Origin of the sequence: Streptomyces sp. NPDC059917, from assembly GCF_042730635.1 — a bacterium.
GTDB lineage: Bacteria > Actinomycetota > Actinomycetes > Streptomycetales > Streptomycetaceae > Streptomyces.
This window is the reverse complement of record NZ_JBHWLC010000065.1, coordinates 1-46,154: the sequence shown is the minus strand read 5'-3', so window position 1 is coordinate 46,154 and position 46,154 is coordinate 1. Positions and strand designations below refer to the sequence as shown.

Below are 46,154 nucleotides of genomic sequence, written 5' to 3'. Positions count from 1 at the left end.
CGTCTGGGCCCCGCTCTGGGGGGGTTAGGGGCGTTTACCCCTCTGGGGGGGGACCCCGGGGCGCGCATTCGCGCCCCGGGGTCCGCGCCGTCCGCGGCGGTGCGCCGGACGGGGGCGGGGGCCGGTGCCGAGACAAAGTAGTCTTGAGTCCATGCCCGAACGCCGTACCGTCGCCCTTGTCACTCTTGGCTGCGCCCGTAACGAGGTGGACTCGGAGGAGCTCGCAGGCCGCTTGGCGGCGGATGGCTGGGAGCTCGTCGAGGACGCCGCCGATGCGGACGTAGCCGTCGTCAACACCTGCGGCTTCGTCGAAGCCGCCAAGAAGGACTCCGTAGACGCCCTGCTGGAAGCCAACGATCTCAAGGATCACGGCAAGACCCAGGCCGTCGTCGCCGTCGGCTGTATGGCCGAGCGCTACGGCAAGGAACTCGCCGAAGCGCTCCCCGAAGCCGACGGAGTCCTCGGTTTCGACGACTACGCCGACATCTCCGACCGCCTCCAGACGATCCTCAACGGTGGCATCCACGCCTCCCACACCCCGCGCGACCGGCGCAAGCTGCTGCCGATCAGCCCGGCCGCCCGCCAGGAGACCGAGGTCGCCCTGCCCGGCCACGCGCAGGAGCCGGTCGCCGAGGCCCCCTCGGACCTGCCCGACGGCCTCGCGCCCGCCTCCGGGCCGCGCGCGCCCCTGCGCCGCCGCCTGGGCAACAGCCCCGTCGCCTCCGTCAAGCTCGCGTCCGGCTGCGACCGGCGCTGCTCCTTCTGCGCCATCCCGTCCTTCCGCGGCTCCTTCATCTCGCGCCGTCCCAGTGACGTGCTCGGCGAGACGCGCTGGCTCGCGGAGCAGGGCGTCAAGGAGATCATGCTGGTCTCCGAGAACAACACCTCGTACGGCAAGGACCTGGGCGACATCCGCCTGCTGGAGACCCTGCTGCCCGAGCTGGCCGAGGTGGACGGCATCGAGCGCGTCCGCGTGAGCTACCTCCAGCCCGCCGAGATGCGGCCCGGCCTGATCGACGTACTGACCTCGACCCCCAAGGTCGTGCCGTACTTCGACCTGTCCTTCCAGCACTCCGCCCCGGACGTGCTGCGCTCCATGCGCCGCTTCGGTGACACCGACCGGTTCCTGGAACTGCTCGACACCATCCGCGGCAAGGCGCCGACGGCCGGCGTGCGGTCCAACTTCATCGTCGGCTTCCCCGGCGAGAAGGAATCGGACTTCGCCGAGCTGGAGCGTTTCCTCACCCACGCCCGCCTCGACGCCATCGGCGTCTTCGGCTACTCGGACGAGGACGGCACCGAGGCCGTCACCTACGAGAACAAGCTGGACGAGGACACCATCGCCGAGCGGCTCGCGCACATGCAGCGGCTCGCCGAGGAGCTGACCTCGCAGCGCGCGGAGGAGCGGATCGGGGAGACCCTGGAGGTACTCGTCGAGACCGTGGTGTCGGTGGACGACGAGGACGAGGACGCCGCGGGTGCCTACGGGCGCGCCGCGCACCAAGCGCCCGAGACCGACGGCCAGGTCGTCTTCACGGACGGCGCGGGTCTGGTGCCCGGGCGGATCGTCACGGCGAAGGTCGTCGGCACCCTGGGCGTGGACCTGGTGGCCGAGCCCCTGGGCGCCGACTTCGGGGATCTTGAGGAGGCGGCCGGATGACCGGAGTCCCCGCACCCGCGGCGGGCGGGACAGGCCGTCGGCCCGCGCCCGGCGCGAAGCTGGGGGCCGCGGCCGTCAACCAGGCCAGCCTGTGGAACATCGCCAACATCCTGACGATGATCCGGCTCGTGCTCGTGCCGGGATTCGTGCTGCTGCTGCTCGCCGACGGGGGCTACGACCCCGTCTGGCGGGCGTTGGCGTGGGCGGCCTTCGCCGTCGCCATGATCACCGACATCTTCGACGGGCACCTGGCCCGGACCTACAACCTGGTCACCGACTTCGGGAAGATCGCCGACCCCATCGCCGACAAGGCGATCATGGGGTCGGCTTTGGTGTGTCTGTCCTGGCTCGGGGACCTGCCCTGGTGGGTCACCGGGGTGATCCTGGGCCGGGAGCTGGGGATCACGCTCCTGCGGTTCTGGGTGATCCGCTACGGGGTGATCCCGGCGAGCCGGGGCGGGAAGATGAAGACCCTCGCCCAGGGCACGGCGGTCGGCATGTACGTGCTGGCGCTCACCGGGCCGCTGGCCACCTTGAGGTTCTGGGTCATGGCGGTGGCCGTACTTCTCACAGTCGTCACGGGTTTGGACTACATTCGCCAGGCCGTCGTGCTGCGTCGGGCGGGCATCGCCGCGGAGCGGGCCGCGAGGTGACGCACGGGACGGCGGAGTCCGAACGGTCACCCGAGGGGCGCACGGCGGCCCGGGGGGCCGCCGAGGCGGCCGCGTACGTCCTGGACGTGCTCGCGGAGAGTGACCAGACGGTCGCCGTCGCGGAATCCCTCACGGGCGGGCTGGTCGCCGCCGAGCTGACCTCGGTCCCCGGGGCTTCGCGGTCCTTCCGCGGCTCGGTCACGGCGTACGCGACGGAGGTCAAGCAGCGGGTGCTCGGCGTCGACGCCGCGCTGCTGGAGGCGCACGGAGCGGTGAACGCGCAGGTCGCAGAGGAGATGGCGGCCGGAGTGCGGCGCGTGCTGGATGCTTCGTGGGGCGTTTCGACCACCGGGGTGGCCGGTCCGGAGCCGCAGGACGGGCAGCCCGTGGGGACGGTTTTCATCGCCGTCGCGGGACCTGCGGGCAGGAAATCCGCCCGGCTGCGGTTGAACGGCTCGCGTGCGGAAATCCGTAGGGAGAGTGTACGGACAGTGCTCGAACTTCTCTCGAGCGAACTCCGCGAGAATCTGCGAAGGCAGGACACGGAACGGAACGGGGGGATTTGATGTTTGCAGCCCTGAGTGAACACGACATCGCTCCCCGCACGGCCGCCGCGCGAGGCGGTACGGTGGGGCGTGAAGGTTACGGCTACACGGTCAGAGGAGGGAGCCACCGATGATTCTGCTCCGTCGCCTGCTGGGTGACGTGCTGCGTCGGCAGCGCCAGCGCCAGGGCCGTACTCTGCGCGAAGTCTCCTCGTCCGCCCGAGTTTCGCTCGGCTATCTCTCCGAGGTGGAGCGGGGGCAGAAGGAGGCATCCTCCGAGCTGCTCTCCGCGATCTGCGACGCGTTGGACGTACGGATGTCCGAGCTGATGCGCGAAGTGAGCGACGAACTGTCGCTCGCCGAACTCGCGCAGTCGGCCGCGAGCGAACCGGTCCCGGTACCGGTGCGCCCGATGCTCAATTCGGTCTCCGTGGCCTCGGTCACGGGTGGACCGCCGGAGCGGGTGACCATCAAGTCGCCCGTGGAAGCGGTGAATGTCGTCGCCGCTTGATCGCAAGAGCGTGAGTGTGACCGGAGCCCCGGTCGGCGTGTGAAGCGCCGGCCGGGGCTCCCGGTCGTTCCGGGCCGTCGCGCACCCGTGCGCGGGGCGCTTCTGGGTGCGCACTCGCGGGGGGTGCGCGAGGATGGTCGAGTCCATCCCGGCCCTGGGAGGCTGCCGTGCGGCGGATACGGAACCTGCGCATACCCCTGGCCCTGGCCGTGGGCCTGCTGTGGTGGTGGGCGGTGCTCCGGCTCGCGCTGGTGCCCGCGGCCGCCGGGCCGGTCGAGGGGGCGGTGGCCGTGGGCGGCTGGGGGCTCGGGCTGCTGCCGGTGCACTGCGCCCGCCACCGGGCCGCTACCAGGGCATCGAGACTCCGCCGTTCGGGCGCAGGATCTGACCCGTCATGAACGACGAGGCGTCCGAGGCGAGGAAGAGCACCGTCTGCGCGATGTCCTCGGGCTCGCCGACCCGGCGCAGCGGGGACATCCGGATCATCGCCGCCTGCGTCTGCTCCTGGACCTCGACGCTGTGCCGGCCGGTCATCGGGGTGCGCACCCACCCGGGCGCGACGGCGTTGACGCGGATGCCGTGCGGGCCCGCCTCGGTGGCCAGGGTCTTGGTGAGCTGCACGACGGCTGCCTTGGCCGCGCTGTAGCAGAGCAGGCCGGGCTGGGCGGCGTCCATGGCGCCGGAGGCCATGGTGACGATCGAGCCGGGGCGGCCGGCCGCGATCAGGGCGCGGGCGGCTTCCTGGCAGGTGAACAGGATCCCCTTGAAGTTCACGTCCATCACCCGGTCGAGGTCCTCGTCCAGGGTCTCCAGCACGCTGCTCGTGTGCATGATCCCGGCGACCGCGGCCGTGATGTCCGGCGGCCCCCCGGCCTCCACGACGGCCCGCAGGGCCGCGCGGTCGGTGACGTCGAGGACGTGGACGGTGGCGGCCGCGCCCCCGGCCGAGGCGATCAGGTCGGCCGTCCCGGCGAGGCCCGCCGCGTCGCGGTCCGCGCAGCGCACGGTCGCGCCCGCCCCGGCGAGGAGCACGGCGGTGGCGCGGCCGATGCCGCTGGCGGCTCCGGTGATCAGGGCGGTGCGGCCCGTGAGGTCGTAGGCGGCCAGGGACGCGGGGGCGGGTACGGCGCGGGGTGAGGGCATGCCGGGACCGTACGACTGTATCTGACGGAGCGTCAACTACCGTACGGGGCCGGATTGGCAGCGCGGGCACCAGTAGGTGGGCCGGTCGTCCTGCGGGGCCTCGCGGACCGGGGTGCCGCAGCGCAGGCAGGGGCGGTGGGCGCGGCCGTACACGAAGAGCTCCTGGCCGCGCCGGGGGCTCCCGGTGGTGTTGCGCGGCCGGTCCTTGTTGGCGTCCAGCAGGCGGTGCGCGGCCCCGGCCAGCCGGGGCAGGGTGCGCTCGGGCTCGGGCAGGTCGCCGACCGGGGTCCAGGGGGTCACCTGGGCCAGGAAGCACAGCTCGGCCTTGTAGATGTTGCCGATCCCGGCGAGGTTGCGCTGGTCGAGCAGGGCCTCGCCGAGGGGGCGGGCCGGGTCGGCGAGCAGGTTGCGGGCGGCGAGCTCCGGGTCCCAGTCGGGGCCCAGCAGGTCGGGCCCGAGGTGGCCGACGACGCGGTGCTCGTCGGCGGTGCGGAGCAGCTCCAGCACCGGGAGGCGGTACCCCACGGCGGTGCGGTCCGCGGTGGCGAGGACGGCCCGGATCTGGTGGTCGGGGCCGCCGCGCCAGGGCTCCGCGGGCCCGAACACCCGCCAGGACCCGTCCATCCGCAGGTGGCTGTGCAGGGTGAGGCCGCCCTCCACGCGGTGCAGCAGGTGCTTGCCGCGGGGCGTGACGTCGAGGGTGGTGCGGCCGGTGAGGTCGGCGGTGGCCAGCCGCGGGACGCGCAGGTCGCTGCGGACCAGTTCGCGGCCGGCCAGGGCGGCGTGCAGGCGGGTGGCCGCGCGCCGGATGCTGTCGCCTTCGGGCATGGGGCCATTGTGGCCCCGGGCCCGAAGGCGCGCCGGACGGACTACTTCCAGGTGATGCCCTTGCCCAGGGTGAAGGGGTCGCCCCAGTACTCGGCCGAAGCGACCTTGGTCTCGGCGGAGGGAGCCAGTGCGACGGCGCAGCCCGCGGTGACCTGCCCGTTGGTGAAGCCCTTGGGCAGGGAGTCGTTGGGGCACTTGTCGAACTTGCCGATGACCAGGAGGTCCTGGGCCTCGGTGCCGTCCCCGAGGTGGCCCTTGATGTGGCCGACCGAGGCGAAGGACAGGTCCGTGGTACCGACGTTCTTGACCTGGTAGCGGATGTAGTACGGAACCATCCCCTTCACCTTGTCGCCCAGCTTGAAGGGGGCGAGGTCGGTCGGCTGGCCCTTCTCGATGGCCGTGACGGCGAGGGCGATGGTGCCCTTGGTGCTGCCGGAGGCGAACGGGAAGGTCGCCTGCTCGCCGATCTTGAACTGCTGGCCGGCCTTCGCCGCGGCCCCGCCGCCGGTGGCGGGCGCGGCGGCGCTCGGGCTGGCCGAGGAGCTGGGCGCGGCGCTCGTGTCGGGCGCGTACGCCGACTGCGACGGCTGGGCGGCGGAGGGGGAGGCGGTCTTCGCCGCGCCCGTCTCCTCGTTGCCGCTCTTGCAGCCGCTCAGGGCCAGTACGGCGACGACCGCGAGGCCCGTGGCCGCCAGGGTGGTTCTGCGCGTGCGGAACTCGTTCATTGCGTCCCCCAATTGTTTGTGACGGTCCACCGTCAACTCAATGATCAGCGGGCAGCCTAGTCGGCCGAAGGGCCGCCAGTGCGCCGGGCGCGTCCCAGGTACGTCTCAAGCCCGTACCAGCCTCACGGGCGCAGCCGCAGCCCCCTCGGCGTGGCGTGGAAGCCCGCGGCCTCCAGGCCCGGGCCCAGCGGCGAGGTCAGCGCGGGGGAGGCGTTGATGCGCTCCACCGTCAGCGCGGGCAGGGCCCCCGACCGGCAGCCGGCGGCCAGGGCCGCCGTCGCCGCCGCCAGCCGCGGGTCGTCCGCCTCCGGCCACGCCAACAGGGTCTTGCCGCCGCGCTCCAGGTAGAGCGTCAGCTCCCCGTCGACCAGCACCACCAGCGAGCCCGCCTTGCGCCCGGGCTTGTGCGCGGATCCGGCCGGCGGCTCGGGCCACGACAGGGCGGCGCCGTAGGCGGAGGCCGGATCGGCCGCCGCCAGCACCACCGCCGCCAGCGGGGCCGGGTGCCGCTCGGCGGCCCGCAGCCGGTCCACCGCGCCGTCCATCGCGAACTGCGCCGCCCCCAGCCCCTCCACCACATAGCCGCGGCGGGCCTGCCCGCTGTCCTCGAAGGCCGACAGGATCCGGTAGACCGCGCTGAAGCCGCCCTCCACCCCCTCGGCCGCGACCGCGCCCCGGGTCACCACCCCGTGCCGGTCCAGCAGGGTCCGGGCCAGGGCGTGCGCCCGGTGGGTCGGGTCGGCCGCGCGGGCGGGCAGCAGGGACCACCGCCCCGAGACGGTCGGCGGACCGGTCCGCGAGACCTGGGCGCCGAGCGTGCCGTAGCGCCCGCGCGGCACGGTCCGCCGGGCCCGGTGGGCCGTCGCGCCCGCCGTCCGGCCCGAGCCCAGCAGGGCGCGCAGCGGCGCCAGGGTGTCATTGGTCAGCCGCCCCGACCAGGCCAGGTCCCACAGCGCCTGGGAGAGCTGTACGTCGCTCACCTCGGGGTCCCGCCCGCGCACCATCTCGGCGATCTGCCGGAAGAACAGGCCGTACCCGCCGGACAGGGCGTCCAGGATGCCCTGGTGCAGGGGGGAGGGGTCCAGCGGGTGCGGTGGCGGGAGCAGCAGCGGGGCCGCGTCCGCGAGGTAGAGGGAGACCCAGCCGTCCTTGCCGGGCAGCGCTCCGGCGCCCGCCCAGAGCACCTCGCCGCTGGTGGTCAGCTCGTCCAGCAGGGCCGGGGAGAAGCCGCCGACCCGCGACGGCAGGATCAGCCGCTCCAACGCCGACGCCGGGACCGGGGCGCCCTGGAGCTGCTCCACCGCCCGGGCCAGCCCGTCGATGCCGCGCAGCGCGCCGCCCAGGTGCTGCCACTGGGGCAGGAAGGTGGCCAAGGAGGTCGGCGGGACCGGCTCCAGCTCCTGGCGCAGCGCCGCCAGGGACCGCCTGCGCAACCTGCGCAGCACGGTCGCGTCGCACCACTCCTGGCCGATGCCCGCCGGATGGAACTCGCCCTGCACCACCCGGCCCGCCGCCGCGAGCCGGTGCAGGGCGCCGTCGGCCGTGGCCGTGCCCAGACCGAAGCGGGCGGCGACCGCCGCCGTGGTGAACGGGCCGTGCGTCCGCGCGTACCGGGCCAGGAGGTCGCCGAGCGGGTCCTTGACCGGCTCGGTGAACGCCTCGGGCACCCCCACCGGCAGGGCGGTCCCCAGCGCGTCGCGCAGCCGCCCGGCGTCCTCGATCGAGGCCCAGTGCTCCGCGCCGCCGATCCGCACCGCGATCACCCGCCGGGCCCGCGACAGGAGCCGGGCCCAGGCCGGGTCGGCGCCCCGCTCGGCCAGCTCCGCCTCCGTCAGCGGGCCCAGCAGCCGCAGCAGGTCGGCCACCGACTCCGCGTCCCGGGCCCGCCGGTCCTCGGTCAGCCACTGCAGCTCCCGCTCCAGCTCCGCCAGGACCTCCGCGTCCAGCAGCTCGCGCAGCTCCGCCTGGCCGAGCAGCTCGGCCAGCAGCCGGGAGTCCAGGGACAGCGCGGCCGCCCTGCGCTCGGCCAGCGGCGAGTCCCCCTCGTAGAGGAACTGGGCGACGTAACCGAACAGCAGGGACCGGGCGAAGGGGGACGGCTCGGCCGTGGTGACCTCCACCAGGCGGACCCGGCGGGCTTCGACGTCCCCCATCAGCTCGGTCAGGCCGGGCACGTCGAAGACGTCCTGGAGGCACTCGCGCACCGCCTCCAGGACGATCGGGAACGAACCGAACTCGGAGGCTACCTGGAGCAGTTGGGAGGCCCGCTGGCGCTGCTGCCACAGCGGGGTGCGCTTGCCGGGATTGCGCCGCGGCAGCAGCAGGGCGCGCGCCGCGCACTCGCGGAAGCGGGACGCGAACAGCGCCGAACCGCCCACCTGATCGGTGACGATGCCCTGGACCTCGCCCTGGTCGAAGGTGACGTCGGCCGCGCCCAGCGGGGCCTTCCCGTCGTCGAACTCGAAGGCGAAGGCGGCGCCGCCCGCCGGGGCCGGGTCGTGGTCCAGCAGGTCGAGCGGCTCGCCGCCCAGCCCCAGCAGGTCGGCATCGGGCAGGCGCAGCACGATCCCGTCGTCGGCGTGCATGACCTGCGCGTCCATGCCGTAGCGCTCGGCGAGGCGGGCGCCCAGCGCGAGCGCCCACGGCGCGTGCACCTGCGCGCCGAAGGGGGAGTGCACCACCACCCGCCAGTCGCCCAGCTCGTCGCGGAACCGCTCGACCACGATGGTCCGGTCGTCGGGCACGTGACCGCAGGCCTCGCGCTGCTCGGCCAGGTACGCCAGGACGTTGTCGGCGGCCCAGGCGTCCAGCCCGGCGGCCAACAGGCGCAGCCGCCCGTCCTCCTCGGACAGGGCACCGACCTCGCGGACGAACGCGCCCACCGCGCGGCCGAGCTCCAGCGGGCGCCCCAACTGGTCGCCCTTCCAGAACGGCAACCGCCCGGGCACCCCGGGCGCCGGGGTCACCAGCACCCGGTCCCGGGTGATGTCCTCGATCCGCCAGGAGGTGGTGCCCAGGGTGAAGACGTCGCCCACCCGGGACTCGTAGACCATCTCCTCGTCCAGCTCACCGACCCGGCCGCCGCCCTTCTTCGGGTCGGAGCCCACCAGGAAGACGCCGAAGAGGCCGCGGTCCGGGATCGTGCCGCCCGAGGTGACCGCCAGGCGCTGGGCCCCCGGTCGACCCGTGACCGTACCGGCCACGCGGTCCCACACCACGCGCGGCCGCAGCTCCGCGAAGGCGTCCGACGGATAGCGCCCGGCCAGCATGTCCAGCACCGCGGTGAACGCCGACTCCGGCAGGGCCGCGAAGGACGCCGCCCGGCGCACCAGGGCCAGCAGGTCGTCCACCTGCCAGGTGTCCATCGAGACCATCGCGACCAGCTGCTGCGCCAGGACGTCGAGCGGATTGGCGGGGACGCGCAGGGACTCGATGGCCCCGACGCGCATCCGCTCGGTGACCACGGCCGCCTGCACCAGGTCGCCGCGGTACTTGGGGAACACCACGCCGGTGGAGACCGCGCCCACCTGGTGCCCGGCCCGTCCCACGCGCTGGAGCCCGGAGGCCACCGACGGCGGCGACTCCACCTGCACCACCAGGTCCACCGCGCCCATGTCGATGCCCAGTTCGAGACTGGAGGTGGCGACGACGGCGGGCAGCCGACCCGCCTTGAGGTCCTCCTCGACCAGGGCCCGCTGCTCCTTGGACACCGAACCGTGGTGGGCGCGGGCGAGCAGGGGCGGGGCGCCCTGCGCCGCGCCCGACTGGGCCATGATCTCGGCCGGGGGAGCGCCCGCGGGCAGCGGCTCGCCCATCGCCCGTTCGTAGGCGATCTCGTTGAGCCGGTTGCACAGACGCTCCGCGAGGCGGCGGGAGTTGGCGAAGACGATCGTGGACCGGTGGGCCTGCACCAGGTCCGCGATCCGCTCCTCCACATGCGGCCAGATCGACGGCTTGTCCCCGCCCTCCTTGCCCTCGGTGGCGGGCGATCCACCCAACTCGCCCATGTCCTGCACCGGGACGACCACCGACAGGTCGAACTCCTTGGTCGAGGGCGGCTGGACGATCTCCACCTTGCCGCGCGGCGACAGGTAGCGCGCCACCTCGTCCACCGGCCGGACCGTCGCGGACAGCCCGATCCGGCGCGCCGGTCGGGGCAGCAACTCGTCGAGCCGCTCCAGGGAGAGCGCCAGGTGGGCGCCGCGCTTGGTCGCGGCCACCGCGTGCACCTCGTCGAGGATCACTGTCTCGATCCCGCTCAGCGCCTCGCGCGCGGCCGAGGTCAGCATCAGGAAGAGGGACTCGGGGGTGGTGATGAGGATGTCCGGCGGACGGGTCGCCAGCGCCCGGCGCTCGGCGGGCGGGGTGTCCCCGGAGCGGATCCCGACCCGGATGTCGGGCTCGGGCAGCCCGAGGCGCAGCGATTCCTGCCGGATGCCGGTCAGCGGGCTGCGCAGATTGCGCTCCACGTCCACCGCGAGGGCCTTCAGCGGCGACACGTACAGCACCCGGCAGCGCTTCTTCGGCTCGGCGGGCGGCGCCACGGCCGCCAACCGGTCCAGCGCCGCGAGGAAGGCGGCCAGCGTCTTGCCGGAGCCGGTGGGCGCCACCACGAGGACGTCCGAGCCCTCCCCGATGGCCCGCCAGGCACCCTCCTGCGCGGCGGTGGGCGTACGGAAGGCCCCCGTGAACCAGGAGCGGGTAGCGGGGGAGAACGCGTCGAGCGCGGAGCCGGCCATCCCCCCATCGTGCACCCCGCCACCGACAACGGCCCGGACCTGCGCGGACGTGCGCGGACGTGCTGCGGGCAAGGGGCGCAGAATGGAGGAATGGCAGCGGTGGAGGATGCGGGGCGCGCGGCGCGCGGGACCGGTGAGTGGGCCCGGCACTGGCAGTACGCCGAGCTGCCCGGCCTGGACCTGCTGCGCGCCCACTACGTGCGCCACACCTTCCCGCGGCACGCCCACGACGGGTACGTCATCGCGGCCGTCACCCACGGCGTCGAGGAGATCGGGATGCCCGGCGGCGTGCTCCGGGCCGGTCCCGGCAGCGTGGTCCTGATCAACCCCGAGGTCCCCCACTCCGCGCGCGCCGGGGTCCCCGAGGGCTGGGGCTACGCCACCCTCTACCCCTCGCGGGAGCTGATCGCGCAGGTGGCCGAGGAGAGCGGCGCGCCGCGCGGCACACCCGGCTTCGGCCCGGCCATGGTCATGGACGCACAGGCCGCACGGATGATCGCCGAGGTGCACCGGGGCGCCGAGGAGGGCAACCCGCTCGCCGCCGACACCCTGCTGCGGGGCGTGGTGGCGCGGATGCTGCAACGGCACGCCGCGCCCCTGCCGGTCCGCCGGACAGCCGCCGCGGGCGCCGCCGACGCCGAGCGGGCCAGGGAGGTGCTGGAGGCGCGGATGTGCGCACCGCCCTCGCTGGAGCAGCTCGCGGACGAGCTCGGCACCCGCCCCTTCGCCCTGCTGCGCGCCTTCCGCGAGCGGTACGGGATGCCCCCGCACACCTGGCTGACGGACGCCCGGGTGCGGCGGGCCCGGCTGCTGCTGGAGGCGGGCACGCCGCCCGCCGAAGCGGCCCTCGCGGTCGGCTTCAGCGACCAGCCGCACCTGAACCGGCACTTCACCCGGATCGTGGGGGTCCCACCGGGGGCGTACCGGAGGGGCCGAACCGGCGCCGGGTGACCGGGAACTTCGCGGCCTCGGCGCCCAGGTGGTGGCCGAGCGCCCGGTAGGCGTCGAACTGCGCGTGGTCGAACCACTGGTCGAAGGTGCTGTCCCGGGGGAACGCCTTCTCCTTGAGGGCGTACGAGAGCAGCTCGTAGGGCATGTCCGGGGTCAGACCGGCCTTGGCGAAGACGATCGTGGCGAACCGCGACGGCTTGCGGCGCCCGGGGAAGAGGACCGGCTCGGGGTACTCGACGACGCCGCGCACGACGCAGTCGGCCGAGAAGCGGGTGTTGAGCCCGGCCATCGCCTCCTGCGGGTCCAGCTTCGCCGCGCTGCCGGGCACCAGCCGCAGCACCTCCGCCTGGTCGAAGGTGATCCGCACGCCCAGGTCCTCGTAGGCGAGGGTGACCGCCTCGGCGAGGGTGCGGGCCAGCGGCGGCGGATCGCCCGAGGAATCGATCACGTACACGGTCTCGCAGCGCAGCCGCAGCAGCTCCACCAGGCCCAGGTTGTCGAAGTGGCCGCCGTCGGTGCACAGCACCATCGGGCTGGTGTCGGTGTAGCGCCCGGCCAGCTCCTGGAGCTGGTAGCGCAGCCGTCGCACCCACGGCAGTCGGGGCATCGTCCAGTCCGGTTCGTGCCGGGCGACCTCGGCCAGGTAGGAGGGGTTGGGCACCCAGGTGCCCAGGCGCAGGTTGGACAGGGCGAGCAACCGCTGGACGGCGCTGCCTTGAGTGCCCATCGCCGAGGCGAACGCGGCGCCCGACACCGCCACCGCGGACTGCACGGTGAGGTCCCGCCGGACCAGCGGGTGCGCCGTCTCCTCCATCGTGGACGTGCGCACCCAGCCGGTGTCCGGGCCCCCCACCCAGTCGTGGGAGAAGGTGAAGGGCACCGCGGGCCGCCCCGGCGCGGTCCGGTTGCGCAGCGACATGGCCGCCGAGGCGGCGAAGATGACCTGCGGGAAGCCCTCGACCCGCTTGCCGTGCGTGCTCAGCCGGGTCGACTCGGCGTTGTAGTCGTAGGGCAGCGCGCCGATCGACCCGTCGCGCAGGACCGCCCGGCGCACGGCGAAAGCGCCGGCCAGCCGCTGCCGGTAGAAGGGGTGCAGGCTGAAGGTGGTCTGGTCGATGAGGATCGCGGTCAGGAGCAGGGCGATCGGGAGGCCGAGCCGCCAGCCCACCGGCCAGCCGGGCGCGGAGACCGCCGACCAGGACAGCAGCGACAGGCCGAAGAAGGCGACCAGGAGCAGCACCAGCCACACGACGGCCGTGGTGATCGGGCCGCCCCCGATCCGGGTCACGATCGACGAAGGGGATACGGAGCGCGACGTGCTCTCGCCGCTCGGCATCAGGGTCTTCACCTTGTCGCTCACGGCGGTGTACACCGCGCCGATGCCGGTGGCGGCGGCCGTGAGGGCGCCGAGCAGCGAGATGCCGGGGCCGCCGGTGGGCACGTCCGCCCGGTGCGCCAGCGACGAGAGGTAGGCGAAGAACCAGAACACGGCGGGCAGCACCACGGCGAACACGACGACCAGCGCCGCCAGGGTGAGGGGACCGCGCGTGATCGTGCGGACCCAGGCCGGTCGGGACCTCCCGCGGCGCGCCACGATCAGGGAGGACGCCGCCGAGACGACGGCCGAGACCCCGACCAGGGCGAGGACGGGGTACAGGACCCGGGGGTGCGGCGCGAAGTCGGGGAAGTGTGCATGGCGCGCCGGGCGCAGCGCCGTCAGGTCGATGAAGGGGACCATGTCGTAGAAGGCGCCGAGGAGCACCCCGGCGACCACGAAGGCGAGGCCGAGCATCCCCAGGGACACTCCGAGGCCGCGCAGGATCACCCCGGCGGCCAGCAGCTTCTCGCGCGGGCTGTCCGCGAGGTACTTGGCGTGGCGGCGGATGTGGTCCTCTTCGGGGCTGCCCGGCGCGAACACGTCCCGCGCGGTGGCGAGCGGCGTCGATCGGCTTCCCGCCGCCTGCGTGTCCTTGGGCATCAGCGCCAGCTGGAACGCCCCCGCCGTGTACCCGCCGCCGGAGACCGAGACCAGGTAGCGCGCCCGACCCAGCACCCCGCCCTCGCGCAGCGCCTGGAGGGCGCCCAGGGTGACCGCCGCGGAACGGATCCCGCCGCCGGAGACGCAGATGCCGACGGACGCCGGCTCCCGGCCGGGCGGTTGGTAGGCGCGGGTGCGCCAGCGGGCGAGCGCGCTGTCCCGGGGGGCGCCGGTCCTGGTGGAACCGGCCCAGTCGCGCACCGCCGTGGTCGCGTGCGGGGCCACCGGGGCCGCGATGACGTCCGGGTCGGCCCACCGCTCGGAGCCGTCGGCGAGGCGGTGGGCCTCCTGGACCCGGGCCGGTTTCCCGCACGGCGGGGCGTTGGTGACCCGGGCCCGCAGCGGGAAGAGGCGGGCGAAGAGGGTGAGCCCGATCCACCCGGCGGCGCCCGCCAGCGGGAGGGCGAGCGACCACTTCAGCAGGGCGAACATCGCCGCCTTGGCCAGGTCGCCGTCCTGGCCGGAGGCCAGCCCGTCCAGCGCGCGGTACTCGAAGACGTTCTCGCCGAGGTCCGCCGCGGCCATGACCAGGGTGGCGCCCAGGCCCCGGACCGCCAAGCGGCGGGACACCTGGCGGTGGAGGAAGCAGCTGCCGAGGCCGAAGAGGGCGAGCAGGACCAGGGTGTACGCGGGAACGAAGAGGAGCGTGTCGAGGCGCAGGGCCTCGTACTGCGCCCGCAGCCGCTCCTTGTAGGGCGGGCACCACAGCTGCGGATCGCAGAGGAGGGGATAGGCCTTCTCCCAGCGCCCCGCCAGCTGGAGCGCCACCTCGCCGGGCACGTTCCGGGGATGTCGGGTGCGGTACAGGGCGAAGAGGGCGCCGGCGGCGATCAGCGCGGCGAAGCTCAGGTACGGGGCCCAGCGGGCGTGCGAAGGACGTTCAACCGGCACGGTGCGAACACGCTTCATACACTCACCGTAGCGAAGTGATCGCTAAGGGTTGCGGTGTGTCGCCGTGTCGGACGCGACCGCCGCAAGAACGTACAAGACCGGGTGGCGGGCGCCCGCATAGCTTCGCCGAGTGAGAGAGCGACAGGCAGTGGACGTGGAACGGGCCGGGGCGACGGCCGACGGGGCCGGTGGGGCCCAAGGGGTCGAGGAGGGCGGCCGGGACGGTCGCCGGGCCGTCGTACGGGACGCCCTCGGCGTCGGCGTGGCCGTCGGGCTGTCCGGCTTCGCCTTCGGGGTGACCGCGGCCGGGGCCGGGATCAGCACCGCGCAGGCCTGCGTGCTGAGCCTGCTCGTCTTCACCGGGGCCTCGCAGTTCGCCCTGGTCGGAGCCCTGGCCGCGGGCGGCAATCCGTTCACGGCCGCGGCCGGCGCCTTCTTCCTCGGGACCCGCAACGCCTTCTACGGGCTGCGGCTGTCCCCGATCCTGGAGCTGCCCCGCGCGCTGCGGCCGCTGGCCGCCCACTGGGTCATCGACGAGACCACCGCCGTCACGCTGGCGCAGCGGGGCCGGGCCCACGCCCGCCTCGGCTTCACCGTCACCGGGCTCACCCTGTACGTGCTGTGGAACCTCACCACCCTGCTGGGGGCGCTGGGCGCGGAGGCCATCGGGGACACGGCCGCCTGGGGCCTGGACGCGGCCGGGCCCGCCGTCTTCCTCGCCCTGCTCGCCCCGATGCTGCGCAGCGCCACCGAGCGGGCCGTCGCCGTGCTCGCCCTGGTGCTGGGGCTCGGCCTCCTGCCGGTGCTGCCGGCCGGGGTGCCGGTGCTGCTGGCCGCGCTCGCCGCACCGGCCGTGCTCTTCCTCAGCGGCCGCCGTACGAAGGGAACCCGTTCGTGAACGTCTGGATCGCCATCGGGCTCACCGTGCTCGGGTGCTACGCCGTCAAGCTCGGCGGGCTGCTGGTGCCCGCGGGGGCGCTGGAGCGGCCGCTGGTGCGGCGGCTGTCCGCCCTGGTTCCCGTCGCGCTGCTGGCCGCGCTCACCGCGCAGCAGACCTTCAGCACCGGCTCCGCACTGGTCGTCGACGCGCGGGCCGCCGGGCTGGTGGCGGCGGGGGTCGCGTTGCTGGTGCGGGCGCCGTTCCTGGTGGTGGTCGCGGTCGCCGTCCTCGTCACGGCGGGGGTGCGGGCGCTGGGCGGCTGATGCCGTGGCGGCCGGGGCGGTTCACCGGCCGAGCGGGCGGCCGTGGGCCCGCAGCGTCAGCAGTGCCTCCAGCGTCGCGATCGGGCGCCGCTCCAGGGTGCTCCCGGGGGCCCAGGCGCGGCGGCGGACCGGCCAGCCGCCGTCCTCCTGCTGCTCGGAGGCGAGGAAGTCCAGCGAGCGCGCGGTCTCCTCGTCGGTGAACCAGCCGCGCGCCAGTGATTCGGGGCGGCGGGCGTAGTCGTGCGGGAAGAGGTGCTCGCCGGGGGCGTAGCCGGGGCCGACCGGGAACTCGGCGCGCCGCCCCGGGTCCAGGACGACCAGGCCCTGCTCGCGCACGAGCCGACCCAGCCGGTCGGCGGCCGCCGCGGCCCGGGGGCGGTCCGGGGTGCCGTCCAGGAAGGCGACGGCGCCCTGGATCTCGTACGGGTGTGACCTGCGCAGGGTCTCGATCCGGTCCCAGCAGAAGTCCGTGGCGCGGAACAGCCAGGCGTGCCAGATCCGGTTGCGGTGGAGCAGGCCCACCACCGGGCCGGTGACCTGGAGCTCGCCCGGCGGGTCGTCCTGCACGGGGTGGTAGGGCGCCGTCGGGTAGGCGCGCGGGGCCGGGAGGGCCACCGGGAGGGCGCCCTCCGCCGTGGAGACCCCGCTCAGGTGGCGGCACAACTGCTCGATCCGCCGCCCCGAGCAGCGGCCGAGGCCGTCCAGGACGCGCAGGGCGTGCACGGTGTGCAGCGGCTGGCTGTGCGGGCCGCGCAGGTCCGGGTCGAGGGCGTGCCCGTAGCCGCCGTCGCCGTTGAGGTAGGAGCCGAGGGCGGTGTCCACCGGGTCGGCGTCGCCGCCGAGGAAGTGGAACGCGAACCGCCGCTGCTCCAGCACCCGCGCCGTGAGCCAGATGAACTGCTCGGCGCGGGCGAGCGGTGCTGTGTCGTCTCCAGCCATGGCCATGGAGGAACCGTAGGACCGGGGCGGGGCGCGGGCGGCGGGAACGGCCCGGGTGCACCCTCCGGGGCGGGATACTGGACGCATGCGGTTGACGATTTTCTGGGAACGGATGGCGGAGCACTTCGGCGCGGGCTACGCGGAGTCCTTCGCGCGCGATCACGTGATGGCCGAGCTGGGCGGGCGCACGGTGGTGCAGGCGCTGGAAGCGGGCTGGGAGACCAAGGACGTGTGGCGGGCGGTCTGTTCGGCGATGGACGTGCCCGCGACGCTGCGCTGACGGGGGCGGTGGCCGAGCGATTGCTGGTGGTACGGGAGACTTGTCCGTGTGGCAGTCACCGACCAGGACCCGTCCGACACCGATCCGATCGCCGAGACCTCCCCGGCCGCGGCGCCCGAGGGGCGTCCGCCCACCGGCGGACCGCCGGACGCCGGGGGCGGTGCGGCGCGCGAGCGGATGCCGCGCTGGCTGCCGCGCGCGGTGGTGCTCGCCTTGGCGCTCGTCGCCTGCTTCCAACTCGGCAGCTGGGCGTTCCACCAGCTCATCGGGTTGCTCGTCAACATCCTGATCGCGTTCTTCCTCGCCCTCGCGATCGAACCGGCCGTGGCCCGGATGGCGGCCCGCGGGATGCGCCGCGGGCTGGCGACCTTCCTGGTGTTCCTCGGCGTGTTCGCGGCGAGCGCCGGCTTCGTCGTCCTGCTCGGCTCGATGCTGGCCGGGCAGATCGTCGACATGGTGGAGGGGTTCCCCCGCTACCTCGACTCGGTGATCGGATCGATCAACAGCACCTTCCACACCGACCTGTCCCGGCTGGAGATCCAGGACAGCGTGCTGCACTCGGACTGGCTGCAGAAGTACGTGCAGAACAGCGCGTCCGGCGTGCTGGACGTGTCGGCGACGGTGCTCGGCGGGCTCTTCCGGCTGCTGACGGTCGGGCTCTTCGCCTTCTACTTCGCCGCCGACGGGCCGCGGCTGCGGCGCGCGCTGTGCTCCGTGCTGCCGCCCGCGAAGCAGTCGGAGGTGCTGCGCGCCTGGGAGATCGCCGTCGCCAAGACCGGCGGCTACCTGTACTCGCGGGGGCTGATGGCGCTGGTCTCCGGGATCGCGCACTACGTCTGCTTCGTGGTGCTCGACGTGCCGTACGCGCCCGCGCTCGCGGTGTGGGTGGGGCTGGTCTCCCAGTTCATCCCCACCATCGGCACCTACCTGGCGGGCGCGCTGCCGATGCTGATCGCCTTCACGGTCAATCCCTGGTACGCGCTGTACGTCCTCGGGTTCGTGGTGGTCTACCAGCAGTTCGAGAACTACGTGCTCCAGCCGAAGCTGACCGCGAAGACGGTCGACATCCACCCCGCGGTGGCCTTCGGCTCGGTCATCGCGGGGACGGCCCTGCTCGGCGCGGTGGGCGCGCTGATCGCGATCCCGGCCGTCGCGACCCTGCAGTCCTTCCTCGGCGCGTACGTGCGGCGGTACGCGGTGGTGCACGAGGGCGATACCGAGGGCGGGTCCGACGGCGGGAGCGGGAGCGGCCCGGGTGACGGCGCGGCCGTCGACCCGGGCGCGGCCGTCACGGGGACGACGCCCGGGCCTACTCCTTGGTCGCGGCGAGTACGGCGTCCACGGCCTCGGTGACGTACGCCTCGGCGGCGGCCTTGCCGACGCCGAGGCCGCTGAGCACGCCCTCGCCGTCCTCCAGTTCGAGCAGCGCGAGCAGGATGTGCTCGGTGCCGACGTAGTTGTGGCCGAGGCGCAGGGCCTCGCGGAAGGTGAGCTCCAGGGACTTCTTGGCGTTCGCGTCGAAGGGGATGAGGTCGGGGATCTCCGCCACGGCGGGCGGCAGGACGGCGGTGGCGGCGGCCCGGACGGCGTCCGGGGTGACGCCCTGGGCGCCCAGCGCGAGGGCGGCGAGGCCCTCGGGTTCGGCGAGCAGGCCGAGGACGAGGTGCGCGGGGCTGATCTCGGCGCCGCCCGCCTTGCGGGCCGCGCTCTGGGAGGCGACCACGACGCCCCGGGCGCGCGGGGTGAAGCGGGAGAAGCCCTGGCTCGCGTCGAGGTCCCCGTCGCCCTTGGGGACGAAGCGCTTCTGCGCGGCCTGTCGGGTGACGCCCATGCTGCGGCCGATGTCGGTCCAGGAGGCGCCCGAGCGGCGGGCCTGGTCGACGAAGTGGCCGATGAGGTGGTCGGCGACGTCACCGAGGTGCTCGGCGACGACGACCGCTCCGCTGAGCTGGTCCAGGGCGTCGGGGTGGGACTGCTTGATGCCCGCGATCAGGTCGTCGAGGCGGACCGGGTTGGTCATGCGCGCGGGGGCCGCAGGATCTGCGGAGCCCGCCGGAGGGTTCGTCGGGTTCGTCATGAGTGCAACCGTAGGTTGACAGTCGGCGGGGTGTCAACCCTGGGTTGTCAGTCGTGTCGAACGTTGCTCGAACCATCGCGGTGGCCGCACACTCGAACCCAAGGGGCTTGATTTGGGGGGTAGTTGTGTGGATCTTCTTCTTCGCCGCCGCGGCCGTGCCGCTGCTGGGGGCGGTCCTGTGGCGGGTCCGCGCGTCCCGGCAGCTCTATCCGCCCGTCGACCACGAGGCGCTCACCCTGTACGAGGCGGCGCACCTGCGCGGCGGCGCACCGGCCGTGGCCGACGTGGCGCTGGTCTCCCTCTACCTGACGGGGCGCCTGGAGGTGCGCGAGCGGCGGCTGGTCCCGGTGGGCGGGCCGCCGGTGCGGGACCCGGTGCAGGTGGCGGCGTACGCGAGCGCGGGCGCCGAGGGGCGGGGCGAGTCGGCCCTGGAGGTCCGGCGCAAGGTCTCCTTCTGTCCGCCCGTGCGCCGGGTCGAGGAGGTGCTGGCCGGGCGCGGCCTGGTGCCCGACGGGAAGCGGCTGGCCGCGCTCGGCCGGGTGAACGACGCCGTCGGCGCCTTCGCCGTGCTCGCCGCCCTGCTGTGCATCGCGGCCCTGGTCGCCGACTCGCTGACGGGCGAGGGCAGCGGGATCGCGCCCCTGATCGCCTTCGGGGTGCTGGGCGCGGTGACCGGCGTCCTGTGGTTCGTCCCGCGCCGGTTCGGGCGCATGCCCTCCGGTCACGCGACGCGGGCCGGGCTGCGACGGCTGCGGGAGGTCAAGGAGGACCGGACCTGGCAGCCGCGGCTGGTGGCGGGGGTTCCGATCGTCGGCGCGGAGGCGGACGTACTGGCCGACGTGGCCCGGTACGGCGCCGACCGGGCTCCGGCTGCCCTGGCGCCGCTGCTGCTCGCGCCCTGGCCGCTGGTCCCCGTGGTCGCTGCGGCCTCGTCCTCCGACTCCTCGGGGTCCTCGGATTCCGGGGGGAGCAAGGGCTCCGGGGGGTGTGGCGGCGGGTGCGGGAGCGGCTGCGGGAGTGGTTGCGGCGGGGGTTGCGGGGGGTGCGGGTGTGGATAGGGGGCACCGTTTGAACGATCAAAAAGCAGGGGGGATAGCATATGAGCGCCCCCTAGCTCGAAAGATAAACTTGTGACTGTCAAAGACGACGCGTTCACCAACTGGAAGAACCGCGAGGAGATCGCGGAGTCGATGATCCCGATCATCGGGAAGCTGCACCGCGAGCGGGACGTCACCGTCCTGCTGCACAGCCGCTCCCTGGTGAACAAGTCGGTGGTCAGCATTCTCAAGATCCACCGGTTCGCGCGGCAGATAGCCGGTGAGGAGCTCTCGGTCACCGAGACGCTGCCCTTCCTGGAGGCCCTCACCGCCCTCGACCTCGGTCCGTCGCAGATCGACCTCGGCATGCTCGCCGCGACCTACAAGGCCGACAGCCGCGGCCTCTCGGTCGCGGAGTTCACCGCCGAGGCCGTCGCCGGCGCCACCGGCGAGAACAAGATCGAGCGCCGCGAGGCGCGCGACGTGGTCCTCTACGGCTTCGGCCGCATCGGCCGCCTCGTGGCCCGCCTGCTGATCGAGAAGGCCGGGTCCGGCAACGGCCTGCGGCTGCGCGCGATCGTCGTCCGTCAGGGCGGCGACCAGGACATCGTCAAGCGCGCCTCGCTGCTGCGCCGCGACTCCATCCACGGTCAGTTCCAGGGCACGATCACCGTCGACGAGGCGAACAACACGATCGTCGCCAACGGCAACGAGATCAAGGTGATCTACGCCAACGACCCGTCGGAGATCGACTACACGGCGTACGGCATCAAGGACGCCATCCTCATCGACAACACGGGCAAGTGGCGCGACCGCGCCGGCCTGTCGAAGCACCTGCGCCCCGGCATCGACAAGGTCGTGCTGACGGCTCCGGGCAAGGGCGACGTCCCCAACATCGTGCACGGCGTCAACCACGACACGATCAAGCCGGACGAGCAGATCCTGTCCTGCGCCTCCTGCACCACCAACGCGATCGTCCCGCCGCTGAAGGCGATGGCGGACGAGTACGGCGTCCTGCGCGGCCACGTGGAGACCGTCCACTCCTTCACCAACGACCAGAACCTGCTGGACAACTACCACAGCGCCGACCGCCGCGGCCGTTCCGCGCCGCTCAACATGGTCATGACCGAGACCGGCGCCGCCTCGGCCGTCGCCAAGGCCCTGCCCGACCTCAAGGCGCCGATCAGCGGCAGCTCGATCCGCGTCCCGGTGCCGGACGTCTCGATCGCCATCCTCAGCCTGCGGCTCGGGCGCGAGACCACCCGCGAGGAGGTCCTGGACTACCTGCGGGAGGTCTCGCTGACCTCGCCGCTGAAGCGCCAGATCGACTTCACCACCGCCCCCGACGCGGTCTCCAGCGACTTCATCGGCTCGCGGCACGCCTCGATCGTCGACGCGGGCGCCACCAAGGTCGACGGCGACAACGCGATCCTCTACCTCTGGTACGACAACGAGTTCGGCTACTCGTGCCAGGTCATCCGGGTCGTCCAGTACGTCTCCGGCGTGGAGTACCCGACCTACCCGGCTCCGGCGCTCTGATCCGTCGTCCGCCTGCGGGGCGGGGCCTTCCCCCGGGGGAAGGCCCCGCCCCGAGCCCGGTGGGGGCTCAGCAGGTCAGGTCCTTCGCCGGGAGCCTGCCCGTGGTCAGGTAGCGCGCGGCGGCCTCGTCCGCGCAGGCGTTGGTGCCGTTGACGATGTGTCCCTCTCCGCCCGCGACGGTGACCATCCGGGATCCGCTCAGGGCCCGGTGCATGGCCCGGCCGCCGGCCAGGGGCGTCGAGGGGTCCCACTCGTTCTGCAGGATGAGCGCGGGGACCCCGTTGGCCACCGTCGTACGGGGCTCGCTGCCGGGTTCCCAGAAGGCGCACGGCCTGATGCCGGACTCGAAGTCGCCGGAGAGCGGATAGCGGGCCCTGTCGCGGACCGCGTCGCGGCGGTAGCGCTCGGGGTCGCGCGGCCAGGACTCGCGGGTGTCGGCGCACAGCACCGCCCAGGCGCTCGCGGCTTCGTTGTCCGGGGGAACCTCACGGGCGGACGCCGACGCGAGGGGGCTCGGGCGCCGCTCCGGCCCGCCGGACGGCTGCGGCCCCTCGCCCCCGGCCGCCCGCTTCAGCTCGGCGACCCAGGAGGCGGCCCGCTCCACGCGGGAGAACAGGGCGCGCCGGGCGCGGATGGCGTCACCGGTGTAGCGCGTCCCGCCGACGTCGACGGGTGCGCGGTCGGCCCGGGCGACGAGGTCCCAGAACGTCGTGCGGACCTCGGCGGGGGTGCGGCCCAGTCCGTACGTCGCGTGGCGCCGGGCGGTCCACTCGCTCCACCGCGTGAAGGCGGGCCCCGCCGCGCGCGCCATCTCCTGGAACATGCCCCGCCCGTACCCCGCGGGGTCGGGCGCGCTGTCCAGCACGAACCGGTCCGTTCGCCGGGGGAACATCTGCGCGTAGACGGCGCCGAGGTAGGTGCCGTAGGAGAACCCCAGGTAGGAGATCTTCTCCTCGCCCAGCACCGCCCGGACGAGGTCCATGTCGCGAGCGGTGTTGCGCGTGGTGAGGTGGCGCAGCCTGTCGCCCTCCGCGGCCCGGCACTTGGCGGCCACGGTACGGGCCCACTCCACGTCCTTCGCGAAGGTGCCGGGCGAGTACGGGCGTTCCAGGTCCTGCTCCTCGGCGGTGAGGGCGCAGCCGACGGGCGAGCTGCGCCCGATGCCCCTCGGGTCGAAGCCGATGAGGTCGTACCGTTCCCTCACCTCCGCGGGGAGGTCCGGTCCCAGGCTGACGGGCAGGTCCAGGCCCGGCCCGTTGGGGCCACCGGGGTTGAGCAGCAGGACGCCGCGGCGCTCCTGCGCGCCGGTCGCCTTCACCCGGGACACCGCGACCTCCGTCGTCCTGCCCCCGGGATCGCCGTAGTCCAGCGGCACCGTGAGCGTCGCGCAGGTGAAGGTGGCGGGGTGCTCCGCGTCGCAGCGCTGCCATCGCGGAGCCTGTTGGACGTACGGGCGCAGGGGGTCCGCGGCCGCGGCGGTGGATCCGGACGCGGGCGTCGCGGGTGCGAGTGCGCAGAGGAAGGCCGTCGCGAGGCCGACGATCATGCGGGAGGTCGTTGTCGTGTGGCGCACGGTGCTGCTCGTCCTCGTCCTCGTCGGGTAGGGCCGCTCGGCGCCGGTCACCGGCCGGTGAGCTGCTGCTGGACGCACTGCGCGTACTGCTGGAGACCGTCGGGCTGGTAGCACTCCTGCGTCTGCTCGGCGTACCAGACGAAGAAGACGGCGACCAGGACGGACACCGCGACGGCCAGGGCCGAGGTGACCAGGCCGGTGAGCGCCGTGCCGCGGCCGACGGCAGTCCGCCCGGCCCTCGCCAGGGCGACGACGCCCAGGACCAGGCCGACGCAGCCGAAGAGGCCGCCGATGACGAAGATCGACGTGCTGAGGCCGATGACGCCGAGCACCAGGGCGGCCCCGGCCGGGCCGTTGGTCGTCGGCGTGCGGTGCGGCGGCCCCTGCGTGCCCCCGCTGATGGTCCGGGCGAATTCCTGGGTGTTCATCGAGCGTCCTCCGGTCGGCTGTTCGGGGCACGATCCTGGCTCCCGGCGGCGCGCGGGCGCATCGCGGGAAGGCGGGAGGAGATGCTCCCCCGATCGGGGGAGGGCAGCGCCGAGCCGCCCGGTCATACTGGGTCGATCATGATCAGGGGACTCCGGCCGCTGCTGCGCGGCTCCACGTACGCGGGCATGCTGCTCGCCTATTGCGGCGCGTTGGCGAGCCTGCCGCTACTGCCCTTCGCCCTGCTGGCGCCACTGGCGTGGCCGGCCGCTCCCTACGGCGCCCAGGTCGCCCTGGTCCTCCTGGTCTGGGCCGTGCTGATCGGCTCGGTCGGCCTGGCCCGCACCGTGCGGCGGGCGTTGATCGCCTTCGCCCGCCACCTCCTGCGGGTGCCGTTGCCGGCCCCCGCGGCCGGGGCGGTCGGCGCCGACCGCCTGCGCACTCCCCTCTGGCTGCTGCTGCACGTGGCGCTGGGGTGGACGGGGGCGCTGACGAGCGGTGTGCTGGTGCTCATGGGGATCGCCCTCCCCGGGGGCTGGCTGGACGCCGAGGCCGGGCTGAGCCTCTTCGGCTGGTCGCTGCGCTCCGACGGCGGTTGGCGGAGCTGGCTGTTGGCGTGCTGCTGCCTGCTGCTCGCGGCGGTCGTGTGCGCGGTGGTGACGGGCGCGCTGCGGTGGCTGGCGCCCCGGCTGCTGGGGCCTTCGTCGGTCGAGCGGCTCGCGCTGATGGCCGAGCGGGAGCGGCGCCTCGCCGAACGCAACAGGCTGGCGCACGAGTTGCACGACTCGATCGGGCACACGCTGACCGCGACCACGATCCAGGCGGCGGTCGCGGGCGAGGTCCTCCACACCGACCCGGTGGCGGCGCGGGCCGCGCTGCGCGGCATCGAGGAGTCGGCCAGGGCCGCGCTGGAGGACCTGGACTACGTACTGGGCGTGCTGCGCGAGGAAGGGGTGCGGACGGCGCCGACCCGGACCCTGGCCGATCTGCCCGACCTGCTCGACCGGTTGCGGCACGCGGGCGCGGTCCTCGACGTGGAGCTGTCCGGCGAACCGGCCCAGGTGCAGGGGACGCTCTCCCGCGCCGCGTACCGGATCCTGCAGGAGGGTCTGACGAACGCCTTGCGGCACGGCAGCGGCGGCCCGATCGAGGTCCGCGTGGCGGCGGCCCCGGATGGGCTGGAGCTCAGCGTGGTCAACGGGGCGGGCGCGGGCGCGCGTACGGACGCGAGCGGCCTGCGGACGTCCGGGCGCGGCCTGCCCGGCCTCGCCGAGCGGGTGCGGCTGCTGCAGGGCGAGATCGAGGTCGGCCCGGACGGGCCGCGGCGCTGGCGGCTGGCGGTCCGGCTGCCGCAGCGGTGCGCGGCATGACCGGCGCCGGGGCGGGTCCGGCCGCCTCCGCAGGGGCCCCTGCCGCCGTCACCCTCCTGATCGCGGACGACGACGAGGTGACGCGCAGCGGTCTGCGCACCCTGCTCGCGGCGCAGCCGGGCATCGCGGTGGTCGGTGAGGCCGCCGACGGCGTCGAGGCCGTCGACGAGGCGCGGCGGCTGCGGCCGGACGTGGTCCTGATGGACGTGCGGATGCCGCGCCGCAACGGGATCGAGGCCACCCGGCAGCTCCTCGCCGAGTCGGCCCGGTCGGCCGGGTCGGCCGGGGCGGTCGGTCGGTTCGACCCGCCGAAGGTCGTGGTGATCACCACCTTCGAGAACGACGGCTACGTCACCGCGGCGCTCGGCGCGGGGGCCAGCGGCTTCGTGCTCAAGCGGCTGCCGGTGCGGCAGATCGCCGAGGCGGTGCGCGTGGTGGCGGCGGGCGAGGCGATCCTCTTCCCGGCGGCCCTGCGCCGGATGGTCGCCGCCCGCCCGCTGGGCTCCGCCGAGGCGTTGCCGAAGGCGGCGCTGACGGAGCGGGAGGAGGAGGTGCTGCGGTCGATGGCCACCGGCCTGACCAACCCGGAGATCGCGCAGGAGCTGAGGGTGAGCCTGGAGACGGTGAAGACGCACGTCGGGAACGTGCTGACCAAGCTCGGTGCGCAGAACCGGACCCATGCCGTGGTGATCGCGTACGAATCGGGTCTGGTGGTGCCGGGGTTCACCGGCTGAGCCGGATTTTTCAGGAGCCTTTTGCGGCTCCGGGGGTGCGCGCGATCAGGCCGAGAGGTGACTTGCGCGCGGTTGCGGGGTCCGGGGCCCGCCGCTGATCGCGATCGATTTCGGCCCCCGGGCGCCCGCGCGGCGACCGTCGATCATGGCCGGAACAGGGGCGTCCGTAACTCGCGGGGCCCCCTTGCCAGTTGATGCGGGGATCCCAACAATGCGCATGACAACCGGAGGATCTTCGGTTGCACCGTCATTTCAGAGGGGAACCCCCACATGAACAAGCCTCTCGCCGGCGCGCTGCTCTCCCTGGTCCTGATGGGTGCGGCGGCGGCCCCCGCCGCGGCCTCCGTGTCCCAGGAGCAGCCCACGAAGGCCGCGCAGGCCGTCACGGTCAACTACGCGGGAACGGTCGCGCTCAGCAACTGTTCCGGCTCGGTCGTCCGGACGCCCAACTCCCTCGCGAGCGACCCCGCGCTCGTGCTCTCCAACGGCCACTGCCTGGAAACGGGCTTCCCGGCCGCCGGCGAGGTCATCAAGGACCAGCCGTCCAGCCGGTCGTTCTCGCTGCTGAACGGGTCCGGCACGAAGGTCGCCACGCTGCGGGCCAGCAAGGTCTCGTACGCGACGATGACCGACACGGACATCTCCATCTACCAACTGACCAAGACCTACGCGCAGATACAGAGCCAGTACGGCATCGCCGCGCTCACCCTCAACGACGCGCACCCGACGCAGGGCGCCTCGATCAAGGTCGTCTCGGGCTACTGGAAGCGGATCTACACCTGCAACGCCGACGGGTTCGTCTACCGCCTCAAGGAGGGCGACTGGACCTGGAAGGACTCGATCCGCTACACCTCGGCCTGCAACACGATCGGCGGCACCTCCGGCTCGCCGGTGATCGACACCGCGACCGGCCGGGTCGTCGCCGTCAACAACACGGGCAACGAGGACGGCCAGCGCTGCACGGAGAACAACCCCTGCGAGGTCGACCAGAACGGCAACGTGACCGTCCGCAAGGGCATCAACTACGCGCAGGAGACCTACATCATCGTTCCCTGCATCGGTGCGGGCAGCAAGATCGACCTGACCCGTCCCGGCTGCGTCCTGCCGCGGCCGTAACACCGCCGCGCCCCCGCCCCGCGCCACGGCGCGGGACGGGGGCGCGAAGGTCGTTCAGGAGCCGGCGAGGAGTTCGAGCGTGTCGATGACGCGGTGCGAGAAGCCCCACTCGTTGTCGTACCAGGCGACCACCTTGATGTGCCGGCCGTCGACCCGGGTGAGGGCCGAGTCGAAGATCGACGAGGCCGGGTTGCCGGTGATGTCGGAGGAGACCAGCGGGTCGTCCGAGTACTCCAGCACGCCCGCGAGCGGTCCGTCCGCCGCGGCGCGGTAGGCCGCCAGCACGTCCTCGCGGGTCACGTCGCGGGCGACCGTCGTGTTGAGCTCGACGATCGAGCCGACCGGGACCGGGACCCGGATGGAGTCGCCCGACAGCTTGCCCGCGAGGTTCGGCAGCACCAGCCCGATCGCCTTCGCGGCGCCCGTCGTGGTCGGCACGATGTTGACCGCGGCGGCGCGGGCGCGGCGCGGGTCCCGGTGCGGACCGTCCTGCAGGTTCTGCTCCTGCGTGTAGGCGTGCACCGTCGTCATGAAACCGTGCTCGATGCCCGCGAGGTCGTCGAGCACCGAGGCCAGCGGCGCGAGCGCGTTGGTCGTGCACGAGGCGTTCGAGACGATGGTGTGCGCGGCCGGGTCGTAGGCGCCGGTGTTGACCCCGAAGGCGAGCGTGACGTCGGCGCCGTCCGCCGGAGCGCTGACCAGCACCTTCCGCGCACCCGCGGTGACGTGGGCGCGGGCGGCGGTCGCCGAGGTGAACCGGCCGGTCGCCTCCAGCACGATGTCGACGCCGAGCTTCTCCCAGGGCAGCCGCTCCGGCTCGCGCTCGGCGAGCACGGTGATCCGGCGGCCGTCGACGACGAGGTCGTCCCCGTCGACCCGCACCGGGCGGCCGAGCCGACCCGAGGTCGTGTCGAAGGCCAGCAGGCGCGCGAGGGCGGCGGGCTCCGTGAGGTCGTTGACGGCGACGACCTCCAGGTCGCTGTCGCGTTCGAGCAGGGCGCGCAGCACGTTGCGTCCGATGCGGCCGAATCCGTTGATGGCGATGCGAGTCATGAGTATCCGTGTCCCTTCGGTTCCCCTCCAGGTTCGCGCGCCGCGCCCGCACGTGACAGCGGCGAGATCGCCACGGTCCGCAAGGATCGCGCCACGAGCGCCACGAGCGCCACGAGCGCCACGAGCGCCACGAGCGCCACGGGTGGCGCGGCTACTCGCCCCGGGCGAAGGTGCGCCGGTACTCGCTCGGCGTGGTGCGCAGGATGCGCTGGAAGTGCAGCCTGAGGTTCGCGCCGGTGCCGAGGCCGACGTCCGCGGCGATCTGCTCGACGGCCCGCTCCGAGCGCTCCAACAGCTCCCGGGCCATGTCGATGCGGGCCCGCATCACCCACTGCATCGGGGTGTACCCGGTGTCCTGCGCGAAGCGCCGCGAGAAGGTGCGCGGCGACACGGCCGCGTGCTGGGCCAGCAGCTCCAGGGTGAGCGGTTCGCCGAGCCGGTGCAGCGCCCACTCGCGGGTGGCGGCGAACCGCTCGCCGAGCGATTCGGGCACGCTGCGCGGGACGTACTGCGCCTGACCGCCGCTGCGGTAGGGGGCCGCGACCAGGCGCCGGGCCGTGTGGTTCGACGCGGCCACCCCGAGGTCGCCGCGCAGGATGTGCAGGCACAGGTCGATGCCCGAGGCCGCTCCGGCCGAGGTCAGCACGCTGCCCTCGTCGACGAACAGGACGTTCTCGTCGACCCGCACCAAGGGCCACTTCGCCGCGAGCGCCCGCGCGTAGTGCCAGTGCGTGGTGGCGCGCTTCCCGTCGAGCAGCCCGGTGGCGGCGAGGGCGAAGGCACCGGTCGAGATGGCCGCGAGGCGCGCGCCCCGCTCGTGGGCGGCGACCAGCGCGTCCACCACGGCCCGCGGCGGATCGTCGCGGTCGGGGAACCGGTAGCCGGGGACGAAGACGATGTCGGCCCACGCGAGCGCGTCGAGGCCGTGGGCGACGGCGTACGACAGTCCGTCCCCGCCCGCCACGAGACCGGGCGCCGCTCCGCAGACCCGCACCTCGTAAGGCATGCTCGCGCGGGTCGTGAACACCTGCGCGGGAATGCCGACGTCGAGGGGCTTGGCCCCTTCGAGCACCAGGACGGCGACGCGGTGGGGGCGGTGATCGGCGGGTACGGACGCGGGCACGGGCACGGGCACGAGCGTACGCGGGGGAGCGCGGCGCCCCGGTCGGCCGGGGGCGCGGCGAAAATGCGGTGCCGTGCGGGTCGGTCCGGGCACAGAATCGCTGCATGACGGACATGCGCGCGTTCCGGGAAGCGGTCGGCCACTGGGCGGCGGGAGGCCCCGGCGATCCGGCGGGCGAACTGGCCGCGCAGCTGGGGCTGCGCACGGCCGTGCTGCTGGAGGGGCCGAGCGACCTGGAGGCCGTCGAGGTGCTGGCCGCCCGGCGCGGCCGGGACCTGGAGGCCGAGGGCGTGTGCGTCGTGGCGATGGGCGGGGCCATGAGCATCGCCCGCTACGCCGGTCTGCTCGGACCGCCCGGGCTCGGGCTGCGCCTGCGGGGCCTGTGCGACGAGGGCGAGCAGGGTTTCTACGACCGCGGTCTGGAACGGGCCGGGGCGCCGCGCCGGGGCTTCTTCGTGTGCGTGGCGGACCTGGAGGACGAACTCATCCGCGCGCTGGGCGCGCCGCGGGTCGAGGAGATCATCCGGGAGGAGGGGGACCTGCGGCCCTGGCAGACCTTCCTGCGCCAGCCCGCACAGCACGGGCGCTCCCGCGAACGGCAGCTGCGGCGCTTCCTCGGGACGAAGAAGGGCCGCAAGATCCGCTACGGCCGCCTGCTGGCCGAGACCCTCGACCCCGCACGGGTCCCGGTCCCGCTCGACGACCTCGTCAGGAGCCTGTGAGGTCCGCGAGCCTGTGAGGTCCGCGAGTCCGCGACGCGAACGGGCCGGGTCGGTGCGGGTCGGTGCGGGCTCTCCTACTGGGCGGCCGCGCGGCAGGCGGTCACCGCGGTCGCGTGGGTGACGTTGCTCTCGGCGAGGCCCGCCACGCACTCGTCGTCGGCGCCGCTCAGACCGACGTAGCACGCGGCGCGGACGGCTTCCGGAGCCTCACCGCCCCGCAGCTCCCGCTCCACTTGGTTGATGCAGGTGTTGACGTCCGCGTGCGCGGCGGGGGCCGTGAGGGCCGCGCCGCCGAAGGCGAGGGTCAGGCCGGTGAGAACGCTTGCGATACGGGTCGACGTGCGCATGGGGCGCACCTGCTCTCCGGGATCGGCGCGCGGCCCGGGATCAGGGCGTGCCGGGGTCGCGTGGAACGGCGCCGAGCGCATGCGGCCGACACGTCGCCGCCTGGCTCCGGTCCCCGCGCCGGACGGGCTCGACAGGGCGATTCCTTCCTCCTCCGACGCTAGAACAGCCCCCCGCGTCCCGCACCCGCTGGACCCTGGGGCGCCGCGCCCACGGCGTCAGCCGCCGCCCGGCACCGCCAGTCCCAGCAGGCTCGACGCGTCCTGCGCGAGGTGCGCGCCCGCCTCCTCGTCCCCGGCCACGTGGTGCAGCAACCGCTGTTGGAAGGCGCCGTCCAGCATGGCGTACGTCGCGGCCGGCGACGGGAGGACCTCCGCCCGCGACAGCTGCGCGTACCGGGTGACGATCCGCCAGATCATGTCCTGGAGCGTCGCGTCGATCTCCAGCACGTCCGCGCGGAACGACTCCTCGAACAGGGCCTGCGAGCGCAGGTCGTACCAGAGCCGGTGCACGGCGGCGTCCGCCACCAGCGTCTCGGCGAGCCCGGCGGCGAAGCCCGCGCGCAGCTCCCCGGCGGTGTCGCTGTCGGTGACGATCCGGTCGTAGCGGTGGACGCAGTCGGCCTTGTACTGCCGCACGCAGTAGGTGATCAGGTCGATCTTGTCGCGGAAGTAGTAGTGCAGCACGCCGTGCGAGAAGGACGAGTTCTGGGCGATCTCGCGCAGGCTCGTCCGTGCGTAGCCCAGTTCGGAGAGCGTCTGCAGCGCGGCGCCGGCGAGTTCGCGGCGCCGCTCCTCGAACTTGTCGACCTGGCGGCGCGCGATGCGCTCGCCGTGCCGATCGACCGTGGTCATCGGGCCGCTTCCCCCTCCGGAACGAGCACTGTGGGGTCGCAGCGTAGCCGACCCCGTCGTCCCGGCACGGCGCCTTGACGACTGTCCAAGAAATTTTGGGCAACTGTCAAACAATATCTTGACGCTCGTCCAATCGCGGTCCTACGTTGTGCCGCGCATCACTTCCGACGTGAAGGGACCGGCGCCATGGAGACGTTCGATCTGACGGGCAAGCGCGTACTCGTCACAGGAGGAGCGCGCGGGTTGGGCGCCGGAATGGCGCGGGCGATGGCGGCGGCGGGGGCGTCCGTGATGCTCGGCGACGTGCTGGAGGACGCCGTCGAGCGGACCGCGGCGGACATCGCCGCGCGGACCGGGGCGCACGTGGTCGCCACCGTGATGGACGTGACCAGCGACGGAGACTGGGCGGCGGCCGTCGCGCACGCCGTCGACGCCTTCGGCGGCCTGGACGTGCTCGTCAACAACGCGGGCATCGAGGTGACCCAACTCCTCGTCGACACCGACCCGGACGAGATCCGCGCGATGCTCGACGTGAACGTCATCGGCACCATGCTCGGCATCAAGCACGGCCTGCGCGCCATGCGCATCGAGGGCCCGGGCGGCGGCACGGGCGGGGCGATCGTCAACGTGGCGTCCGTCGCCGCGACCATCGCCTTCCCCGGCATCGCCGGGTACTCCGCCACCAAGTCCGCCGTCGACCGGCTCACCCGCGTCGCGGCCGCGGAGTCCGGCCGCCTCGGCTACGGCGTGCGCGTCAACTGCGCGTACCCGGGCCTGGTCGCCACCGACATGGGCACCAAGCTCGCCGTGGAGACCTCGCGGCTCGGCCTGTTCGACGGGCCGGAGGCCGCCGTCGAGGCGGTCGTGGCGCTCACCCCCTCGGGACGCCTCGGAGAGGTGGCGGACATCGCCGACGCGGTGGTCTTCCTGGCCTCGGACGCCTCGCGGTTCGTGAACGGCGCCGGGCTGTCCGTCGACGGCGGGATGGGCATGTGACGACGCCGAGGACGCAGCCCCAGCCCGTGACCGCGCACATCCGAGTGGACGAGAGCGCCGACATGACCCAGACCCAGAACCAGGCCCAGAACGAGACCCAGACCCAGAGCCAGACCCGGCCCGTCGTCGTCTACGGCGCCTCCGGCTACACCGGCCGGCTGATCTGCGAGTACCTGCGCGAGTACCGCGTCCCCTTCATCGCCGCCGGGCGCGACGGCAAGAAGGTCCGGGCCGTCCTCGACAAGGTCCCCGGCATCGAGTCGGCCGACCACGAGGTCGTCGAAGTGGCCCACGACGTCGACGCGCTCACCGAGCTGTTCAGCGGCGCGCGGGTGGTGTGCTCCACGGTGGGCCCGTTCATCAAGTACGGACCCGACACCGTGGAGGCCGCGCTGCGCGCCGGCTGCCACTTCCTGGACACCACCGGGGAACAGGACTGGACGCTGCTGGCGCAGGAGCGGTACGGCCGCCGCTTCGCCGACGCCGGACTGCTGCTCTCGCCCGGCGTCGCGCAGATGTACACCACCGGCGAGATCGCCGCGAACGTCGCCCTGGAGGCGGGGCCCGGTCTGGACACGCTCGACATGCTGGCGCTGTGGAAGGGCTTCCCGACCTACGCCTCCACGCAGACCATCTTCACGATCCTCAAGGCCGACTGGTACCACCTGGTCGACAACGCGTACGTCGCCTGGGACCACCGGGCCACCCGCGAGTGCGTCGTCCCCGGCCAGCACGGCACCGCGCTGACCGTGCCGTGGGGCGGCACCCTGCACCCCGTCTGGTTCAAGGACGACCCGCGCGTGGCGACCTGCACCGTCACCGGCGGCGTCATGGACCGCGCGGTGATGGACGGAGTGATCGCCACCACCGCCATGTTCGAGGAGCGGATCCGCCCGCTGGAGCCGCGGGCCCAGGAGGCGGCCCTCTCGGAGATCGCGTCCGGGCTCCAGGCGGACATGCCGCCGCGCGAGAACCCCCGTACCAACACCTCCATCGACTCCGTGTACGCCTCCGGACCGCTCGGCCGCGTGCACGTGGCGCTGCACGGCAACTCGAACTACAAGCAGACGGGCCTGCTCCAGGCGTACGCCGCCTACTCGCTGCTCCAGCAGCCGCCGCGCCGCGCCGGCTTCGCCTCGGCCTGCCAGGCCTTCGGCCACCGCGAACTGCTGGGCGTGCTGAAGAACTTCGGCCTGGTGATGGACCCGATCGTCACGGCGCACGCGTGAGGTCGCCCGTCGCCTACCTCGACAAGGGCGCGTCCCTGGGCCCCGACGCGGTGTGCCTGACGGGACCCGACCGGACGATGACCTACGGCGAGGTCCGGGCCCACGCGGACGCCGTCGCCGCGGCGCTGGCCCGCTCGGGCATCGAGCCCGGCGCATCGGTGGCGATCCTCTCGCACAACGACGTCACGGCCTTCGCGACGATGTTCGGCATCGCCCGGCGCGGCGCCGTGTGGTGTCCGGTCAATCCGCGCGACACGGCTTCCGGGACACGGCAGTTGCTCGACCTCTTCGACTGCCGCTGCCTGGTCTACCACCCCGCCTACGCCGCCCAGGTCGCCGAGATGGCCCCGCACCTGCCGGAGATCACCACCTACGTGTGCCTGGACGACAGCGTCGAGGGACACGTGTCGCTGGAGCGCTGGACGGCGGGCGGGCCCGACGCGGGCGCGCCCGCCGACGGGGACGCCGCCCGGCCGTTGCCCGACGGGACGGCGATGCTGGTGGGCACGGGCGGGACGACCGGGGCGCCCAAGGGGGTGATGCTCACCGCGGCGAACCTGGAGGCCATGACCGCGCTCACCCTCATGGGATACCCCTTCGAGGGCCGCCCCACCTACCTCGCGCTCGCCCCGCTCACGCACGCCGCCGGGGTGCTGTGCTTCCCGATCCTCGCCCTCGGCGGGCGGATCGTCGTCATGGGCGCACCCGACGTCGGGGAGTTCCTGCGGCTGATCGGGAGCGAGCGGGTCACCCACACGTTCCTGCCGCCCACCGTCGTCTACGCGCTGCTCGACCACGAGCGGGCCGCCACGACGGACTACTCGTCGCTCCAGTGCTTCTGGTACGGCGCCGCGCCCATGTCGCCGACCCGGCTGGCGGAGGCCATCGAGCTGATGGGGCCGGTGATGGGACAGCTCTTCGGGCAGACCGAGGCGCCGATGATGGTCGCGACGATGCACCCGCGCGACCACGTGGACGCGGACGGCAAGGTCCTGGCCCACCGGCTCTCGGCGGCGGGTCGGCCCGGCCCGCTGGTCACCGTGGCCGTCATGGACGAAGCGGGGCGGCCGGTGCCCGCGGGAGAACACGGGGAGATCGTGGTGCGCGGCTCGCTGGTGATGGCCGGGTACTACAAGGACCCGCGGGCCACGGCCGAGGCGTCCCGCTTCGGCTGGCACCACACCGGTGACATCGGCTTCCTGGACGACGAGGGGTTCCTCCACGTCGTCGACCGGGCCAAGGACATGATCATCACCGGTGGTTTCAACGTGTACTCCGCCGAGGTCGAGCAGGCCCTGATGGAGCACCCCGCCGTCGCCGACTGCGCGGTGGTGGGCCTGCCCGACGACAAGTGGGGCGAGCGCGTGACGGCGGTCCTCCAGCTGCGCCCGGGCGCCACGCTGGGCGTCGCCGAGGCGATCGGCTTCGCCAAGGAGCGGATCGGCTCGATCAAGGCGCCCAAGCAGCTGGAGGTCTGGCCCGACCTGCCGCGATCCAAGGTCGGCAAGGTGCTCAAGAGCGAGGTCAAGCGGCGCCTCGCGTGATCGGGCGCGACGGCCGCACCGCATCGCGGCCGTCGCGCGCCACCGGCGGACACCGACCTGCGCGATAGTGGAGGGTGCCCGTCGGCCGCCCGGGTCGCGGAGGCGGGCGGATGCGGACCGCCCGGCTCCGCGGCGCGGGCGGTGCCCGACGGGGTGGGCGTGGCGCGCTTGACAGGGAAATCGAACATCCATTCTGATGGGTTATCCACAGGTGCAGCGGGCGTGGAGGCGCGTTGTCAGTGGCAGGCGTTAGCGTCAATGGCGTGAAGCGATCGACTCAAGCAAATCGGGTGGAACCCATGGCAGGCACCGACCGCGAGAAGGCGCTCGACGCAGCGCTCGCGCAGATTGAACGACAGTTCGGCAAGGGCGCGGTCATGCGTCTGGGTGACAAGCCGAACGACCCCATCGACGTCATCCCCACCGGGTCGACCGCGCTGGACATCGCCCTCGGCGTCGGCGGGCTGCCGCGCGGCCGCGTGGTGGAGGTGTACGGCCCGGAGTCCTCCGGTAAGACGACCCTGACCCTGCACGCCGTGGCCAACGCGCAGAAGGCCGGCGGCACCGTCGCCTTCGTCGACGCCGAGCACGCGCTCGACCCCGAGTACGCGAAGGCCCTGGGCGTCGACACCGACAACCTCATCCTGTCCCAGCCGGACACCGGTGAGCAGGCGCTGGAGATCGTGGACATGCTGGTCCGCTCCGGTGCCCTCGACCTCATCGTGATCGACTCCGTCGCGGCGCTCGTGCCGCGTGCGGAGATCGAGGGCGAGATGGGCGACTCGCACGTGGGTCTCCAGGCCCGCCTGATGAGCCAGGCCCTCCGCAAGATCACCGGTGCGCTCAACCAGTCCAAGACCACCGCGATCTTCATCAACCAGCTCCGCGAGAAGATCGGTGTGATGTTCGGCTCGCCGGAGACCACCACCGGTGGTCGCGCGCTGAAGTTCTACGCCTCGGTGCGTCTGGACATCCGCCGGATCGAGACCCTCAAGGACGGCACGGACGCGGTCGGCAACCGCACCCGCGTCAAGGTCGTCAAGAACAAGGTCGCGCCGCCCTTCAAGCAGGCCGAGTTCGACATCCTCTACGGCCACGGGATCAGCCGCGAGGGCGGCCTGATCGACATGGGCGTGGAGCACGGCTTCGTCCGCAAGGCCGGTGCCTGGTACACGTACGAGGGCGACCAGCTCGGCCAGGGCAAGGAGAACGCGCGCAAGTTCCTGTGCGACAACCCCGCCCTCTCCGACGAGATCGAGAAGAAGATCAAGGAGAAGCTGGGCGTGGGCGTCCGCAAGGACCCCGCCGCCGAGCCCGGTCCGGACGCGGCGGGCGCCGCCGTGGCGGCCGATGACGCGGCCAAGTCCGTTCCGGCCCCGGCGACGAAGGCCAAGACGGCCAAGGCCGCCGTAGCCAAGAGCTGACCGTGCGGGAGCAGAGCGGGGCGGGCGGTTCCGGCACGCCGCGAGCCGAGCGGGGACTGCCGCCCCAGAGCCCCGAAGAGCAGGCGCGGGCGATCTGCCTGCGCCTGCTCACCGGGTCCCCGCGCACGCGGCAGCAGCTCGCGGACGCACTGGCCAAGCGGGACATCCCCGAAGAGGTGTCCCAGCAGGTCCTCTCCCGGTTCGAGGAGGTGGGCCTGATCGACGACGCCGCCTTCGCCGGGGCGTGGGTCGAGTCCCGGCACCACAGCCGCGGCCTCGCCCGCCGGGCACTCGCCCGCGAGCTGCGCACCAAGGGCGTCCACGCCACCCTGGTGGACGAGGCCCTGGAGCAGCTCGACCCCGAGCAGGAGGAGCGGACCGCCCGGGAGCTGGTGGACCGCAAGCTGCGCGTGACCCGGGGTCTGGAGCGGGACAAGCGGATCCGCCGCCTCGCCGGGATGTTGGCCCGCAAGGGCTACGGGGAGGGCGTCGCCCTCCGGGTGGTGCGGCGCGCCCTCGAAGAGGAGGGCGAGGACGCGGAGGACATCGGCGGCCCGGAGTACCGGGCGTTCTGAACCCGGCGCGGCGGCCCCCGAGCGGGGTAGGGGTAGCCCCCGGGGCGGGACACCGGGGTGCTCCACTGCTCAACAGGGCCCCTGAGCAGCAGAGTTGCCCGCATGATGCTGCGTTACGCCTTTCAGAGCGTCCGGGACCGCAAAGCCGGTTTCCTCGGAGCCTTCGTCGCCCTCCTGTGCGCGGCGGCCCTCGTCACCGCCTGCGGCACCCTCCTCGAAACGGGCCTGCGCGCAGTGGTCGCCACCGAGCGCTACGCGGGTGCTCCGGTGGTCGTCTCCGCGGACCAGGACGTGCACGAGAGGACGGTCACGGAGAAGAAGGGCAAGACCAAGGTCAAGGAGAAGGCCAAGCCCGTCGCCGAACGGGCGTGGCTGCCCGCCGCCACCCTGGACACCGTCGGCGCCGTGCCGGGAGCCGCGCGAGCGGTGCCCGAGCTGACCTTCCAGGCCGTCCCCCTGGTGGCGCGCGGCACCGGCAAGCGGTCCTACGGGCACGCCTGGGAATCCGCCGACCTGACCCCCTTCACCCTGGCCGAGGGGCAGGCCCCGCGGAACGCCGGTGAGGTGGTCATCGACCGCGAGCTGGCCATCTCGGCCGGCCTGCGCCCCGGCTCCCGGCTCACCGTCCAGGCCACCGTGGAGCCCCGTACGTACACGGTCAGCGGCGTCGCGCGGGCCGCGGGCCGGACCCCGGCCGACGCCCTGGGCCACCAGACCTCGCTCTTCTTCGACTCCGGCGAGGCCCACCGGCTCGCCGCCCGTGACGGGCGGATCACCGCGATCGGCGTCCTGCCCCGCCCCGGCGTGAGCGCCGCCGCCCTGGCCGCGCAGGTCCGCGAGGCCCTGGCCGGGACCACCGCGCAGGTGTCCCGGGGCGACGACCGCGGGCCGGTCGAGTTCCTCGACGCGGCGGGCGCCCGGACCAAGCTCGTCTCCATGGGCGGAGCGATGGGCGGCACCTCGCTCCTCGTCGCCGTCCTCGTCGTCGTCGGCACCTTCGCCCTCTCCGTGCAGCAGCGCCACCGCGAACTCGCCCTGCTGCGGGCCATCGCCGCGACCCCGCGCCAGCTGCGCCGGATGCTCGGCCGCGAGGCCCTGCTCGTGGGCCTGGCCGCCGGTGTTCCCGGAGCCCTCGCCGGACTGCCGCTCGCCGCCTGGCTGCACGGCCGGTTCATCGCGACCGGCGCGATACCGGCCACCCTGGAGCGCACCGCCGGGATCTTCCCGATGGCGGCCGCCGTCGCGGTCACCCTGTGCGGCGCGTGGGTCGCCGCCCGGATCACCGGCCGCCGGATCGCCCGGATCCGCCCGTCCGAAGCCCTCGCCGAAGCCGCCGTCGAGCGCGGCCGACCCGCCCGGACCCGGATCGTCATCGGCACGCTGCTGCTGGCGGGCGGCGCGGTCCTGGTCGCGGTCCTGTCCACGCTGCGCACCGAGCCCGCCTCCACCCCGGTCACCTTCCTCGCGGTGGTGGTCCTCGCCGGGGCGGTCTCGCTGCTCGGGCCGCTGCTGGTGCGCGCCGCCGCCGCGCTGCTGTCCGGCCCGTTGGAGCTGATCGGTGCGAACGGCCGCCTGGCCACCGCCAACCTGCGCGGCAACGCCACCCGCATGGCCTCCGCCGTCACCCCGATCGCCCTCCTCGTCGGGATGACCTGCACCGTGCTGTTCGTCACGCCGACCCTCGGCGACGCGGCCCGCAGCCAGGCCCGCGCCGGGACGCGCGCCCCCTGGGTGCTCGCCGGGCAGGGTCCGGGCGTCACCGCCGCGGCCGCGGCGAAGGTCCGCGGCACGCCGGGGGTCACCGCCGCCACCGAGCTGGTGGGCACGACCGTCCGGGTGGGCCTGACGAAGTACGCGGCCCAGGGCGTCACCCCGCAAGGCCTCGGCAAGACCTGGGACCCCCGCGTCACCGCGGGCAGCCTCGACGCCTTCGGCCCGGGCGGCGCGGCCGTCAGCGAACTGGCCGCCGACCAGCTGGGCCTGCGGCCCGGCAGCCCGCTCTCCCTGACCCTGGGCGACGGAACCCCCGTCACCGTGACCGTCCGCGCCGTCTACGCCCGGGGCCTCGGTTTCGGCGACCTGACCCTGCCCCACGACCTGGTGGCCGCGCACGTGGACGACCCGCTGGCCGACGCCGTCCTGGTGGCGACCGAACCGGGCACCGGCCGCGACCGGCTGGCCGCCGCGCTGGAGGGGTTCCCCGGCACGGTGGTGCTGAGCGCCGCCGAAGCGGACGCGGCGCGGGCCGAGCGGCAGGACGCGCAGGCCGAGGTGAACCTCCTCGCGATGGGCCTGGTCCTCGCCTTCACCGCGATCGCGGTGGTCAACACGCTGGCGATGTCGACCGCGGAACGCTTCCGCGAGTTCGCCATGCTGCGCCTGGCCGGTGCCACCCGGCGCCAGGTCCTGCGGATGCTGCGCACCGAAGCGCTCGCGGTCCTGCTGATCGGGGTGGGCCTGGGCTCCGCCATCGCGCTCGCGGTCCTCACCGCCTTCAGCGTCGGGATGACGGGCAGCGCCTCCCCGGCCGTGCTGCCCGCGGCCTACGGCGTGGTGGTCGGCGGGGCGGGCCTCCTGGCCCTCCTCGCCACCGCCCTGCCCGGCCGCGCGGCCCTACGGGTCCGCCCGGTGGAGGTGGCCTCGGCCAAGGGATAGGAGGGCGCCCCGGGTGGGGCCGGCCATGCCGGCCCCACCGGCGTTCGAGGCGCCCCCGGAGGGCAGGGAACCCCGCAGCCGTCCCCTCAGCCCGGGAGGGTCACCGGCAACCCCGCGGCCTTCCAGGCCTGGAAGCCGCCGGTCAGGTCCGTCGCCCCGGTCAGGCCCAGGGCGTGCAGGGAGGCCGCCGCCAAGGTGGAGGCGTACCCCTCGTTGCAGATCACCACGATCCGCAGGTCGTGCGAGGTGGCCTCGGGGACCCGGTGGCTGCCCCACGGGTCCAGGCGCCACTCCAGCTCGTTGCGCTCGATCACCAGGGCGCCCGGGATCAGGCCGTCGCGCTCGCGCAGCGCCTGGTAGCGGATGTCCACGAGCAGCGCGCCGTCGCGGGCGGCGGCGTGGGCCTCGGCCGCCCCGATCCGCTCGTAGGTGGCGCGGACCCGCTCCAGCAGTTCGTCGATGCCGACGGGGGCGGCGCTCACTGCCAGTCCGCCGGACGCTCGACCTGCTCCAGGGTCAGCACGGCCCCGCTGCGGCTGAAGCGCCGGATCAGCGGCAGCGGCGGGTAGTAGGCGTGGACGGAGACGGCGTGCTCGGTCGGCGAGGTGTTCAGCACCTCGTGCACGTGGTGCTCGCCGAAGGCGCGCCCCTCGCCCGCGCCGAGGGTCCGCGTGCGGTCCAGGCCCGAGGCCAGGTGCAGGGACCGCCAGCCCTCCGCCGGCAGCCGGACGGACAGGGAGTGCTCGGTGAGGCGCCCGCGCGCGGTGGCGAAGGCGCCGCGCGACTCGGCGTGGTCGTGCCAGCCGGTTCCGGTGCCCGGCGGCCAACCGATCAGCCAGGCCTCGCTGCCCCCGGGGCCGTCGAGGCGCACCCAGGTGCGGCCCTCGGGGTCCAGGGGGAGGGAGGCGACGAGATCGGAGTCGGCGGCGGTGCGCCGGGCGAAGTCGAGGAGTTCGGCGGCGCCCGGGCCGGAGGTCACCGGGGCAGGGCTGAGCAGGGATGCAGACATCGAGGAACGACCGTCCTGGGAGTTCGCGAAAGCGCGCGTCGGCGCGCGGGAGGAAGGCGAATCAGCAGGAAGGGCGACAGACGCAGCCCGCATAGCGGAGGAGGTCCATGTGGACCCTCCGCCACAGGCGTACGTCGTGACCGGTCATGTTCGCGAGTGAACCACGGGTGGACTTGAGGGTCAATCGATCACGGGTGGGGTGTGGCGGACGCCTCGGGCAGGGCCCGCGGCGCGGGGGCCGGCAGCGCGGGCAGCGCCGTCTCGGGGGCGCCCGCCCGTACCGCGTCCGCGGCCTCGTACAGCTCGGCCGGACGCACCCCCGCGAAGGTCGCCGCGAGGTGGCCGTCGGGGCGCAGCAGCAGCACCGTGTGCGCCGCGGCCCCCGGGTAGCCGTCGGCGACCAGCAGCTCGGCGCGCACCGGCAGGGCGCTGACCGCGTCCGCCAGCCGCGGCATCAGCCCGGCGCCGACCCAGTGCCGCCGGTCCCACACGCCGGTTCCCGGGGCGACGAGGAGCACCAGGAGGCGCCCCCGGCCGAGCAGGTCGCGCAACGGTACGGTCGATCCGTCCGGCGCGGTCACCGGCACGTTCGCCGCCTGGCCCCCCGGTTCCGTGTCGGTCGGGACCTCGCGCACCGCGACGGGAGGGGCGTACGCGGGGGGCGCGCCCAGCGGCCCGCGCCCCAAGTGGCCGTCCGTGAGCAGCGTTTCGTGGCTGCGCGCGGCGCCCGGTACGTACGTGCGCAGCCCGCCCCCGCCGCGCAGTACGGGCATGGCCTGGTCCGCGGCGCGCAGCCGGGACGCCACCGCGGTGCGCCGCTCGGCCTCGTACCCGTCGAGCAGGGCTTCGGAGGCGCCCTGGTGCCAGGCCAGGGAGAGCCGCCAGGCCAGGTTCTCGGCGTCCCGCAGCCCCTCCTCGACCCCCTGCGTGCCCAGGGCGCCCAGCAGGTGGGCGGCGTCCCCGGCGAGGAAGGCGCGGCCGTCGCGCCAGCGCCGGGCGAGCCGGTGGTGCAGCGTGTGGACGCCCGTGTCGATCAGGTCGTACGGGGGAGTGCTGCCCCCGCACCAGGTGGCCAGGGTGTCGCGGATCATCCCGATCAGCGCGTCGGGCGTGACCAGCTCCCCGCGCGGCGGCAGCAGCCAGTCCAGCCGCCAGACCCCGTCGGGCAGCGGCCGCGCCGTGACCTCGGCGGTCTTCGCGGAGCGGCTGCGGTGCAGCAGGGCCTCGCCGGGCCAGGGGAGTTCGGTGCGCAGCGCCGCCACGGCGTACCGCTCCACGCCGGTGCGCCCGGGGAAGCGGATGCCCAGCAGCTTGCGGACGGTCGAGCGGGCGCCGTCGCAGCCGACGAGGTGGCTGCCGCGCCACCAGGTGGCCGCGGGCCCGCGGGTGTGCGCCGTGACCCCGAGCGCGTCCTGCTCCAGGGCGTCGAGGCGGCTGTCGGTGACCAGTTGGACCAGCGGATGGGCCGCGGCGGCGTCGCGCAGGCCGCGGGTGAGGGCGTGCTGCGGCAGGTGCAGCGGGGCGGTGGCGTCCTCGAAGGTGGTCCGGTGGGTGTCCCGGCCGCGGCGCATCGTGCGCCAGGCGGCGAAGGGCGCGCCCTCGTCGCGCAAGGTCGTGCAGCCCAGGCGGTGCGCCATGGCGGCCGTGTCGGAGTGCAGCACGACGGTGCGGGCGGGGCGCGGTTCCTCCTTGCCGGGGCCCTCGTCGAGGACGACGGAGGGAACGCCCGCGCCGGCCAGGGCGAGGGAGAGGGTCAGCCCGACCGGTCCCGCGCCCACGACGATCACCGGGTCCACGGCACGGCTCCCGATGTCCGGTATGTGATCACAGAACGTATGCAACCGACTATAGGGGCCCACGTCAAGTGACGTCGGTCGGTGAGGCAGCAACCGGGACCGCGAATTCTGAAGCGGGTAGAAATTTCATGAGACCGGCGAGGTGGACCTCGCGCAACCTGCCTGTGGGGCCCAGGAGGGCGTCGGAATAGATATTTCCGGCCACCGAGCGGCCTGAATTTATCATTCGAAATTCAGCCAGTCGCTTGCTTAATTTAGCCCCTTCGTTCATTCTGCGGGAGCGGCTAAGCCCTATTTTGCCCCTTCTTTCCGGCGTTCGGTCGAGGTGATGCTCAAGTAATCCTCAGAGGATCGGAATTTGGCTTGCCCGATTCTGGTGGGCGTGAAACTCTAATGGCGACACAGAGGAAACGATTCATCTGTGTACGCGAGGGGCGCGTGACATTCGCGCTGAAAACCATCCTGTCGGATGGTTTTTCGCGTGGTGACCACTGAAGAGAATAGGTGAACGAACTTGCTGAAGTTTACGGGAATCCGGCGAGGCGTCGTAACTCCGATGCTCTCGGTTGCGCTTGCCGGCCTCTGTACCCTCGGGGCCGGTACTGCCGCCTCCGCTTCTGAATCCGGTGCCGCGGCGCGGCCTACTGGATGCAGGTATGCAATTTCCACAACATGGAATACTGAAGCAGATTGCAGTAATCCTAATGGTGGATCCTATCGGGCTATCGCTATATGTACGGATGTCGAATCCGGCAAGGTGCTGTATTTCTACGGAAAGTGGAAGCAGTACGGGTACTCGTTTGCGTACTGCCAGGGGTCCTATCGGACTACCTCCGCAGGTGTCGAGACGTCCGTCAACGACAACACCCCCTAACGGTGAGAGAACTCAGGAAGGACTGGCAGATGAAGAAGCTTTTCGCGGCAGTGTTGGCCGGCGCGGCGATGTCGGTAGTGGGACTCCAGAGCGTAGCTGCAGCTGCTGCCACTGGCTGGCCGACTGGGTGCGTCAGCTACAGCTCCAAGATCGGAGGTGGCTGGGTGGCTGAATGCAGTAACAGTAACGGCGGCCATTTCAAGGCGACCGTCCGGTGCGACCCGTGGGACAATAGCCCCACGATCAATGTTGATGCAGTGGGTTGGAATAGCAGCGGCTACTCCTACGTTCCCTGTCCGCCGCAGACTTCCGTCATTAGTGGCGGCTTCATTACGAGGTCCTACTAGTAGGCCTCACCGCTTCGCGTCGACCCTGACGCGATGGCGTCGTGCGCGACCGGCGTGACGAGGGGCAAGTGAATATGGCGCCCCCTCCAGTTTTCTGGAGGGGGCGCCATATTCGTTTTCCCGCCCTGGCCTATTTTATCCTTCGGGTAGGTCTGACTTGAACCTGGACCTGTGACCGGCTTCCGTCGGTCGACGCATGACGGATTGGCCGGTCCATCGTCCGGACAGGGAGGCTCATCCGTATGCACTCTTGGTCGATTGGGTTGGCTGGCCTAATTCAATTCGATAGTGAGATTCGGCAGGTCGGATGCCATCTCGCTGTCAGCCCTCAAGCTGGTGCCCGGTTTGAATGGGCGTCTGTCTGGTGTGGGATGCTATGCGATCGATTGCTGCTTGCCGATGGAGGCGCCATGGAGTGACATTTCCTGGTCCGCTTCAGGTAGACGGCGCTTGGACAGCGCGAGCTGCGGCTCGGAGTGTCTCGCTGTACAGAGCGCGGTGCGGCGAATCGAGGGCCTGGGCCCTACCCGCCCCTCCCTTGTGACGTCACAGGTGGATTCCCGCATCCCTGAAATGGCCAATCGAGATGATCCATTGATGGCCATCCCTGCGGGATGCATCGCTGGTTACAGATGCCCAGAATTTGTTCCTCACTCACGGTCCATGTCGGTGAAGTGTTGGTGTTGCATGGGAGATTGAAATGGCTCGCCGACCTGTGGTCGGCGAGCCATTTCAATCTCTTGTGAAGTTTTTGGAATCCGGCAGCAGGGTCCTATTTCGGCTCCATGTCTGCCGTCTCAGGAGAAATGACGGTCACGCTGTGCTTTCCGAGTCTCAACCCTCGGCAGTAGGGCGAAGCAGGTGGGTATGCAGGCGGGAGATATTGCTATCTTCAAGACGGTTGGGTTGTCGTCGACCTGCATGTTTTCGAACGTATGGCGTGCGGTCTGGAATGGTTCCGGGTGTGGCTACGGAATGCTCTTTCTTGCTAACGGGGTTCGCCCTCATGCCCGAGGTGAGTCCGCGCCGCTACCCATTCCTGCATCCATGACTTTGGTGATGTCGACTGTCGCGCCGGTGCTCTTCTTCGACTTGCGCAGCCGTCCCTCCAGAGCGGAAGCGCTCGTGGTCAGAGCGAAGTTGATGGCGATGAAGAGCAGGGCGATCACGACCAGGCTCGCGATGGTGTTGCTGTAGTTCGCCGAGATCTGGCGGGCCATTGACAGCAGTTCGGGCAGGGCGAGCAGCGAGCCGCCGAGCGCGGTGTCCTTGAGGATCACCACGAGCTGGCTCACCAGCGCCGGCAGCATCGCCGTCACGGCCTGCGGGATCAGGACGTGGACCATGGTCTGGCCCTTGCGCATGCCGATCGCCTTGGCCGCGTCGGTCTGGCCGGACGGCAGCGAGAGCACGCCCGCCCGGACGATCTCCGCGATCACCGCGGCGTTGTAGAGGACCAGGCCGGTCACCACCGCGTACAGCGGCCGCAGTTCCGAGCTGACGTCGCTGAAGCGCACGTACAGGGCGGATCCGAAGAGCATCAACATGAGCACCGGGACGGCACGGAAGAACTCGACGAACGCGCCGACCGGGACGCGGACCCAGCGGTGGTCGGAGAGCCGGCCGATGCCGAGCAGGGCGCCCAGCGGCAGCGCGATGACCATCGCGATCAGGCCGGCCTTGAGGGTCTCCAGCATGCCCGGGATCAGCCAGGTGGACCAGATCTCGCCGTCGGTGACGAAGGGCGTCCACTTGTCGGCGTCGAGCTGGTTCTTGTCCGCCATCGTGGAGAGGATCCACCACAGGGCGAGGCCGAGCACCACGAGGAAGATCGCGGAGTACAGCCAGTTGCGCGCCTTGGCCTTGGGGCCCGGCGTGTCGTACAGCACGGAGGTCATCGCTTCACCGCCACTCGCTTGGCCACCCAGCCCAGCAGGAGACCCGTGGGCAGGGTCAGCAGGACGAAGCCGAGGGCGAAGATGCCGAAGACCGTGAAGAGCGCCTGCGCCTCGTTCTCGATCATTTCCTTCATCAGCAGGGCCGCTTCGGCCACGCCGATGGCCGCCGCCACCGTGGTGTTCTTGGTGAGGGCGATCAGTACGTTCGTGAGCGGCCCGATGACCGCCCGGAAGGCCTGGGGGAGCACGATCAGGGTCAGCACCTGGAAGAAGCTGAGCCCCAGCGCGCGGGCCGCCTCCGCCTGGCCGACGGGCACGGTGTTGATGCCCGAGCGCAGCGCCTCGCAGACGAAGGTGCCGGTGTAGGCGGTCAGCGCGAGGACAGCCAGCCGGAAGCCGGTGTCCTTGAAGGTGCTGCCGCCAAGTGCGATGCCGAGGGTCTGGTTGAGGCCCAGGGAGCAGCCGATGACGAGCACGGTCAGGGGCGTATTGCGCACCACGTTGACGTAGAAGGTTCCGAATACCCGCATGAGGGGCACGGGGCTAACGCGCATCCCGGCCAGGGCAGTGCCCCAGACCAGGGATCCGGCCGCCGAGTAGAGGGTGAGCTGAACCGTCACCCAGAAGGCTCCGAGCAGGTCGTACTGCCCGGAATCAAGAAAATCGAACACGATGCCCTGCGCTCTCCCCAGGATGGCCGGCGAGGTGCGGCGCCGCCCGTGACAGGCGGGC

General features: G+C 72.9%; 40 protein-coding genes and 1 pseudogene. 22 read left to right on the top strand and 19 right to left on the bottom strand.

Going from position 1 to position 46,154, the window contains the following annotated elements; all coding sequences use genetic code 11:
• Positions 1 to 151 precede the first annotated feature (151 nt).
• From rimO to ACFWAR_RS30050, 5 genes are all read left to right on the top strand, one after another.
• Positions 152 to 1,660, top strand: a complete 1,509-nt coding sequence (rimO, locus tag ACFWAR_RS30070; RefSeq protein WP_385783749.1) for a 30S ribosomal protein S12 methylthiotransferase RimO — start codon at positions 152 to 154, stop codon at positions 1,658 to 1,660.
• Positions 1,657 to 2,313: a CDP-diacylglycerol--glycerol-3-phosphate 3-phosphatidyltransferase gene (pgsA, locus tag ACFWAR_RS30065; protein WP_354381339.1), complete on the top strand. Its 657-nt coding sequence runs from the start codon at positions 1,657 to 1,659 to the stop codon at positions 2,311 to 2,313. Before rimO ends, pgsA begins: the two co-directional genes overlap by 4 nt.
• Before the next feature lie 86 nt (positions 2,314 to 2,399).
• A complete protein-coding gene (locus ACFWAR_RS30060; RefSeq protein ID WP_385783746.1) occupies positions 2,400 to 2,879 on the top strand; it encodes a CinA family protein in 480 nt (159 codons plus the stop codon).
• A 109-nt stretch (positions 2,880 to 2,988) separates the two neighbouring features.
• Complete coding sequence (locus tag ACFWAR_RS30055) at positions 2,989 to 3,369, top strand: helix-turn-helix transcriptional regulator (protein ID WP_354381340.1); 381 nt, start codon at positions 2,989 to 2,991, stop codon at positions 3,367 to 3,369.
• A gap of 167 nt (positions 3,370 to 3,536) precedes the next feature.
• Positions 3,537 to 3,767: a hypothetical protein gene (locus ACFWAR_RS30050; protein WP_385783743.1), complete on the top strand. Its 231-nt coding sequence runs from the start codon at positions 3,537 to 3,539 to the stop codon at positions 3,765 to 3,767.
• Here ACFWAR_RS30050 and ACFWAR_RS30045 read toward each other — a convergent pair.
• From ACFWAR_RS30045 to ACFWAR_RS30030, 4 genes are all read right to left on the bottom strand, one after another.
• The gene (locus ACFWAR_RS30045; protein WP_385783740.1) at positions 3,715 to 4,512 is read right to left on the bottom strand and encodes an SDR family NAD(P)-dependent oxidoreductase; all 798 of its coding nucleotides are present in this window, start codon (positions 4,510 to 4,512) and stop codon (positions 3,715 to 3,717) included. The two genes, ACFWAR_RS30050 and ACFWAR_RS30045, sit on opposite strands and share 53 nt — an antisense overlap.
• 36 nt (positions 4,513 to 4,548) lie before the next feature.
• Positions 4,549 to 5,340 carry an Fpg/Nei family DNA glycosylase gene (locus ACFWAR_RS30040; protein WP_385783738.1) on the bottom strand — a complete coding sequence of 264 codons (792 nt, stop codon included), beginning with the start codon at positions 5,338 to 5,340 and terminating at the stop codon, positions 4,549 to 4,551.
• 41 nt (positions 5,341 to 5,381) lie between these two features.
• Entirely contained in the window at positions 5,382 to 6,065 is a 684-nt protein-coding gene (locus ACFWAR_RS30035; protein ID WP_385783735.1) for a hypothetical protein, read from the bottom strand.
• Between the two features lie 122 nt (positions 6,066 to 6,187).
• Positions 6,188 to 10,804: a DNA glycosylase AlkZ-like family protein gene (locus tag ACFWAR_RS30030; protein WP_385783732.1), complete on the bottom strand. Its 4,617-nt coding sequence runs from the start codon at positions 10,802 to 10,804 to the stop codon at positions 6,188 to 6,190.
• 90 nt (positions 10,805 to 10,894) lie between these two features.
• Between ACFWAR_RS30030 and ACFWAR_RS30025 the strand changes: the two genes are divergently transcribed.
• A complete protein-coding gene (locus ACFWAR_RS30025) occupies positions 10,895 to 11,755 on the top strand; it encodes an AraC family transcriptional regulator (RefSeq protein WP_385783729.1) in 861 nt (286 codons plus the stop codon).
• Here the strand turns inward: ACFWAR_RS30025 and ACFWAR_RS30020 are convergent.
• Complete coding sequence (locus ACFWAR_RS30020; protein ID WP_385783726.1) at positions 11,694 to 14,702, bottom strand: hypothetical protein; 3,009 nt, start codon at positions 14,700 to 14,702, stop codon at positions 11,694 to 11,696. The genes ACFWAR_RS30025 and ACFWAR_RS30020 overlap by 62 nt on opposite strands.
• A 112-nt stretch (positions 14,703 to 14,814) precedes the next feature.
• Between ACFWAR_RS30020 and ACFWAR_RS30015 the strand changes: the two genes are divergently transcribed.
• Both ACFWAR_RS30015 and ACFWAR_RS30010 read left to right on the top strand, forming a co-directional pair.
• Positions 14,815 to 15,582 (top strand): AzlC family ABC transporter permease, encoded by a 768-nt coding sequence (locus ACFWAR_RS30015; RefSeq protein ID WP_385783723.1) that lies wholly within the window; start codon positions 14,815 to 14,817, stop codon positions 15,580 to 15,582.
• The gene (locus tag ACFWAR_RS30010; protein WP_385783720.1) at positions 15,579 to 15,887 is read left to right on the top strand and encodes an AzlD domain-containing protein; all 309 of its coding nucleotides are present in this window, start codon (positions 15,579 to 15,581) and stop codon (positions 15,885 to 15,887) included. The genes ACFWAR_RS30015 and ACFWAR_RS30010 overlap by 4 nt, the downstream gene beginning before the upstream one ends.
• Before the next feature lie 21 nt (positions 15,888 to 15,908).
• Here ACFWAR_RS30010 and ACFWAR_RS30005 read toward each other — a convergent pair whose 3' ends face one another.
• Positions 15,909 to 16,826 (bottom strand): hypothetical protein, encoded by a 918-nt coding sequence (locus tag ACFWAR_RS30005; RefSeq protein WP_385783764.1) that lies wholly within the window; start codon positions 16,824 to 16,826, stop codon positions 15,909 to 15,911.
• Between the two features lie 85 nt (positions 16,827 to 16,911).
• Between ACFWAR_RS30005 and ACFWAR_RS30000 the strand changes: the two genes are divergently transcribed.
• Positions 16,912 to 17,106 (top strand): DUF3046 domain-containing protein, encoded by a 195-nt coding sequence (locus tag ACFWAR_RS30000; RefSeq protein ID WP_385783717.1) that lies wholly within the window; start codon positions 16,912 to 16,914, stop codon positions 17,104 to 17,106.
• Positions 17,107 to 17,283: 177 nt separating this feature from the next.
• Positions 17,284 to 18,459, top strand: a complete 1,176-nt coding sequence (locus tag ACFWAR_RS29995; protein ID WP_385783761.1) for an AI-2E family transporter — start codon at positions 17,284 to 17,286, stop codon at positions 18,457 to 18,459.
• Here ACFWAR_RS29995 and ACFWAR_RS29990 read toward each other — a convergent pair.
• Positions 18,416 to 19,183 carry a Clp protease N-terminal domain-containing protein gene (locus ACFWAR_RS29990; RefSeq protein ID WP_385783714.1) on the bottom strand — a complete coding sequence of 256 codons (768 nt, stop codon included), beginning with the start codon at positions 19,181 to 19,183 and terminating at the stop codon, positions 18,416 to 18,418. The genes ACFWAR_RS29995 and ACFWAR_RS29990 overlap by 44 nt on opposite strands.
• 125 nt (positions 19,184 to 19,308) lie before the next feature.
• Here ACFWAR_RS29990 and ACFWAR_RS29985 point away from each other — a divergent pair, with 125 nt between their 5' ends.
• Both ACFWAR_RS29985 and ACFWAR_RS29980 read left to right on the top strand, forming a co-directional pair.
• Entirely contained in the window at positions 19,309 to 20,241 is a 933-nt protein-coding gene (locus ACFWAR_RS29985) for a TIGR04222 domain-containing membrane protein (protein WP_385783712.1), read from the top strand.
• Between the two features lie 72 nt (positions 20,242 to 20,313).
• The gene (locus ACFWAR_RS29980) at positions 20,314 to 21,759 is read left to right on the top strand and encodes a glyceraldehyde-3-phosphate dehydrogenase (protein ID WP_385783709.1); all 1,446 of its coding nucleotides are present in this window, start codon (positions 20,314 to 20,316) and stop codon (positions 21,757 to 21,759) included.
• A 67-nt stretch (positions 21,760 to 21,826) separates the two neighbouring features.
• Here ACFWAR_RS29980 and ACFWAR_RS29975 read toward each other — a convergent pair whose 3' ends face one another.
• On the bottom strand, positions 21,827 to 23,305 hold the full coding sequence (locus tag ACFWAR_RS29975) for an alpha/beta hydrolase (RefSeq protein WP_385783758.1): 1,479 nt from the start codon (positions 23,303 to 23,305) through the stop codon (positions 21,827 to 21,829).
• Positions 23,306 to 23,379: 74 nt separating this feature from the next.
• Positions 23,380 to 23,760, bottom strand: a complete 381-nt coding sequence (locus ACFWAR_RS29970; protein WP_385783707.1) for a DUF4190 domain-containing protein — start codon at positions 23,758 to 23,760, stop codon at positions 23,380 to 23,382.
• 138 nt (positions 23,761 to 23,898) lie between these two features.
• Between ACFWAR_RS29970 and ACFWAR_RS29965 the strand changes: the two genes are divergently transcribed.
• From ACFWAR_RS29965 to ACFWAR_RS29955, 3 genes are all read left to right on the top strand, one after another.
• Positions 23,899 to 25,128, top strand: a complete 1,230-nt coding sequence (locus ACFWAR_RS29965; RefSeq protein ID WP_385783704.1) for a sensor histidine kinase — start codon at positions 23,899 to 23,901, stop codon at positions 25,126 to 25,128.
• Complete coding sequence (locus ACFWAR_RS29960) at positions 25,125 to 25,862, top strand: response regulator (protein WP_385783702.1); 738 nt, start codon at positions 25,125 to 25,127, stop codon at positions 25,860 to 25,862. The genes ACFWAR_RS29965 and ACFWAR_RS29960 overlap by 4 nt, the downstream gene beginning before the upstream one ends.
• A gap of 270 nt (positions 25,863 to 26,132) precedes the next feature.
• Positions 26,133 to 26,978 (top strand): serine protease, encoded by an 846-nt coding sequence (locus ACFWAR_RS29955; protein WP_385783700.1) that lies wholly within the window; start codon positions 26,133 to 26,135, stop codon positions 26,976 to 26,978.
• A 54-nt stretch (positions 26,979 to 27,032) separates the two neighbouring features.
• Here the strand turns inward: ACFWAR_RS29955 and gap are convergent, their stop codons facing one another.
• Both gap and ACFWAR_RS29945 read right to left on the bottom strand, forming a co-directional pair.
• Positions 27,033 to 28,031: a type I glyceraldehyde-3-phosphate dehydrogenase gene (gene gap, locus ACFWAR_RS29950; RefSeq protein WP_385783697.1), complete on the bottom strand. Its 999-nt coding sequence runs from the start codon at positions 28,029 to 28,031 to the stop codon at positions 27,033 to 27,035.
• 151 nt (positions 28,032 to 28,182) lie between these two features.
• Complete coding sequence (locus ACFWAR_RS29945; RefSeq protein ID WP_385783755.1) at positions 28,183 to 29,154, bottom strand: GlxA family transcriptional regulator; 972 nt, start codon at positions 29,152 to 29,154, stop codon at positions 28,183 to 28,185.
• A 104-nt stretch (positions 29,155 to 29,258) separates the two neighbouring features.
• Here ACFWAR_RS29945 and ACFWAR_RS29940 point away from each other — a divergent pair, with 104 nt between their 5' ends.
• Positions 29,259 to 29,876, top strand: a complete 618-nt coding sequence (locus ACFWAR_RS29940; RefSeq protein WP_385783694.1) for a TOPRIM nucleotidyl transferase/hydrolase domain-containing protein — start codon at positions 29,259 to 29,261, stop codon at positions 29,874 to 29,876.
• 74 nt (positions 29,877 to 29,950) lie between these two features.
• Here the strand turns inward: ACFWAR_RS29940 and ACFWAR_RS29935 are convergent, their stop codons facing one another.
• Together ACFWAR_RS29935 and ACFWAR_RS29930 are read right to left on the bottom strand one after the other, a co-directional pair.
• Positions 29,951 to 30,223 (bottom strand): hypothetical protein, encoded by a 273-nt coding sequence (locus ACFWAR_RS29935; RefSeq protein ID WP_385783691.1) that lies wholly within the window; start codon positions 30,221 to 30,223, stop codon positions 29,951 to 29,953.
• A gap of 216 nt (positions 30,224 to 30,439) precedes the next feature.
• Positions 30,440 to 31,075 carry a TetR/AcrR family transcriptional regulator gene (locus ACFWAR_RS29930; protein WP_385783689.1) on the bottom strand — a complete coding sequence of 212 codons (636 nt, stop codon included), beginning with the start codon at positions 31,073 to 31,075 and terminating at the stop codon, positions 30,440 to 30,442.
• A 186-nt stretch (positions 31,076 to 31,261) separates the two neighbouring features.
• Here ACFWAR_RS29930 and ACFWAR_RS29925 point away from each other — a divergent pair, with 186 nt between their 5' ends.
• The 6 genes and pseudogenes from ACFWAR_RS29925 (at position 31,262) to ACFWAR_RS29900 (ending at position 39,498) form a co-directional block, all read left to right on the top strand.
• A complete protein-coding gene (locus ACFWAR_RS29925; protein ID WP_385783686.1) occupies positions 31,262 to 32,071 on the top strand; it encodes an SDR family NAD(P)-dependent oxidoreductase in 810 nt (269 codons plus the stop codon).
• A 26-nt stretch (positions 32,072 to 32,097) separates the two neighbouring features.
• A complete protein-coding gene (locus ACFWAR_RS29920; protein WP_385783683.1) occupies positions 32,098 to 33,300 on the top strand; it encodes a DUF5938 domain-containing protein in 1,203 nt (400 codons plus the stop codon).
• Positions 33,297 to 34,844 (top strand): AMP-binding protein, encoded by a 1,548-nt coding sequence (locus tag ACFWAR_RS29915; RefSeq protein ID WP_385783681.1) that lies wholly within the window; start codon positions 33,297 to 33,299, stop codon positions 34,842 to 34,844. Before ACFWAR_RS29920 ends, ACFWAR_RS29915 begins: the two co-directional genes overlap by 4 nt.
• Before the next feature lie 299 nt (positions 34,845 to 35,143).
• On the top strand, positions 35,144 to 36,268 hold the full coding sequence (gene recA, locus ACFWAR_RS29910; protein WP_385783678.1) for a recombinase RecA: 1,125 nt from the start codon (positions 35,144 to 35,146) through the stop codon (positions 36,266 to 36,268).
• Positions 36,214 to 36,843, top strand: a pseudogene (gene recX, locus ACFWAR_RS29905) (recombination regulator RecX); the annotation flags it as partial. The gene recA and the pseudogene recX, both read left to right, overlap by 55 nt.
• A 102-nt stretch (positions 36,844 to 36,945) precedes the next feature.
• Positions 36,946 to 39,498: an FtsX-like permease family protein gene (locus ACFWAR_RS29900; protein ID WP_385783676.1), complete on the top strand. Its 2,553-nt coding sequence runs from the start codon at positions 36,946 to 36,948 to the stop codon at positions 39,496 to 39,498.
• Positions 39,499 to 39,584: 86 nt separating this feature from the next.
• Here the strand turns inward: ACFWAR_RS29900 and ACFWAR_RS29895 are convergent, their stop codons facing one another.
• From ACFWAR_RS29895 to ACFWAR_RS29870, 6 genes are all read right to left on the bottom strand, one after another.
• On the bottom strand, positions 39,585 to 39,980 hold the full coding sequence (locus tag ACFWAR_RS29895; protein ID WP_385783674.1) for a rhodanese-like domain-containing protein: 396 nt from the start codon (positions 39,978 to 39,980) through the stop codon (positions 39,585 to 39,587).
• Entirely contained in the window at positions 39,977 to 40,507 is a 531-nt protein-coding gene (locus tag ACFWAR_RS29890; protein WP_385783672.1) for a cysteine dioxygenase, read from the bottom strand. The genes ACFWAR_RS29895 and ACFWAR_RS29890 overlap by 4 nt, the downstream gene beginning before the upstream one ends.
• Before the next feature lie 61 nt (positions 40,508 to 40,568).
• Positions 40,569 to 40,616 carry a hypothetical protein gene (locus tag ACFWAR_RS29885; protein WP_311314449.1) on the bottom strand — a complete coding sequence of 16 codons (48 nt, stop codon included), beginning with the start codon at positions 40,614 to 40,616 and terminating at the stop codon, positions 40,569 to 40,571.
• A gap of 79 nt (positions 40,617 to 40,695) precedes the next feature.
• Positions 40,696 to 42,303 (bottom strand): FAD-dependent monooxygenase, encoded by a 1,608-nt coding sequence (locus ACFWAR_RS29880; RefSeq protein WP_385783669.1) that lies wholly within the window; start codon positions 42,301 to 42,303, stop codon positions 40,696 to 40,698.
• A gap of 2,225 nt (positions 42,304 to 44,528) precedes the next feature.
• Positions 44,529 to 45,422, bottom strand: a complete 894-nt coding sequence (locus tag ACFWAR_RS29875; protein ID WP_385783667.1) for an amino acid ABC transporter permease — start codon at positions 45,420 to 45,422, stop codon at positions 44,529 to 44,531.
• Positions 45,419 to 46,093 carry an amino acid ABC transporter permease gene (locus ACFWAR_RS29870; RefSeq protein ID WP_385783752.1) on the bottom strand — a complete coding sequence of 225 codons (675 nt, stop codon included), beginning with the start codon at positions 46,091 to 46,093 and terminating at the stop codon, positions 45,419 to 45,421. The genes ACFWAR_RS29875 and ACFWAR_RS29870 overlap by 4 nt, the downstream gene beginning before the upstream one ends.
• Between the last annotated feature and the right edge of the window lie 61 nt (positions 46,094 to 46,154).

What these genes read in the sequence shown, in the direction of transcription:
- ACFWAR_RS29890 (WP_385783672.1), bottom strand. Translation starts at nt 40,507, where the DNA reads ATGTCTGCATCCCTGCTCAGCCCTGCCCCGGTGACCTCCGGCCCGGGC.
- ACFWAR_RS30055 (WP_354381340.1), top strand. Translation starts at nt 2,989, where the DNA reads ATGATTCTGCTCCGTCGCCTGCTGGGTGACGTGCTGCGTCGGCAGCGC.
- pgsA (WP_354381339.1), top strand. Translation starts at nt 1,657, where the DNA reads ATGACCGGAGTCCCCGCACCCGCGGCGGGCGGGACAGGCCGTCGGCCC.
- ACFWAR_RS30025 (WP_385783729.1), top strand. Translation starts at nt 10,895, where the DNA reads ATGGCAGCGGTGGAGGATGCGGGGCGCGCGGCGCGCGGGACCGGTGAG.
- ACFWAR_RS29965 (WP_385783704.1), top strand. Translation starts at nt 23,899, where the DNA reads ATGATCAGGGGACTCCGGCCGCTGCTGCGCGGCTCCACGTACGCGGGC.
- ACFWAR_RS29975 (WP_385783758.1), bottom strand. Translation starts at nt 23,305, where the DNA reads ATGATCGTCGGCCTCGCGACGGCCTTCCTCTGCGCACTCGCACCCGCG.
- ACFWAR_RS29875 (WP_385783667.1), bottom strand. Translation starts at nt 45,422, where the DNA reads ATGACCTCCGTGCTGTACGACACGCCGGGCCCCAAGGCCAAGGCGCGC.
- ACFWAR_RS29960 (WP_385783702.1), top strand. Translation starts at nt 25,125, where the DNA reads ATGACCGGCGCCGGGGCGGGTCCGGCCGCCTCCGCAGGGGCCCCTGCC.
- ACFWAR_RS30005 (WP_385783764.1), bottom strand. Translation starts at nt 16,826, where the DNA reads ATGGCTGGAGACGACACAGCACCGCTCGCCCGCGCCGAGCAGTTCATC.
- ACFWAR_RS29995 (WP_385783761.1), top strand. Translation starts at nt 17,284, where the DNA reads ATGCCGCGCTGGCTGCCGCGCGCGGTGGTGCTCGCCTTGGCGCTCGTC.
- ACFWAR_RS29935 (WP_385783691.1), bottom strand. Translation starts at nt 30,223, where the DNA reads ATGCGCACGTCGACCCGTATCGCAAGCGTTCTCACCGGCCTGACCCTC.
- ACFWAR_RS30000 (WP_385783717.1), top strand. Translation starts at nt 16,912, where the DNA reads ATGCGGTTGACGATTTTCTGGGAACGGATGGCGGAGCACTTCGGCGCG.
- ACFWAR_RS30020 (WP_385783726.1), bottom strand. Translation starts at nt 14,702, where the DNA reads ATGAAGCGTGTTCGCACCGTGCCGGTTGAACGTCCTTCGCACGCCCGC.
- ACFWAR_RS30045 (WP_385783740.1), bottom strand. Translation starts at nt 4,512, where the DNA reads ATGCCCTCACCCCGCGCCGTACCCGCCCCCGCGTCCCTGGCCGCCTAC.
- ACFWAR_RS29990 (WP_385783714.1), bottom strand. Translation starts at nt 19,183, where the DNA reads ATGACGAACCCGACGAACCCTCCGGCGGGCTCCGCAGATCCTGCGGCC.
- ACFWAR_RS30035 (WP_385783735.1), bottom strand. Translation starts at nt 6,065, where the DNA reads ATGAACGAGTTCCGCACGCGCAGAACCACCCTGGCGGCCACGGGCCTC.
- ACFWAR_RS30040 (WP_385783738.1), bottom strand. Translation starts at nt 5,340, where the DNA reads ATGCCCGAAGGCGACAGCATCCGGCGCGCGGCCACCCGCCTGCACGCC.
- ACFWAR_RS30030 (WP_385783732.1), bottom strand. Translation starts at nt 10,804, where the DNA reads ATGGCCGGCTCCGCGCTCGACGCGTTCTCCCCCGCTACCCGCTCCTGG.
- ACFWAR_RS29925 (WP_385783686.1), top strand. Translation starts at nt 31,262, where the DNA reads ATGGAGACGTTCGATCTGACGGGCAAGCGCGTACTCGTCACAGGAGGA.
- ACFWAR_RS29970 (WP_385783707.1), bottom strand. Translation starts at nt 23,760, where the DNA reads ATGAACACCCAGGAATTCGCCCGGACCATCAGCGGGGGCACGCAGGGG.
- ACFWAR_RS29900 (WP_385783676.1), top strand. Translation starts at nt 36,946, where the DNA reads ATGATGCTGCGTTACGCCTTTCAGAGCGTCCGGGACCGCAAAGCCGGT.
- ACFWAR_RS29955 (WP_385783700.1), top strand. Translation starts at nt 26,133, where the DNA reads ATGAACAAGCCTCTCGCCGGCGCGCTGCTCTCCCTGGTCCTGATGGGT.
- gap (WP_385783697.1), bottom strand. Translation starts at nt 28,031, where the DNA reads ATGACTCGCATCGCCATCAACGGATTCGGCCGCATCGGACGCAACGTG.
- rimO (WP_385783749.1), top strand. Translation starts at nt 152, where the DNA reads ATGCCCGAACGCCGTACCGTCGCCCTTGTCACTCTTGGCTGCGCCCGT.
- ACFWAR_RS29940 (WP_385783694.1), top strand. Translation starts at nt 29,259, where the DNA reads ATGACGGACATGCGCGCGTTCCGGGAAGCGGTCGGCCACTGGGCGGCG.
- ACFWAR_RS29930 (WP_385783689.1), bottom strand. Translation starts at nt 31,075, where the DNA reads ATGACCACGGTCGATCGGCACGGCGAGCGCATCGCGCGCCGCCAGGTC.
- recA (WP_385783678.1), top strand. Translation starts at nt 35,144, where the DNA reads ATGGCAGGCACCGACCGCGAGAAGGCGCTCGACGCAGCGCTCGCGCAG.